The 43604-nt window shown below is 72.2% G+C and carries 37 protein-coding genes; 17 read left to right on the top strand and 20 right to left on the bottom strand.

Annotation, left to right across the window (positions count from 1 at the left end):
* The first annotated feature begins 267 nt into the window (after nucleotides 1-267).
* On the top strand, nucleotides 268-1065 hold the full coding sequence (locus AC559T_RS27115) for a Bax inhibitor-1/YccA family protein (RefSeq protein WP_368953707.1): 798 nt from the start codon (nucleotides 268-270) through the stop codon (nucleotides 1063-1065).
* A gap of 83 nt (nucleotides 1066-1148) precedes the next feature.
* Here AC559T_RS27115 and AC559T_RS27120 read toward each other — a convergent pair whose 3' ends face one another.
* The gene (locus tag AC559T_RS27120) at nucleotides 1149-1556 is read right to left on the bottom strand and encodes a PPOX class F420-dependent oxidoreductase (RefSeq protein ID WP_071059231.1); all 408 of its coding nucleotides are present in this window, start codon (nucleotides 1554-1556) and stop codon (nucleotides 1149-1151) included.
* Between the two features lie 119 nt (nucleotides 1557-1675).
* Nucleotides 1676-1903: a DUF4287 domain-containing protein gene (locus AC559T_RS27125; RefSeq protein WP_020458465.1), complete on the bottom strand. Its 228-nt coding sequence runs from the start codon at nucleotides 1901-1903 to the stop codon at nucleotides 1676-1678.
* Between the two features lie 109 nt (nucleotides 1904-2012).
* Here AC559T_RS27125 and AC559T_RS27130 point away from each other — a divergent pair, with 109 nt between their 5' ends.
* The gene (locus tag AC559T_RS27130; protein ID WP_112106341.1) at nucleotides 2013-2399 is read left to right on the top strand and encodes a hypothetical protein; all 387 of its coding nucleotides are present in this window, start codon (nucleotides 2013-2015) and stop codon (nucleotides 2397-2399) included.
* An 87-nt stretch (nucleotides 2400-2486) separates the two neighbouring features.
* Here the strand turns inward: AC559T_RS27130 and AC559T_RS27135 are convergent, their stop codons facing one another.
* Nucleotides 2487-3473 carry an SGNH/GDSL hydrolase family protein gene (locus AC559T_RS27135; protein ID WP_498870513.1) on the bottom strand — a complete coding sequence of 329 codons (987 nt, stop codon included), beginning with the start codon at nucleotides 3471-3473 and terminating at the stop codon, nucleotides 2487-2489.
* A 429-nt stretch (nucleotides 3474-3902) separates the two neighbouring features.
* Nucleotides 3903-5510: an MBOAT family O-acyltransferase gene (locus AC559T_RS27140; RefSeq protein ID WP_498870514.1), complete on the bottom strand. Its 1608-nt coding sequence runs from the start codon at nucleotides 5508-5510 to the stop codon at nucleotides 3903-3905.
* A 219-nt stretch (nucleotides 5511-5729) separates the two neighbouring features.
* Here AC559T_RS27140 and AC559T_RS27145 point away from each other — a divergent pair, with 219 nt between their 5' ends.
* Nucleotides 5730-6668: an alpha/beta fold hydrolase gene (locus AC559T_RS27145; RefSeq protein WP_112106365.1), complete on the top strand. Its 939-nt coding sequence runs from the start codon at nucleotides 5730-5732 to the stop codon at nucleotides 6666-6668.
* Here AC559T_RS27145 and AC559T_RS27150 read toward each other — a convergent pair.
* From AC559T_RS27150 to AC559T_RS27175, 6 genes are all read right to left on the bottom strand, one after another.
* Nucleotides 6643-7104: a DUF2269 family protein gene (locus AC559T_RS27150; protein WP_112106366.1), complete on the bottom strand. Its 462-nt coding sequence runs from the start codon at nucleotides 7102-7104 to the stop codon at nucleotides 6643-6645. The genes AC559T_RS27145 and AC559T_RS27150 overlap by 26 nt on opposite strands.
* 90 nt (nucleotides 7105-7194) lie before the next feature.
* A complete protein-coding gene (locus AC559T_RS27155) occupies nucleotides 7195-8313 on the bottom strand; it encodes a trypsin-like serine peptidase (RefSeq protein ID WP_498870515.1) in 1119 nt (372 codons plus the stop codon).
* 74 nt (nucleotides 8314-8387) lie between these two features.
* Complete coding sequence (locus AC559T_RS27160) at nucleotides 8388-10385, bottom strand: vWA domain-containing protein (RefSeq protein ID WP_498870516.1); 1998 nt, start codon at nucleotides 10383-10385, stop codon at nucleotides 8388-8390.
* Between the two features lie 103 nt (nucleotides 10386-10488).
* A complete protein-coding gene (locus AC559T_RS27165) occupies nucleotides 10489-12000 on the bottom strand; it encodes a sigma 54-interacting transcriptional regulator (protein WP_112106369.1) in 1512 nt (503 codons plus the stop codon).
* A 114-nt stretch (nucleotides 12001-12114) separates the two neighbouring features.
* Nucleotides 12115-12600, bottom strand: coding sequence for a transcription elongation factor GreA (gene greA, locus AC559T_RS27170; RefSeq protein ID WP_112106370.1), 486 nt, complete (start codon nucleotides 12598-12600; stop codon nucleotides 12115-12117).
* Between the two features lie 123 nt (nucleotides 12601-12723).
* Nucleotides 12724-12945 (bottom strand): hypothetical protein, encoded by a 222-nt coding sequence (locus tag AC559T_RS27175; protein ID WP_157904188.1) that lies wholly within the window; start codon nucleotides 12943-12945, stop codon nucleotides 12724-12726.
* Nucleotides 12946-13234: 289 nt separating this feature from the next.
* On the opposite strand from AC559T_RS27175, the gene mca reads away from it, so the two are divergent.
* On the top strand, nucleotides 13235-14131 hold the full coding sequence (mca, locus tag AC559T_RS27180; protein ID WP_248827762.1) for a mycothiol conjugate amidase Mca: 897 nt from the start codon (nucleotides 13235-13237) through the stop codon (nucleotides 14129-14131).
* Between the two features lie 97 nt (nucleotides 14132-14228).
* Entirely contained in the window at nucleotides 14229-14549 is a 321-nt protein-coding gene (locus AC559T_RS27185) for a hypothetical protein (RefSeq protein WP_071059257.1), read from the top strand.
* 63 nt (nucleotides 14550-14612) lie between these two features.
* On the opposite strand, the gene arfB is transcribed toward AC559T_RS27185, so the two are convergent.
* Both arfB and AC559T_RS27195 read right to left on the bottom strand, forming a co-directional pair.
* On the bottom strand, nucleotides 14613-15044 hold the full coding sequence (gene arfB, locus AC559T_RS27190; protein WP_020458478.1) for an alternative ribosome rescue aminoacyl-tRNA hydrolase ArfB: 432 nt from the start codon (nucleotides 15042-15044) through the stop codon (nucleotides 14613-14615).
* Nucleotides 15045-15191: 147 nt separating this feature from the next.
* Nucleotides 15192-18242, bottom strand: a complete 3051-nt coding sequence (locus AC559T_RS27195; protein WP_498870517.1) for a leucine--tRNA ligase — start codon at nucleotides 18240-18242, stop codon at nucleotides 15192-15194.
* Nucleotides 18243-18519: 277 nt separating this feature from the next.
* Here AC559T_RS27195 and AC559T_RS27200 point away from each other — a divergent pair, with 277 nt between their 5' ends.
* Nucleotides 18520-20529: a thioredoxin domain-containing protein gene (locus AC559T_RS27200; protein WP_112106375.1), complete on the top strand. Its 2010-nt coding sequence runs from the start codon at nucleotides 18520-18522 to the stop codon at nucleotides 20527-20529.
* Between the two features lie 205 nt (nucleotides 20530-20734).
* A complete protein-coding gene (gene abmR, locus AC559T_RS27205) occupies nucleotides 20735-21265 on the top strand; it encodes an ATP-binding transcription factor AbmR (RefSeq protein ID WP_020458481.1) in 531 nt (176 codons plus the stop codon).
* Nucleotides 21266-21526: 261 nt separating this feature from the next.
* Here abmR and trhA read toward each other — a convergent pair whose 3' ends face one another.
* Nucleotides 21527-22225: a PAQR family membrane homeostasis protein TrhA gene (gene trhA, locus AC559T_RS27210; protein ID WP_498870518.1), complete on the bottom strand. Its 699-nt coding sequence runs from the start codon at nucleotides 22223-22225 to the stop codon at nucleotides 21527-21529.
* Between the two features lie 295 nt (nucleotides 22226-22520).
* Here trhA and AC559T_RS27215 point away from each other — a divergent pair, with 295 nt between their 5' ends.
* The 3 genes from AC559T_RS27215 (at nucleotide 22521) to msrA (ending at nucleotide 27403) form a co-directional block, all read left to right on the top strand.
* Nucleotides 22521-24344 carry a phosphoenolpyruvate carboxykinase (GTP) gene (locus AC559T_RS27215; RefSeq protein ID WP_498870519.1) on the top strand — a complete coding sequence of 608 codons (1824 nt, stop codon included), beginning with the start codon at nucleotides 22521-22523 and terminating at the stop codon, nucleotides 24342-24344.
* A gap of 668 nt (nucleotides 24345-25012) precedes the next feature.
* The gene (phoH2, locus tag AC559T_RS27220) at nucleotides 25013-26305 is read left to right on the top strand and encodes an RNA 5'-3' helicase PhoH2 (RefSeq protein WP_071059262.1); all 1293 of its coding nucleotides are present in this window, start codon (nucleotides 25013-25015) and stop codon (nucleotides 26303-26305) included.
* A gap of 432 nt (nucleotides 26306-26737) precedes the next feature.
* Nucleotides 26738-27403: a peptide-methionine (S)-S-oxide reductase MsrA gene (gene msrA, locus AC559T_RS27225; RefSeq protein ID WP_071059264.1), complete on the top strand. Its 666-nt coding sequence runs from the start codon at nucleotides 26738-26740 to the stop codon at nucleotides 27401-27403.
* Between the two features lie 80 nt (nucleotides 27404-27483).
* Here the strand turns inward: msrA and AC559T_RS27230 are convergent, their stop codons facing one another.
* A complete protein-coding gene (locus tag AC559T_RS27230; protein WP_498870520.1) occupies nucleotides 27484-27858 on the bottom strand; it encodes a hypothetical protein in 375 nt (124 codons plus the stop codon).
* Between the two features lie 124 nt (nucleotides 27859-27982).
* Nucleotides 27983-28660, bottom strand: coding sequence for a JAB domain-containing protein (locus AC559T_RS27235; RefSeq protein WP_498870521.1), 678 nt, complete (start codon nucleotides 28658-28660; stop codon nucleotides 27983-27985).
* 153 nt (nucleotides 28661-28813) lie between these two features.
* Here AC559T_RS27235 and AC559T_RS27240 point away from each other — a divergent pair, with 153 nt between their 5' ends.
* The gene (locus AC559T_RS27240; protein ID WP_498870522.1) at nucleotides 28814-29386 is read left to right on the top strand and encodes a hypothetical protein; all 573 of its coding nucleotides are present in this window, start codon (nucleotides 28814-28816) and stop codon (nucleotides 29384-29386) included.
* A 49-nt stretch (nucleotides 29387-29435) separates the two neighbouring features.
* On the top strand, nucleotides 29436-30173 hold the full coding sequence (locus tag AC559T_RS27245; protein WP_071059438.1) for a maleylpyruvate isomerase N-terminal domain-containing protein: 738 nt from the start codon (nucleotides 29436-29438) through the stop codon (nucleotides 30171-30173).
* 80 nt (nucleotides 30174-30253) lie between these two features.
* Here AC559T_RS27245 and AC559T_RS27250 read toward each other — a convergent pair whose 3' ends face one another.
* Nucleotides 30254-31708 (bottom strand): hypothetical protein, encoded by a 1455-nt coding sequence (locus AC559T_RS27250; RefSeq protein WP_498870523.1) that lies wholly within the window; start codon nucleotides 31706-31708, stop codon nucleotides 30254-30256.
* 507 nt (nucleotides 31709-32215) lie between these two features.
* Between AC559T_RS27250 and AC559T_RS27255 the strand changes: the two genes are divergently transcribed.
* The gene (locus tag AC559T_RS27255; RefSeq protein WP_018502151.1) at nucleotides 32216-32872 is read left to right on the top strand and encodes an adenylate kinase family protein; all 657 of its coding nucleotides are present in this window, start codon (nucleotides 32216-32218) and stop codon (nucleotides 32870-32872) included.
* Nucleotides 32873-32947: 75 nt separating this feature from the next.
* Here AC559T_RS27255 and AC559T_RS27260 read toward each other — a convergent pair whose 3' ends face one another.
* Nucleotides 32948-33517, bottom strand: a complete 570-nt coding sequence (locus tag AC559T_RS27260; RefSeq protein ID WP_498870524.1) for a hypothetical protein — start codon at nucleotides 33515-33517, stop codon at nucleotides 32948-32950.
* Nucleotides 33518-34028: 511 nt separating this feature from the next.
* Between AC559T_RS27260 and AC559T_RS27265 the strand changes: the two genes are divergently transcribed.
* Both AC559T_RS27265 and AC559T_RS27270 read left to right on the top strand, forming a co-directional pair.
* A complete protein-coding gene (locus AC559T_RS27265) occupies nucleotides 34029-34580 on the top strand; it encodes an NUDIX domain-containing protein (protein ID WP_071059275.1) in 552 nt (183 codons plus the stop codon).
* 716 nt (nucleotides 34581-35296) lie between these two features.
* Nucleotides 35297-36391, top strand: a complete 1095-nt coding sequence (locus AC559T_RS27270; RefSeq protein ID WP_498870525.1) for a DUF3616 domain-containing protein — start codon at nucleotides 35297-35299, stop codon at nucleotides 36389-36391.
* Between the two features lie 7 nt (nucleotides 36392-36398).
* On the opposite strand, the gene sthA is transcribed toward AC559T_RS27270, so the two are convergent.
* The 3 genes from sthA to AC559T_RS27285 all read right to left on the bottom strand — a co-directional run bounded on the left by sthA (nucleotide 36399) and on the right by AC559T_RS27285 (nucleotide 41473).
* Complete coding sequence (sthA, locus tag AC559T_RS27275) at nucleotides 36399-37817, bottom strand: Si-specific NAD(P)(+) transhydrogenase (RefSeq protein WP_020458492.1); 1419 nt, start codon at nucleotides 37815-37817, stop codon at nucleotides 36399-36401.
* Nucleotides 37818-38469: 652 nt separating this feature from the next.
* A complete protein-coding gene (locus AC559T_RS27280) occupies nucleotides 38470-39861 on the bottom strand; it encodes a class II fumarate hydratase (protein WP_498870526.1) in 1392 nt (463 codons plus the stop codon).
* A 649-nt stretch (nucleotides 39862-40510) separates the two neighbouring features.
* Nucleotides 40511-41473 (bottom strand): 4-hydroxy-3-methylbut-2-enyl diphosphate reductase, encoded by a 963-nt coding sequence (locus AC559T_RS27285; RefSeq protein ID WP_071059280.1) that lies wholly within the window; start codon nucleotides 41471-41473, stop codon nucleotides 40511-40513.
* A 124-nt stretch (nucleotides 41474-41597) separates the two neighbouring features.
* Here AC559T_RS27285 and xseA point away from each other — a divergent pair, with 124 nt between their 5' ends.
* Nucleotides 41598-42803 (top strand): exodeoxyribonuclease VII large subunit, encoded by a 1206-nt coding sequence (xseA, locus tag AC559T_RS27290; RefSeq protein ID WP_020458495.1) that lies wholly within the window; start codon nucleotides 41598-41600, stop codon nucleotides 42801-42803.
* Between the two features lie 136 nt (nucleotides 42804-42939).
* The gene (locus tag AC559T_RS27295) at nucleotides 42940-43272 is read left to right on the top strand and encodes an exodeoxyribonuclease VII small subunit (protein WP_071059282.1); all 333 of its coding nucleotides are present in this window, start codon (nucleotides 42940-42942) and stop codon (nucleotides 43270-43272) included.
* Nucleotides 43273-43604: the final 332 nt, after the last annotated feature.

Consider the following 43604-nt stretch of genomic DNA (forward strand, 5'->3'; position numbering starts at 1 on the left):
CCTTCGCCTGAAGGGCGCCTCCGTACGGTCTGATTCCCACTGGGACGCGCATTGCGTCCACTCCTGTCCCTTTCGCCCCTTCTGTTGCTGATCGATGGGCGAGGCCCCCGGGCTGCGCCACCCGGCGATCGGCTGATCGTCTCCGGCCTGCCGACGGGATCACGTTGCGCACCGGGTGCGGAACGGTCGTCATCCGGTGGCCGTTGTACTGTGCGATCGCGTGCGGCAGGTGGCCCGTCCGCGACTCGCTGGGGAGGTCCAGGCCCGATGGCAGAGCTGCGTTCATCCAACCCGGCGTTCACCCGGTCGGGCTTCGGCCAGAGCCGTTCGCCGGTCCCGCCGGCCGGTCCCTGGCCGCAGGGCGGCCCTGCTCCGTGGCCGGGTGGCCCGCCGCCCACCCCGGTGCACGACAGGCTGACCTTCGACGACGTCGTCATGCACACGCTCGGCGTGTTCGCGGTGATGCTGGTCGGCGCGGGTTTCGGCTGGTACCTCTCGCCCGACTCGCCGGGCATCGCGCTCGGGGCCGGTGTCGCGGCGCTCGCGCTGAGCTTCGTCATCTCGCTCCGCAGCCGGATCAGCCCGCCGCTCGTGGTGGTCTTCGCCGTGCTGGAGGGCCTGCTCGTCGGCGGGGTCTCGCGGTTCTACGAGTCCGCGTTCTCGGGCATCGTGCTCCAGGCGCTGCTCGGCACCGCGCTGGTGTTCATCGCCATGCTGGTCGCCTACCGCAGCCGGCGGCTCCGAGCCACCCCCCGTATGGCGCGGATCGTCACGGGCGCTCTACTGGGCGTGGTGCTGCTCGGCGTCACCGACCTCGTCATCAGGGCCGTGTCCGGCAGTCACCTGCCCGTGATCAACGACGCGTCGCCGCTGGGCATCCTGTTCAGCATCGCGGTGCTCGCGGTGGCCAGCCTGCAGTTCATCCTCGACTTCGACTACATCGAGCGGGCGGTCGCCTCCGGCGCGCCTCGCGAGGAGGCCTGGCGGGCCGCGTTCGGTCTGCTGATCGGCTTCGTGTGGGTGTACCTGGAGCTGCTGCGCCTGCTCTCCAAGCTCCGCCAGTAGCCCCGTGCGCTCCGGCAGCAGCTCCGGCGGGCTGGCCCCGGCCCTCGGCCGCCGTACGCGGCAGAGGGCGCTTGGTGGTGGCCTCAGCCGGAGCGGTCCGGGCCCGCGGTGGTCGGCGTGACCCTGATCAGGCAGCGCTGCTCGCGCACCATCGCGGCACGGTAGTCATCCCAGTCCGGGTGCTCCCCCGAGATCTGGCGGTAGTAGGCGACCAGCCCGTCAAGGGCGTCGGGTAGTCGGATGATCTCGGCCGTGCCGCTGATCTGCACCCACGGCCCGAAGAAGCCGTCGGGGAGCACACACAGGTGCACCCGCGGATCCCGTTCGATGTTCGTGACCTTCAGCGCGGTGACGCGGGTACTGATCACCAGCGCGTCGCCCTCCACGCCGACCAGCACGGGAGACAGTTGCGGGGTGCCGTCACGGCGGGTGGTACCCAGGACGGCACGATGATGCTCCAGGACGAAGGCCCGGGCGGCGGCGAGATCCACGCCGCCATTCTGGTCCAGCGAGCCCGCGCCCGCCGGACAGCCCCGCCGGACCGATCCTGCCGGCGGTCGGGCCGGGCCGGCAGCCCGGCCCGCGCCCGGCCGCCGGCCGGGATCATCGATCAGACGCGGATCGCGCGCCGACGCAGGTCGGCTTCGTGCACCACGGCCGCCGCGTACCGGTGCGGCAGGCTGTGCGCGTCCCGCAGCCAGCCCACTCGTTCCGAGAAGCGCAGCAGCCCGGGCCCGTCGTGCAGGCGGGCGAGCCAGTGCCCGACGTCGTGTCCGGTCGCCTTCGGCATGCGGTCGATGAGTCCCTGGTGGATCTGCGGGGAGCGGTACTGCGACATGCGCGCCTCCAGAGGTTGAACCCGACGTCAACGGACCATGAAGCGAGCGTGCCTCATACCACACGTCTGAGCAAGACCCGAGAGTGCCATCGTCGGGTATCCTGCCCGGATGTCGGATTCGGTCCGCGAGCTGTCCCGGCAGACGAACCTCCTGCTCTCCCGCGCGCGGAGCTGGACGGGCTCCTCCTGGGACGTGCGGATCCCCACCGGGGAGACGCGCGCCGCCCGGCTCCGCACGCTGATCGACGAGCTGGCCATGCTCGGCCGGCAGGCCGGCAGCGGCGCTCCGCTCGGCGTCCGCCCGCCGCGGGTGGCGGATCACGCCCTGCCCGACCAGCTCATCGTCCTCGCGGACGACTTCCTCGACGCCGTCACCTCGGCCGACCGGTCCGCCGCGCCGGGCCGGAAGGCCGATCTGATGGGCCGCGCGCTCACCGCGGTGAGCACCGCCCGCAACGATCTCGACGGCCCGGGTTTCGGCTTCCGGCCGCGCTGACCCGGCGCCGCCGACCCCGGCCGTGCCTGGTCCCGGCTGTGCTGGTTCCGGTCTGCTGGTCCCGGCCGTGCGTTGTGGTGCCCGGTGTCAGCTCAGGTGCCAGTCTCCGCTGAGTGTGTGCAGGACCGGGCCCGCTGCCAGCCGCGCGCCGTCGAGGGTCAGGTGGACGCCGTCACGGGTGCGGATGAGCACCGAGTGGCCGCCGCCGTCCGTCAGATAGTCGGTGTAGGCGCCGCCGTTCGACAGGGTCGGCCGCAGGTCCAGGAAGCGCGCCCCGGGAACCCGGTCGGCGGCCGCACGGGTCGCCTCGTTCATCCGTGTGAAGTACCCGTTCAGTGTGGTCGAGCGGGCGGGAGGCAGGCCGAGCCAGTACACCCGGCGGGTTCCGCCGTCCGACCAGATGCGCATCAGCACGATCGCCCGGCGGCGGTACTCGGCCTCCCACTGCGGTGAGCCGGCCGGGAGGATCGTGCCGTCCGGCTGGGTGATGCCCTGGCCGTCGTTGCCGCCCATCGCCACCACCACCGCCTCGGGGTCGCGCTCGGCGACCTGGTGACGGGCGTGGGTGGCCCAGTCGAAGAAGTCCGGGCGGACGAGGCCGGTGCCGAATCGGGTGTCGGTCTCGGCGCGGATCGCCGGCGGTGCCGTCTTTGTGATCGTCGGTCCCAGCGACTCGGTCAACGAGTCACCCGTGACCAGCACTCGCAGCGGGTCGGCGGGGGTGGGGGTGCGCAGCGCGCCCGCCGCGTCGCCGTCCCGGCTTCGGTCTTTGACCTGGCCGGTGCCGGTGTTGGCGTCGGGCTCGGCGAGCGCGGCCGCGGCGGCGAGCTCGGAGTCGTCGGCCTTGCCCACGGTCGGGTCGGGGTGCCCGAAGACCTTCGTCAGCAGCCGGTCGGGCTGGTTGAGCCGCAGCGCCGAGGTGACCTCGTCCAACGGACGGGCCACGCCCAGCACCAGGTCCCGGGTGGTGCCGGGCGGCATCCCCTCACCGGCGTGCACCATCGCGGCCGAGCGCAGGACTGCCAGCAGGGCCAGGCAGGCCACGACGAACAGCAGCGCCCGCCGGGCCGACACGGCCGGCGTGGCGGGCTCCGTGGGTTTGGCGGGCTCCGTGGGTTTGGCGGGCTCCGCGGGCGTGGCCGGCTTCGCGCGCGGGGAGGGAGGGGGAGCCGTGGGGGGCGCCGCCGGAGCGGTCGGCGCGCTCGGTGACCTGGCCTCCGGCGTCATCGGACGGGTCCGTGGAGCCAATACGCCGGGCTGCGCCGGTGCACCGGGCGCGGCCGTCGGCGGCCGGTCGCCATCCCGGCGGGGAGCCGGCGCGGTTGGCGCCGATGCCGCGGGCTCGTCGCGCTGCGTCATGGCCTCCCCCGAGACTGTCGAGTTCTATGTGCTCAGGTGGTTACCTTAAGTGATGATCACTGTCGGTGCAGGCCGTGCGCCTGGTGCGTCCGATGTGCGGCGTGCGGGGTGCGGCAGGCGGATGACGCGCGGGCGCGGGCTTCGTCAGAACCGGAAATAGATGAACGGCGCGACGTCCTGTTGGCCGACGAAGGTGTAGATGACCAGCAGGAACGCGACCACCATGATGATCTGCACGGTCAGTGGGCGGGCGGCGAAGGCCTGCTGTGCCCGGATCCACCAGAGCCGGGGGACGGCGGCCGTGCCGAGGCCGATCGCTATGGCGACCAGCACGGTGTTCGTCACCAGGGGCGATGGTCCGCCGGCGGTGAGCAGACGATGGAAGATCTCGCCGGCTGTCGCGAGGTCGGGTGACCGGAACAGCACCCAGGCCGCGCAGACGAAGTGGAACACAACGAGACGTCCGAGCCAGGCCTGTGACGTGTGCCGCCGGCCGTGCATCGGGACGGTGGCCGCGACCGGGGCGGCGCCGCCGACCGCGACGGCCGCGCCGGTGGGGCCCGACCGGTCCGCCAGGGCGCCCACCGGCACCTCCAGGGACCGGGCCGGCGCGGGCACCATCGGCCTACCGACCCCACCGACCCCACCGCCGCCGACGTCACCGGTACCGCCGCCGCCGAATCCGTCCACCGGGCGCGGTCGGCCGTCGCGGCGGGCGCGCCAGGCGCGTTCGGCGGCGAGTCCGCCGCCGTGCAGGGCGCCCCAGACGACGAACGTCCACGCGGCGCCGTGCCAGAGTCCACCGAGGACCATGGTGATCATCAGGTTGACGTACGTCCGGCGGCGGCCCGCGCGGTTTCCGCCCAGCGGGAGGTAGACGTAGTCGCGCAGCCACCGGGACAGCGTCATGTGCCATCGGCGCCAGAAGTCCTGGAGGCTGGTGGCCGTGTAGGGGCGGTCGAAGTTGTCGGGGAAGCGGAAGCCGAGCAGCAGGGCCACGCCGATCGCGATGTCCGAGTAGGCGGAGAAGTCGCAGTAGATCTGTACGGCGTAGCCGTAGACCGCCACCGCGATCTCGCCGGAGGAGTGCCGTCCCGGTGCGTCGAAGACCGGGTCGACGATGCGGGTGGCGAGCAGGTCCGCGAGGACGACCTTCTTCACCAGTCCGCCCGCGATGAGGAAGACCGCCCTGGTCGCCTGTACCTGGCGCGGGTCCCGCGGCGCGGTGAGCTGGGGGGTGAACTCGCTGGCCCGCACGATCGGCCCGGCGACGAGGTGCGGGAAGAACGCCTCGTAGACGGCGAAGTCGATCAGTGACACCGGGCGGATGTCGCCCCGCCACACGTCGATCACGTAGGACAGCGCCTGGAACGTGAAGAACGAGATCCCGATCGGCAGCGCGACCTGCAGCAGCGGCAGCGGTGCGGGCAGCCCGACATCCTGCAGGGCCCGGTCGACGGACAGCGCGAAGAAACCGTAGTACTTGAACCAGCCCAGCAGTCCGAGGTCGCAGGCGATGGCGGCGATCAGGATTCGCCTGTCCCGGAAGCGGTGGATGGCGACCGCCGCGGCCTGGTTGATCAGGGTGGAGGCGACGATGAGCAGCACGAACCGGGCGTCCGCGTAGGCGTAGAAGAAGTAGGAGGCACCCAGGATGAACGGTTTCCACAGCAGTGGGACCGGCATGAGCAGCCAGGAGACGGCCATGACGACCACCAGGAACGCGGCGAACTCGATCGTTGGGAATACCACGCGCAACCGCCCGGCGTCTGCTACGGAAAGAGTACAGTCAACTACTGAAAGTAGTTGATGCGGCGGTGCGGCGCTCCCCGACGGGCCACCGGCCGGCCCGGGGCGGGAGGCGGGTCACCCCGAGGGCACGTGGATCACCCCTGTGTGACGCGGGTGACATGAAGCCGATTCGCGGCTGTGCACTGACGAAACGGCCGGGTGGTCGCTACCGTCCCGGGCATGAGAATCGTTCCCGTCAACGGCCTCGAGCTGGCCGTCGAGGTGCACGGTGATCCGGACGGACTGCCGTTGGTACTCGTGAGCGGGATGGGACAGCATCTCGTCGGTTGGCATCCCGAGCTGCTCACGAGCATGGTCCGGCGCGGCTACCGGGTGATCGTCTTCGACAACCGGGACGTCGGGCACTCCACTCACCTCGACTGGCACGGCGAGCCCGACCTGCTGGCCATCGTGAACGGCGAGACGGAGCTCGCGCCCTACCGACTCGAGGACCTGGCCGCCGACACGCTGGGCCTGATGGACGTCCTCGGGCTCGACTCCGCCCACGTCCTGGGCCTCTCGCTGGGCGGGATGGTGGCGCAGATCCTCGCGCTGACCAGCCCCGAGCGGGTGCGCAGCATCACCTCGGTGATGTCACACCCCGGCGATCCCACCGTGAAGCCGACGGACGAGGCCGTCGACCTGCTGCTGCGCCCCAGCCCGACCAACCTGGCGGAGTTCGTCCTCGCCGCCGAGGAGTCCGCCCGGGTCATCGGCTCGCCGGAGTTCGTGCTCGACGTCGAATGGCTGCGTACCCGCTCGGCGGTGCTCTGGGAACGGCGGCAGAACCCCGCGGGGGTCGCCCGGCAGCTCGCCGCCGTCCTGGTGGCGCCGGACCGCACCGAGGCGCTGCGCGCGCTGCGGGTGCCGGCCCTCGTCGTACACGGCACGCTCGATCCGCTGATCCCCGTCCGCGGTGGACGGCTGACCGCGGCCGCGATTCCGTCCGCGGAGCTGATGGAGATTGACGGGATGGGGCACGACCTGCCCAGACAGATCTGGAGCCGGCTGCTGGACCGACTGGAGGACGTCACGCACCACGGCGAGACCGTGCGCGCGGACGCGGCGCGCACGCGGGCCCCGGACAGCATGGTCAGGACCCCGGTTTCACCACCATGAGCGCGATCACCACGACCCAGCAGGTGACGGCGGCCGCGGCCCCGATGGTGATCATCGGGAGCTGGCGGCGCGCGTCACCGCCGCGTTCGATCTCGTGGACGGCCTTCTGCAGGTTCCGCGCGACCACGGTCATCGTGATCGAGACCGCCGCGAGCCACAGCACGATCGACGCCGCCAGCCACGGGTCGCCGAACCCGCGGACGCTGCCGAACGACCCCTGCCGCACGATCACCAGCCCGAAAAGAACGATCAGGACGGTCGCGGGCGGGTAGTACCTGGTCGTCCGCACGGCGGCGCGCATCCTGGGCAGGCCGGCCGGGCCCGTCCGCACCAGCCCGGGAGCCGCGGCGGTCGTGACGCAGAGCGGCCCGACGAGCAGGACGGCCGAGAGCACGTGGAGGGTGAGGAAGAGCCCGAAGCTGCCCGAGTGCGGCATGTCGAGACCGTATCCAGCGCCGGCGGGGCGCCCGCCGTGGGGCGGCACGACTCCACCTTCGGGTCCACCTTCGGGGCCCCGCCGCGGCGGTCAGAGCTCCATCGCCTGGTAGTACAGCAGCTCGATCGCCCGCCCGAAGTAGGTGCCGTAGACGGTCTGCGACTCGCCGACGTAGGCGTAGCTGACCACGCTGTCGACCCAGCCGGCCCCGGGCCCGGCCCGGCCGAGCCCGATGATCAGCGGTCCGCCGCTGGCGCCACCGGTCATGTCGCAGTTCAGCCCGAGCGACGCCGTCCCGTACGGGTCGGGGGAGGGCGCCCCGGCGCAGTAGACCAGCCGGTTGCCGTCGTAGGGCGCCAGCCGCGGGTATCCGAACGCGTACTGCGCGAAGGTGCGGGGCTGGTTGAAGGCGATGCGCTGGGCGCCGACGACGTCCTCGACGTGACGGCCCCCGCGCGCGTTGAACAGGACGAACCCGGTGTCGTAGTCGAAGTCCCCGTCCAGGCCCCAGCCCGGGGTGACAGTGATCCGGCGGGCTGTCCACAGCCCGTACGGCATCCGTCCCTCGGAGTATCCGGGCATGAAGACGACGTTCGTCGCGAACTGGTCGCCCGTGCCCTGGTGCAGGCAGTGGCCCGCGGTCACGGCCAGGTCGCGGCCCGGGCTGGACACGACCGTCGCCGAGCAGGCGTAGTCGACACCGCGCAGCGTGGTGAACAGCCGGCCGACCGTCTTCGTCGCCAGCCCGCCGTAGACGTAGGGGGCGCCGGTGCTCGGCGGCGGCGGCGTGGCGTCGCGCTGGGCCTCGCCGGCCGTGGCGGCCCCTTCCAGTGCGGACGGGGCCGGCCGGTCGCCGCGCTCGGCCGCGTCCGCCGTCTGCGCCCGGGCGCGCCGGTCGGCGGACCAGTACCGCTCGATCCGGGACTGCTCGTAGGGGCTCGCCGCGACCGGCGCCGACATCGGCTCGGCGTAGGGACGTCCGAGCGGTTCGGAGTACGGGCCGGCGAAGGGGCCGGGCAGGTCCGAGAAGGGCGCGGGCGGGACGGCTTCGGTGGCACCGCCGGCCGGGAGGTCACCGGCGGCGGCGGCCGCCAGCGTCGGGACGGTCGGGGCGACCGAGCACAGTGCCGCCGCCACCGCGGCCGCGGCGACCCACCGCCGGCGCCGGTGGGTTCCGAGTCCGTCGCCGCGTCCGCGCTCTGCCACCACGAGTGCGCACGGTAGCAGGTTGATAACTCATAGTGCTCATGTTGGGTCGGGTGGTTCGCCGGCCGACCCGGGGCTCAGCGGGCGACGCGCCGTGAGCCGCGGGAGCGCAGGTAGTCCCGGATGACGTAGCTGCCCAGCGCGGACGGGTCCGGGGAGAGCACCCGCCCGCCGTTGCGGCGGGCCATCTCCTCGACGAAGCGCACCAGGCGGGGCTCGTCGTCCAGCATGAAGACGTTGATCGTGACGCCGCGGCGGGTCAGCCGGTCGACCTCGGCGAGCGTCAGCTCCAGTGTCTCGGGCAGCGGCGGCCAGGAGAAGGACGGCGTGCCGTTGCGCTGCAGGTGGGCTGTGGGCTCGCCGTCCGTCACCACCATGATCACCGGCTCGGAGTCCGGGTAGCGGCGCAGCAGCCGTCCGGCGATGAGCAGCGCGTGCTGCAGGTTCGTGCCCTGGACCATCTCCGAGTCGAGCCCGGCGAGCTCGACCGGGCGCAGCTCGCGGGCGTAGTCGGAGAAGCCGACGATGTGCACCTTGTCCTGCGGGAACCGGGTGGCCACCAGGGTGTGCAGTGCGAGCGCGGTCGACTTCGCCACCCCCCAGGTGCCGCGCAGCGCCATCGAGTAGGAGAGGTCCACGAGCAGGCAGACGGCCGCGCTGGTGCGCCGCTCCGTCTCGGCGACCTCGAAGTCGTCGACCGCCAGCCGGATCCGCCGGCCCCGCCCCGGCGGCCCGCCGCGCAGCACCGCGTTGCGCACCGTGCGGACGACGTCGATGGGCTGGGTGTCACCGAACTGCCAGCGCCGGGACGTCCCGAGCAGGTCACCGGCCGAGCCGGCGTCGGTGAGGCTGTGGTCGCCGCGCCCGCGCGCCGCCACCTCGCGGAAGATCCGCGCGAGCGCCGACTCCCCGATGCGCCGGACGGCCCGCGGCGTGAGCTCCAGCGCTCCGGCGCGGCGGGTGACGAACCCCTGCCGCTCGAGCTCCCGCTCGATCTGCTGCAGGTTGCGCAGGTCGTCGACGGCCGAACGGCCGAGCGCGCGCTCGACGGCCTCCGGGTCGACGTCGTCCAGGGACGCGCCCGGGTAGTCCTGGCTGAGTGAGGCCGCGAGGTCGTCGAGCTCCGCCAGCTCCTCGAGCGCGCTGGTCGCGTCGCCGAGCCCGAGCGGCTCCTCGCCGGTCATCGCGTCGGAGAACCGACCCCGGCCGCGCCCGCGCGAGCGCCCGCCCCAGTCCAGGCCCGGCCGGGCCGACCGCAGCGCCTCCGACAGCCGGGACATCTCGGTGGCCAGGCCCATGTCCTCCATCGCGGTGGACATCAGGTCGGCGAGCTCCTGGCGCTGCTGGGGGGTCAGCCCGGCGAGCAGGCGCGCCGCCGCCGCGGCCCGGCGGGCGAGCACGTCGACGAGCTCGTCGAGGTTGCGCGGGTTCTCCGGGAAGAACTCGCCGTTGCGGCGCATGAACTCGTCGAAGCGGCCCTGGGTGTCCTCACCCCGGGCGTCCGCCTCCAGCAGCTCGTTGAGCTCGCGGACCATCTCGCGCACGCGGGCCATGTCCTCGGGCGAGGCGCCCTGCAGCGCCTGCTTCATGCCGCGGAACTGCGCGTCGAGGACCTCGCGGCGCAGCAGGTCGGAGATCTGCTCGTAGGTCTCGCGTGCCTGCGGCGAGCGCCAGTCGTAGTCGGCCAGCTCGCGCACGGCCCGGGCCGGGTCGGACGGCAGCGCGTCCAGCTCCGCCTCGCGCATCCGCGCCTCGTCCGCCGGGTCGGGGAACAGTGCGGCCCGCTCCTGCCCGACCGCGGTGTCGAGCAGCCGGCGGACCTCCTCGAGGGTGCCGTCCAGCCGGCCGCGCGAGCGGGCCTCGCGGCGCCGGCGCTCGATCGCGCGGCGCAGGTCGTCCAGGCCGCGGCGGTTCGGCATGCCCCGGCGCAGCAGGCTTTCCAGGGCCTCCCGGGGCGTGCGCCCCTCGAGGATCTGCCGGGACATCTCGTCCATGGCGTCGGTCGCGGAGAACGGGGAGGCCAGCGGGTCCGGCCCGCCGTCCCATGGGCCGTAGCGGAACTGTCCGGAACTCACCGGTTCCTCCTGGGTGGCCTGTGCCGTGCGGCCGCGGCCGCGTCCGGCGTCGCGCCGGTGGCGTCGCGGATTGGCGGAGTGGTGCGGGGCCCGGCGCCGGCGGTCAGCCCCCGTAGACCGTCCGGCCGGGCAGTTCCTCCTTGGCGAGCCGGCGGTTGAGGTGCAGGCCCTCCATCGCCAGCTCCAGGGCGGCCGCGGCCAGCCCCGGCGACTCCGCGCCGTCGATGTCGAGGCGGTTGAGGATCGCCGCCAGGCCTGGGACGGGACCGACCCGGCGCAGCAGCTCGGCGGCCGGGACGAGATCGCCCGTCTCGACCGCGCCGTCGCGCTCGAAGCGCTGCTGCAGGCCGGAGAGGTCGGTGCCGGCCAGCTTCGCCCGGAAGGTCTCCGCGATCGCGCGGCGCAGCAGCAGGGCCAGGACCTCGTCCTCGCGGCCCTCCTCGAGCTGGTCGAACTCGACCTTGCCCCGTACCGCCGGGACGATCGCGGCCAGGTCGACGACCCGCGCGGTGGCGGTGTCCTCGCCGGTCAGCGCCGCCCGGCGGACGGCCGAGGCGGCCACCGTCTCCGCCGCCGCCACCGCGAGCCGGGCCGACACACCCGAGCGTTGGTCCACCTGCGGCGCGTCGCGCACTGCCCGGGTGAACCGGGCGACCACCTCGATGAGGTGGTCGGGCAGCTCGGGCCGGCCCAGCGGCGAGTCGGCCCAGGAGACCACGGCCTCCTGCCGGATGAGCCGCAGCTCGTCGTCCAGGCGCAGCGGGTAGTGCGTGCGGACCTCGGCGCCGAAGCGGTCCTTCAGCGGCGTGATGATCCGGCCACGGTTGGTGTAGTCCTCCGGGTTCGCCGAGGCGACCAGCAGGATGTCCAGCGGCAGCCGCAGCATGTAGCCGCGGACCTGGATGTCGCGCTCCTCAAGCACGTTGAGCAGCGAGACCTGGATGCGCTCGGCCAGGTCGGGCAGCTCGTTGATGCTGAAGATGCCGCGGTTGGTCCGCGGGACCAGCCCGTAGTGGACGGTCTCCGGGTCGCCGAGGGTGCGGCCCTCGGCGACCTTCACCGGGTCCACGTCGCCGATCAGGTCGCCGACGCTGGTGTCGGGGGTCGCGAGTTTCTCGCCGAAGCGCTCCGAGCGGTGCCGCCAGGCGATGGGCAGCCGCTCGCCCACCTCGGCGAGCAGCAGGCGGCACCGGCCGCACACCGGCGCGTAGGGGTGGTCGTTGATCTCGCAGCCGGCGACGGCCGGCGACCACTCGTCGAGCAGGCCGACGAGTGTGCGGATCAGACGGGTCTTGCCCTGCCCGCGCTCGCCGAGGAAGACGATGTCGTGCCCGGCCAGCAGCGCCCGTTCGACCTGCGGCAGGACGGTGTCGTCGAAACCGACGATGCCCGGGAAACGGGTCTCGTCGGCCCGCATCCTGGCGAGGAGGTTGCCGCGCAGCTCGGCGCGCACCGAGCGCTGCCGGTGCCCTGATCTGCGCAGGTCAGCCAGGGTGATCTCGGTCGGCGGAGTTCCGGACCCGGGGGCGTCGGTCGTCTTCCGGGCCGTCGAGCCGACGGTGATCGGGTTCGTCGGAGGCGTGGACGGACTGTGCGGAGCCGGCGGATCTGCCACCAGCCGACGGTACGTCCACGCCGGCCCGCGCGCAGCGGAGTGGGAGGCCGTCCGCTTATGGCGTACTCCGCACCGCTCGCCCGAGACGTCCTCAGAACACGTAGGGCGACGTCCTCAGGACGCGTACGGCGCGACCGAGACGATCTCCACGGTGGCCGGCCGGCCGTTGGGAAGCGTGTACTTCACCGTGTCTCCGGCCTTGTGCCCGGTGACCGCGCCGCCCAGCGGGGAGGCGGGGGAGAACACCTCGATGCTCGCGCTGTGGTCCTCGCGTGAGCCGATCAGGAACCGCTCGGTCTCCTTCTCCCCGGGGAAGCGGATCTCGACGATCGTGCCGGGTCCGGCCTCGCCGGACGCGGAGGACGACGCCTGGCCGACGCGCGCGTCGCGGAGCAGGTCCATCAGCTGGCGGATGCGGGCCTCCTGCTTGCCCTGCTCCTCCTTGGCCGCGTGGTAGCCACCGTTCTCCTTCAGGTCGCCTTCCTCCCGCGCGGCCTCGATCTTCGCGGCGATCTCCGTCCGCCAGGTGCCCGTGAGGTAGTCGAGCTCGGAGCGAAGTCGGTCGTAGGCCTCCTGAGTGAGCCAGGTCTGCTGCGTCACGCGTCACGCTCCTCGAGGGATACCAAAGTTCTTACTTTACTGGAGGGAATCATGGTTGCCGGTTTGTCCGGCTCTGTTTCGGCGACACCGTTGTTCCGACGACCCCGTTCCGACCTCGTGAGGTCAGCGCGCGGCCGACGCCACGGCGGTCGGCACGAGGCCGAGCCGAGCGGGTGTTCCGGCCGTCCTCGACGTCGGTTCTCCCGGCGCGCGCGGCCGTCCGTGCGACGGGCCGGCGCGGCCGTTGACCGGTGGCTCGCTCGAGGCCGGGCCGACGACGATGTCGGCGTGCCGGCCGGCGACCTCGCTGTCTTCGGAGCGTGCGCGGACGGTGTATTCTGCCACGGCTCTCGGTGACTTTTCCAGATCGAAAGTGAACTGGGTCTCGCCGGGTGACCGGGTGGCTTCCGTGCCCACCCTGTCGGGGTGACCGCATGGCACCCCGGCGACCCGCCCGAACGCCGGCCGTGTGCCTGGCCGAACGCCTGCCCTTGCGGCGCTACCGGCCGGTAGCCCGGGTACCCGGCGGCCGGTGCGAGGCGCTCGCCGGCCCGCGTCAGGCGCTCGCCGTGCACCCGGCTGTCGCCGTGTCGGCCTGGGCTGGGCCCGTCCGGCCGTCAGCCACAATGGTCGCATGTTCCCGGACGAACAGGAGCGTGGTCTGCGGCTCATGGCCGTCCACGCGCATCCCGACGACGAGTCCAGCAAGGGCGCGGCGACGATGGCCCGCTACGCATACGAGGGCCTCGAGGTCCTGGTGGTCACGTGTACCGGCGGCGAGGCGGGCAGCGTCCTCAACCCGGCGATGGACTCTCCCGAGGTGCTGGCCCGGATGACCGAGGTCCGCCGGGAGGAGATGGAGCGGGCGCGGCAGATCCTGGGCGTGCGCCAGGAGTGGCTGGGGTTCCTCGACTCGGGGCTGCCCGAAGGTGACCCGCCGCCGCCGCTGCCGGAAGGGAGCTTCGCCACGCTGGAGCTGGCCGCCGCGTCCCGGCCGCTGGTCCGGTTGATCCGCGAGTTCCGCCCGCAGGTCGTCACGACCTACGACGAGAACGGCGGCTACCCGCACCCCGACCACATCATGACGCACCGGATCAGCGTGGAGGCGTTCGAGGCGGCCGGTGACCCGGCGCGCTACCCCGAGGTCGGCGCTGACGTCGGCCTGGGGCCGTGGCAGCCGCTGAAGCTCTACTACCACCTCACGTTCCACAAGGACCGGATCCTCGCCCTGCACGAGGGAATGCTGGCCGCCGGGCTGGAGTCGCCCTATGCCAAGCGGCTCGACGAGTGGATCGACCGCGCCGAGGACACCGGCCGGCTCACCACCCGGGTGCCCTGCGCCGACTGGTTCGAGGTGCGCGACCGCGCCCTGCTCGCGCACGCCACCCAGGTCGACCCGAGCGGGCCGTGGTTCCAGGTGCCGCTGGCACTGCAGCGCCAGGCGTGGCCCACCGAGGACTACCAGCTCGCCCGGTCGCTGATCGAGGTCGGGGTCCTCCCCGAGGACGATCTGTTCAACGGGATCCGCTGACTGTCGGTGGCGCGGCGTAGGGTCGCGGAACGGGCAGACGCACCGGACATCGACATCGGACAGCGGACATAGGACAGCGAACAGGAGGTGCCGGTCGGTGGGTGACACATCCGGCGGAACGCGGCTCGCCGCGGAGATCGGCACGGGTACCGGTGGCGCTCTCGTGGTCTTCGCGCTGATCCTCGCCTCGGTCGCGTTGTTCACGTTCCTCTCGGGCAGCCTGCGCCGGATGCGGGCGAACGTCGCCAGCGGCGAGTTCGGCTCGGAGGCGCGCGAGCGGGGCCGGGCCGCGGCCGAAGATTCGGCGCCGGCCTCCGAACCGGCGGCAGGCAGTGCGGCGGTGAGCAGTGCGGCGGCAGGCGGCGCCGCGACCGGTGGCACGGCGACCGGCGCGGAGAAGGACCCGGACCCGGCCTGACCTGCGGCCCGGCCGCTCGGTCGCCGGGTGCTGCTCTCGGTACCAGTGCTGCTGCCTGGGTGTTCAGTCGTCCGGGCGGTCGCGGCGGGCACGTTTGATCGTGGAGCGGCGCTTCTTGCCGGCCAGCCGGCGCTCGACCGAGCCGCGGGTGGGGCGGGTCGCCTGGCGCGGCCGGGGCGGCGGCGCGGTGGCCTCCCGGAGGGTGCTGGCCAGCCGGGCGAGCGCGGCCTCCCGGTTGCGGAGCTGGGAGCGGTGCTCGGAGGCGGCGAGCGTGAGCACGCCGTCCACCAGCCGCCCGTCAAGGCGGGACAACGCCCGCTCCCGCATCTGCTCCGGGACGGAGCCCGACCGGGCCAGGTCGAACGACAGTTCGACCCGGGAGTCGGAGGTGTTCACCGACTGGCCGCCGGGCCCGGCGGATCGCGAATAGCGCCACGCCAGCTCGCCGGCCGGGATTCCGAAGCCCGGCCGGATCACCAGGACGCTCGGCAGCACCCGTCCATCGTGCCAGCCGGCGGCGGTTGGCGTCCCGGGCGTTTCGGAACCACCGCCGAAGATCGCCTACCGGCGGGCCGTGCCGGGCGTTTCTCCCGGCCGGCCCCACCGGTTGGGTCAGTCGGCCGGTGGGCTCAGTCGGCCGGCTCAGCCCAGGGCGATGTTCACGATCCGGCCGGGGACCACGATAAGGCGCTTGATGGTGCGCCCGGAGGTGTGCCGGGTGTAGTCCGCATGTGCCTCCAGGACCGCGCGCACGGCCGCCTCGTCCGCGTCGGCCGGGACGTCGATCGTGAAGCGCACCTTGCCGTTGACCTGCACCGGTAGCCGCACCGTCGCGGCCGCCGCCAGCGACTCGTCCCCCTCGGGGAAGGGCACGGCGCAGACCGAGCCGGTGTGCCCCAGCCGCGTCCACAGCTCCTCGGCGATGTGCGGCGCCAGCGGCGCGGCCATCAGCACCAACGCCTCGGCCAGCTCCCGTGGCGGGCCGTCGAGCCCGGCGCCGAAGCGCTTGCTGGCCAGGTTCGTCAGCTCGATGAGCCGGGCGACCGCGGTGTTGAAGCGCAGCTCGGCGTAGTCGGCGCGGACGGCCAGGATCGTCCGGTGCAGGGCCTGCGCGGTCTCGTCGTCGAGCGCGGCGGCACGGACCCGTGGCTCCCCGGTGCCCTCGTCGATGATGTTGCGCCACAGCCGCTGCAGGAACCGGTAGGAGCCGACGATGTCGTCGGTGCGCCACGGACGGTGGGCGTCCAGCGGGCCCATCGCCATCTCGTACACGCGCAGCGTGTCGGCCCCGTAGCTGTCGTACATCTCGTCGGGGCTGACGCTGTTCTTGAGGCTCTTGCCCATCTTCCCGGAGCGCCGGTTGACCGGGGCGCCCTCGTGGCTGAACGACCCGTCGGCACCCTGGACGACCTCGACCGCCGCGACGTACATGCCGCGCTCGTCGGTGAACGCGTCCGCCTGGATGTAGCCCTGGTTGTAGAGCCGCTTGAACGGCTCCCTGGTCGAGACCAGGCCCAGGTCGTACAGCACCTTGTGCCAGAACCGGGCGTAGAGCAGGTGCAGCACGGCGTGCTCGACGCCGCCCACGTACAGGTCGACGCCGCCGTCGCCGGCCGGGCCGCGCTCGGAGTGCATCCAGTAGCGCTCGACGGCCGGGTCGACGAAGCGCTCGGAGTTCGTCGGGTCCAGGTAGCGCAGGTAGTACCAGCAGGAGCCGGCCCACTGCGGCATCGTGTTCAGCTCGCGGCGGTAGCTGCGCGGGCCGTCGCCCAGGTCGAGGGTGACCGTGGTCCACTCGCTGGCCCGGGCCAGCGGGGGGACGGGCTCGCTCTCGTCGTCGTCGGCCATCGCCTTCGGCCGGAAGTCGGTCATCTCCGGGAGCTCGACCGGCAGCTGGTCCTCGGGTACGGCGCGGGGCATGCCGTCGTCGTCGAAGACGATCGGGAACGGCTCACCCCAGTAGCGCTGGCGGGAGAACAGCCAGTCCCGCAGCCGGTAGGAGCGGGTCGCCCGGCCGCGGCCGTCGTCCTCCAGCCAGCTGATCGTCGTCTTGATCGCGTCGGCCTTGGACAGGCCGGCCAGCACGGGCCGGTCCGTGGCGCCGGCCAGATACGAGCCCTCGCCGCTGAACGCCTCCGGCCAGGACGACGCCGGAGCCCCGGCGGCCAGGTCGCGCTCGGCCAGCCACGCCTCGTCGGGCTCCAGGACCGCGGGAATGGGCAGGCCGAACTCCCGGGCGAAGGAGAAGTCACGCTCGTCGTGCGCGGGCACCGCCATGATCGCGCCGGTGCCGTAGCCGAGCAGGACGTAGTCCGCCAGGAAGACCGGGATCACGCCGCCGCCGACCGGGTTGCGGACGTACGTCCCGGTGAACACGCCGGTGCGGTCGATCTCCGTGCCGCCGCGCTGGCGGTCGCTGCGCCGGGCGGCGAACGCCCGGTAGGCGTCGACGGCCGCCTGGGGCGTCCACTCCCCGTCGGTGACACCGGCAGGGCGTTCCTGCGCGAAGCGCCAGCCCGCCGGGGTGTCGGCCGGCCACGAGGTGGCGGTCAGGGCGTCGACCAGCGGGTGCTCCGGCGCCAGGACGAGGAAGGTCGCACCCGGCAGGGTGTCGGGCCGGGTGGTGTACACCTCGACGTCGATCGGCGCCGGCCCGACCGGGGCATCCACCCCGCCCGCGCCGGCAGTGTCGCCCGCGCCGGTGACCGTGGAGAAGCGGACGGTCGCGCCGTCGCTCGGGCCGATCCAGTTCCGCTGCATGTGCTTGATGGAATCCGGCCAGTCGACCAGGTCCAGGTCGGACATCAGCCGGTCCGCGTAGGCGGTGATCCGCATCATCCACTGGCGCAGCGGACGGCGGTAGACCGGATAGTTCCCGATGTCGCTGCGACCCTCGGGCGTGACCTCCTCGTTGGCCAGCACCGTGCCCAGCCCCGGGCACCAGTTGACCAGCTCCTCGGAGATGTAGGTCAGCCGGTGCGCGTCGACGACCCGGCGGCGCTCCGTCGCGGTCAGCTCCGACCAGGCGGCCTGCCGCGGGTTCGCCTCGGCCGTGCCGGGCCCGGTCGCGGCGCGGTGCCCGGCGTCGAGCTCCTCGACCAGCTCGCTGATCGGACGGGCCCGCCCGGCGGCCTCGTCGTACCAGCTGTCGAAGATCTTCAGGAAGATCCACTGTGTCCATCGGTAGTACGCGGTGTCGGTGGTGGCGATCTCGCGGCGGGTGTCGTGGCCCAGCCCCAGCCGGGAGAGCTGGCGGCGCATGTTCGCGATGTTCGCCTCGGTCGTCACCCGGGGGTGCTGGCCGGTGTTGATGGCGTACTGCTCGGCCGGCAACCCGAAGGCGTCGTAGCCGAAGGTGTGCAGGACATGGCGCCCGGTCATTCGCAGGAAGCGGGCGAAGACGTCCGAGCCGATGTAGCCCAGCGGGTGGCCCACATGCAGGCCGGTTCCGCTCGGGTACGGGAACATGTCGAGGACGTAGAACGGGTCACGGCCGCGGACCGCCTCGAAGCCCTCGGACAGCGGGCCCGTCGGGTTCGGCGACTCGAAGGTGCCCTCCCGCAGCCACCGCTGCTGCCAGTGCCGCTCGATCTCGGCGGCCAGCCGGGAGTCGTACCGGTGGGGCAGGTCGCCGTCACCGGCCGCGGTTCCCGCGGGCACCGCGGCGGGGCCGCGCTCGGTCGTCTCGCTCATGGCAGGTCGCATCCCAGGGCTTCGATCACTGTTGACCCGCCCGCGTTCGCGCGCCCTGCCGACGACGGCCGTCCGCGGGCCCAGCGAGGTCGTGGCGGTCGAGGCGGTCGTGAACCGGAGCGAGTGAACAGCGGGGATCACCTTCGGCCTCCAGCGTATCGGTTCGGCCACGGCCCCCCTCCTCCCGCGCACGGCTGTCGCGAGACTGTGGGCCGGAGGGGCCCTGATTGCCCTGGCGCGGCCGATGTCCCGGCCGTGGCGATGGCATGGTGGTGCGGTGCCCAACAAGCTCGCGGAGCAGACGTCCCCCTACCTGCTGCAGCACGCCGACAACCCGGTCGACTGGTGGCCCTGGGGGCCCGAGGCGTTCGCCGAGGCCACCACCCGCGGGGTGCCGGTGTTGCTCTCCGTGGGCTACGCGGCCTGCCACTGGTGCCACGTCATGGCGCACGAGTCCTTCGAGGACCCCGAGATCGCCGCGTACATGAACCAGCACTTCGTCAACATCAAGGTCGACCGGGAGGAGCGCCCCGACGTCGACTCGGTGTACATGGACGTCACGGTCGCGCTCACCGGGCACGGCGGCTGGCCGATGACGGTGTTCCTCACCCCGGCCGCCGAGCCGTTCTTCGCCGGCACCTACTTCCCACCCCGGCCGATGCGGGGCAGCGCGTCGTTCCCCCAGGTCATGGCGGCCATCGTGGACGCGTGGACGGCGCGCCGGGCGGAGGTCGAGCAGTCCGGGGCGGACATCGCCCGCCAGCTGGCGGAGGCGGTGGCGCCCGGTGGAGCGGCGTCCGGCGGTGGGGCCACAACACAGATCACGGCCGACCTTCTCGACCGGGCGGTCGCCGGGCTGGCCGACCGGTTCGACTCCGTGCACGGCGGGTTCGGCGGGGCGCCGAAGTTCCCACCGTCGATGGTCGCCGAGATGCTGCTGCGGAGCTGGGCCCGCACCGGGGACGGCCGGGCCCTGGGAATGGTGCGCGAGACCTGCGAGCGGATGGCGCGCGGCGGGATGTACGACCAGCTCGGCGGCGGCTTCGCCCGCTACAGCGTGGACGAGTCGTGGACCGTCCCGCACTTCGAGAAGATGCTGTACGACAACGCCCAGCTGCTGCGGGTCTACCTGCATCTGTGGCGGGCCACGGGCCTGCCGCTGGCCGAGCGGGTGGTGCGCGAGACCGCGGCCTTCCTGCTCGCCGACCTGCGTACCCCCGAGGGGGGCTTCGCCTCGGCGCTCGACGCCGACGCCGTGCCGGCGGGCAGCCCCGGCGGCCATCCCGAGGAGGGCGCGAGCTACTCGTGGACGCCCGCCCAGCTGGTGGACGTGCTCGGCCCCGACGACGGTGCCCTGGCCGCGCGGGTCCTGGGGGTCACCGCGGAGGGGTCGTTCGAGCACGGGACGTCCGTGCTGATGCTGCCGGCCGACCCGGAGGACCCCGCCAGGTTCGCCCGGGTCCGGGCGGCGCTGGCCGCCGCGCGTGCCACCCGCCCACAGCCGGCCCGGGACGACAAGATCGTCGCGGCCTGGAACGGTCTGGTCATCGGGGCGCTCGCCGAGGCGGGCGCGCTGCTGGGCGAGCCGTCCTGGGTGGGGGCCGCCGAGCGCGCCGCCGAGCTGCTGCGGGACGTCCACCTGCACGAGGGCCGGCTGTGGCGGACCAGCCGGGACGGCCGGCGCGGCCCCAACGCCGGTGTGCTGGAGGACTACGGGTGTGTCGCCGAGGGCTTCCTCACGCTGCACCAGGTGACAGGCACCGCGGGCTGGCTCGCGCTCGCCGGCGAGTTGCTCGATGTGGTCCGGGCGCGGTTCGCGGCGCCGGACGGCGGCTACTTCGACACCGCGGACGACGCCGAGGCGCTGCTGCGCCGGCCGCGGGACGCCTCCGACTCGGCGACCCCCTCGGGCCAGGCGGCCGTCGCCGGCGCCCTGCTGACCTACGCGGCGCTCACCGGCTCCGCCGATCACCGGGACAGCGCGCGGGCGACCGTCGAGCAGCTCACCCCGCTGTTGAGCCGGGACGCCCGTTTCGCCGGCTGGGCGGGTGCCGTCGCGGAGGCCCTGCTGGCCGGGCCGGCCGAGGTCGCGGTGGTCGGCCGGCCGGATCTGGAGCGTCTGGCCAGGCTCGGTACCGCTCCCGGCGCGGTCGTCGTCACCGAGGGCCCGCTGACCGCGGGCCGGGACGAGCCGGCCGTCTACATCTGCCGGGACTTCGTCTGCGAGCTCCCGGCGCGGACCCCGGAGGAGGTCCGCGCGCGGCTGGGAGTGCGGCTTCCAGCCTGACTCGATCAGCCTGACCCGATTGGCACGGGCCGGTTTGTTCGCTGAGGCCGAACGCGCCTGGTCCGGACGGCCCGCGCACTGTCACGATTGGCTGTGTAAGCATGTAATCGGCGGCGCGGGCCGGGCGCGGCGTGAGCGGCCGGCCCGGGCGGGGCCACCGTGCCGCCCGACCGGGCGTGCCATCCGACCAGGTGAGGGGTCTGTCATGGCCGGTCTTCGCGGGCGTGGGGGCGGACGGGGAGGCGAACGGCCCGAGCCCGTCCCGGCCGATGACGTCGCCGCGTGGTTCGCCCGCCGAGTACCCGACGGCTGGTTCACCGGGCCACCGAAGGTCACCGTCGACCGGGACGAGATCACCGTGGTCGGCGCGCTGCCGCCGTCGGACGCGGACCGGGTCGGCCGAATCCGCGGATTCCGCGAGGAGACCCGGGACGCGCGAATCGGCATGGCCCGGGAGGCGGAACTGCGCTACGGCCGCAGCGTGTCCTGGGGGGTGTCGCTCGGAGGTAGTACGGAGTTGTTCACCACCGTGTCCGTTCCGGTGATGACCCGGCTGCGCCAGCCTGAACGGCAGGTTCTCGACACCCTGGTCGATTCCGGGGTGGCGCGCAGCCGGAGCGAGGCCCTTGCCTGGTGCGTGCGGCTGGTGGGGGAGAACGCCGACACCTGGCTCGCCCGGTTGCGCGAAGCGATGGAAAAGGTAGAGCAGATCCGGTCGGAAGGACCGGGAATCTAGTCCCGTCCCGACTGTCTGCCGTCGAATCTTGGACGGTGGGTCCGACCGGCCGAGGGTGAATCCGCCGGCGGCCACCGGTCACCCGTCCCGGGTGATTCGGCATTTCGTATCCCGGTCGGCCGGGCCAAGGGGCCGGACTTTTGGCCCGGCCGGGTGACCGGTCCGGTGACCGCCCGTGGTGGATCCGGGCACGGCCTTCGGTGGCGGGCGGCGGGGCCGCGGTCACCGCCGCGTCACAAACACGTGCGGGTGTGCCGGGAGTCAGCCGAGCATGGCGATCATCAGTGCTGTGTAGTGACAGCCGGCGGCGACGAGGGTGAATGCGTGGAACACCTCGTGGTACCCGAAGGTGCTGGGTGCCGGGTCAGGTCGGCGGGTGGCGTACACCAGCGCGCCGAGGCTGTAGCAGGCGCCGCCCACCAGTAGCAGGACCATCGCGGCCACGCCGGCCTGGTGCATCAGCTCGGGTATGACGAAGACGGCGACCCAGCCCAGGGCGATGTAGAGCGGGACGATCAGGAAGCGCGGCGAGTGCAGCCACAGCATGCGCACCAGCACGCCCAGCGCCGCGCCGCCCCAGACGACGGCCAGCACGATGCGTGCGGTGTGCTCCGGCATCGCGATGAGGGCGAATGGGGTGTAGGTGCCGGCGATGAAAATGAAGATCATAGAGTGGTCGAGGCGCTTCATCAGCGAGCGGGCGCGTGAGGTCGACCACATTTTTCGGTGATAGAGGGCACTGGTTCCGAACAGTGCGGCAATGCTGATCGCGTAAACGCCCACCCCGAGGCGGGCCCTCAGTGTCGTGGCCAGTGCCACCGCAATGACGCCGAGTGCAAGGCTCACGGGGAATGCTCCGGCGTGTAGCCACCCCCGCATGCGCGGTCGCACCAGGTCACGCGGATGGGAGTTCGAGGTCGCGTCGTCGGAGCCGGCGGTCTGCCGCGCGGGGGAGGCCACGGGGCAGAACGATATCGGGTCGGCATCGGGGTCACGAAGCGGAGCCGACCAGCGGCGGTCAGTCCGTCCCGGTGCGTGATGGATCCTACGTTTCCGCGTACTGCCTACCGCGCGACTCTGCACCGAAAGAGCGGTACAGTCTAATGATCCTGAACGCGGCCTCGAACTGCCCCGTTTCCCACAGGTTTGTACCTGGGTGTCTGGTGGTGTTCGGGTGCGAACGCGGCACCTGGCTCACGGCACTCGCACACGGGACGAGAACGCGACAGGTTCAACTCGACCGGAGGTGTGAGCTGTGACGACCGCGGCACAGATTCCCGGGCTGGATGCCGCCCCCACCAAGCACGCCAGGCTGCTCGCCTGGGTGCGTGAGATCGCCGAACTCACCCAGCCGGACCGTATTGAATGGTGCGACGGCTCGGAATCCGAGTTCGATCGGCTGACATCACTGCTCATCGACAAGGGCACTCTCGTCCAGCTTGACGACGAGAAACGCCCGAACAGCTTCTACGCCGCTTCGGACCCCAGCGACGTGGCGCGTGTGGAGGACCGGACCTACATTTGTTCGGAAAAGGCCGAGGATGCCGGCCCGACGAACAACTGGCTTGATCCGGCCGAAATGCGCACGAAGCTGGGTGAGCTCTTCTCCGGATGCATGCGGGGACGGACGATGTATGTCGTACCGTTCTGCATGGGTCCGCTCGGTTCGCACATCTCGGCGCTCGGCGTCGAAATCACGGACTCGCCCTACGTCGTCATCTCCATGCGCACGATGACCCGTATGGGAACTCCCGCGCTGGACCAGCTCGGTGACGACGGCTTCTTCGTCCCGGCGGTTCACTCACTGGGCGCGCCCCTGGAGCCGGGCGCGACGGACGTCCCGTGGCCGTGTAATTCGACGAAGTACATCACGCACTTCCCGGAGACCCGCGAGATCTGGTCGTACGGCTCCGGTTACGGCGGCAACGCGCTGCTCGGCAAGAAGTGCTACGCCCTGCGCATCGCCTCGGTCATGGCGCGTGACCAGGGGTGGCTGGCCGAGCACATGCTGATCCTCAAGCTGACCTCGCCGGCCGGCAAGGTCCACTTCATCGCCGCCGCGTTCCCGTCGGCATGCGGCAAGACCAACCTCGCGATGCTGATCCCGACGCTGCCCGGCTGGAAGGCCGAGACGGTCGGCGACGACATCGCCTGGATGCGCTTCGGTGACGACGGCCGGCTCTACGCCGTCAACCCGGAGGCGGGTCTGTTCGGGGTGGCGCCGGGCACCGGCGAGGAGACCAACCCGAACGCGATCAAGACCCTGTGGGGGAACGCGGTCTTCACCAACGTCGCGCGGACCGACGACGGTGACGTCTGGTGGGAGGGCCTCACTCCGGACAAGCCCGCGCACCTCGTCGACTGGAAGGGCCGGGACTGGACGCCCGACTCGTCCGAGCCGGCCGCGCACCCGAACGCCCGGTTCACCGTGCCGGCGAGCCAGTGCCCGACCATGGCGCCCGAGTGGGAGAACCCGGCCGGCGTTCCCATCTCGGCGATCCTGTTCGGCGGCCGCCGCGCGACGGCCGTCCCGCTGGTGACCGAGGCGCCGGACTGGCAGCGTGGGGTGTTCTTCGGCTCGATCGTCTCCTCCGAGACCACCGCCGCCGCGGCCGGGGCGATCGGCAAGCTGCGACGGGACCCGTTCGCGATGCTGCCGTTCTGCGGCTACAACATGGCCGACTACTTCGCCCACTGGCTGAAGATCGGCAAGAACGCCGACCCGGCCAAGCTGCCGCGGATCTACTACGTGAACTGGTTCCGCAAGAGCCCCGAGGGCCGTTACCTCTGGCCAGGGTTCGGCGAGAACAGCCGCGTGCTGGCCTGGGTCGCGAGCCGGCTCGACGGCGAGGCGAAGGGCACGGAGACCCCGCTGGGCATCCTCCCGGCCCCGGGCGAGCTCCCCACCGAGGGCCTGGACGTCTCCGAGGCCGACCTGGAGACGCTGCTCTCCGTCGACACCGAGGTGTGGCGGCAGGAGGCGGAGCTGATCCCGGAGCACTACAACACCTTCGGCGACCGCCTGCCGGCGGAGCTGTGGGCGGAGCACGAGGCACTCACCAAGCGCCTCAACGGCTGACGGCCAGCCAGTCAGCTCGCGCGGGCTGAGCTCGGCGCGGGCCGGGCTTCTCGAGGACTGAACGGCCTCGAGGGCCAGGCGTCTGGACGGCTGACGACCGGAGGAGACCGACCGCACCGCGGCCGGTGTCCCTCCCCGGGGCGTCGAACCGGCGTCCGCGATCATTCGCGGGCGCCGGTTCGGCGTTTCGGGGACGGCCACGTCGCGGGGACGGCGCTGCGGGGAGAGCGGCCCGCGGCCCGTGCCGGCGCGGGGTAGCCGAGGGCGGGGTGCGCGCGGGACGGGCCCCGTGCCGTCGAGGCTGGTCCGCGGTGGGAAGAGTCTCACCGCGCCAGGAGGTCCGAGCGCCGCCGGCGCCGCGACCTGAGAAGAACTGATCGGTTTCGGTCCGTGAGATTATTCGCAGAGGGTGACTAGAACCGAGTCTTCGCCGAGCATGGACCACGAAGGGCACACAAAGACAAGCGAAGCGTGTTGTAAGAAGTTGGTCGCCATCTTGCGGGGTGGCGGCTAACGTGAGAGCCCTAGCGTCTCAAGTCGTGGTCCGACATCGGGTCGGCCACTCGGGAGGCCCCTCGGTGCCGCAACTGCGACAACGTCAGGAGGCCGGTACCCGGCTCCTGCTCAGGGGCCCGGTCCCGGATACCTCCGAGTAAGCGGGTGGGCGTGTGCCACGAACGCATGTCGTCGACACAAGCGTGCTGCTCTCTGATCCTGGCGCGCTGCTGCGGTTCGCGGAGCACAATGTCGTGCTCCCCCTGGTCGTCATAGGGGAGCTGGAAGGTAAGCGAAACCACCCGGAGCTGGGTTGGTTCGCCCGGGAGGCACTGCGCATCCTGGACGACCTCCGGATCCGCCACGGCCGGCTGGACCAGCCACTGCCGTTGGAGACCGGTGGAACGCTCCGAGTGGAACTTAACCACACCGACTCGTCCGTGCTTCCACCGGGGTTCCGCGTGGACGACAACGACTCCAGGATCCTCTCGGTGGCCCTCAACCTCGCGCGTGAAGGCGCCGAGGTGGTGCTGGTCACGAAGGACCTGCCGCTGCGTGTGAAGGCATCCGTGGTCGGGCTCGCCGCGGAGGAGTACCAGGCACTGTCGCCGGTCGACAGCGGCTGGAGCGGGATGGCGGAGCTGACCGTCAGCCAGGACGATCTCGACCGGCTCTACGCCAAGGAGCTCGTCGAGGCCGCGGAGGCGGCCGACCTGCCCTGCCACACCGGCCTCGTGCTCACCGCGCCCGGAGGGAGCGCCTCGGCACTCGGCCGGGTCACCGCCGACAAGTCCATCCAGCTCGTGCGCGGCGACCGCGACGCCTTCGGGCTGCACGGCCGCTCCGCGGAGCAGCGGGTGGCCCTCGACCTGCTCCTCGACCACGAGGTCGGCATCGTCTCCCTCGGTGGCCGCGCGGGTACGGGAAAGTCCGCCCTCGCCCTGTGCGCCGGCCTCGAGGCGGTCATGGAACGCCGGCTGCACCGGCGGGTCGTCGTCTTCCGCCCGCTCTACGCCGTCGGCGGCCAGGACCTCGGCTACCTGCCCGGCAGCGAGAACGAGAAAATGGCACCGTGGGCGCAGGCCGTCTTCGACACCCTCGGCGCGCTCGTGTCGCCCGAGGTCATCGAGGAGATCGTCGATCGGGGCATGCTCGAGGTGCTCCCGCTCACGCACATCCGCGGCCGCTCGCTGCACGACGCCTTCGTCATCGTGGACGAGGCACAGTCGCTTGAGCGGGGCGTGCTGCTGACGGTCCTGTCCCGGCTCGGCCAGGGCTCGCGGGTCGTCCTCACCCACGACGTCGCCCAGCGCGACAACCTGCGGGTCGGCCGTCATGACGGAGTCGCCTCGGTCATCGAGACACTCAAGGGCCACCCCCTGTTCGCCCACGTCACCCTGACCCGCTCCGAGCGGTCCCCGATCGCCGCCCTCGTCACAACCATGCTCGAGGACCTGGTGCTCTGATCGGGCCCAACCGGCCGAACTGGCCCAGTTTGGCCTAACCACCCCGAACACCTCCCCGAACCACCCACATCCACTGGACGTCCACTCCCGCGGAACATCGGGGCGCCCAGGGACCGTCGCTGCCCGGGCACGCCGCGGTGCGCGGGAGGCGTCGGGTGCCCGGGGGCGTCGGTCTTCGGGGAATCCGGGTGTCCGGGAACGCCTGCCCCGACGGCAGGCCCGGGGTGCGCGGCGACATCGCTGAACCGTGGCGGGTGAGTGAGTCTATAGACCCCCTCACCCGCCACAGACAGCCGCCACATATCGGCCCGGGCGCCAGGATGCTTGGGGGTGCAGGGCGTCGGGGAACGGGGTTGGGGCCTGCGGGGGGTCGGGAACTTGGGGGAGTCCGCGGTGGTTGTGTCTGTCGGAACTCCCCGGAGGTGGTTCGCGATGTTCTTCGGTCGCCACAAGACGACCCTCCCGACTGCCGACCAGGCCCTGCCTGGCCGCGGCACGCCGATCTTCACCGGCCCCGACCGTCACACCGTCCTCGGCACGTCCTTGCTCGGCCCCTTCCCGGAGGGGCTGCGTACGGCGGTGTTCGGGATGGGCTGTTTCTGGGGTGCGGAGCGCAAGTTCTGGCAGGTCCCGGGGGTGTACTCGACCGCGGTCGGCTACGCGGGCGGGATCACGCCCAACCCGACCTACGAGGAGGCCTGCTCCGGCCTGACCGGCCACACCGAGGCCGTGCTCGTCGTCTTCGACCCGGCGAAGGTCAGCTTCGCCGAGTTGCTGCGGGTCTTCTGGGAGGCGCACGACCCGACACAGGGCATGCGCCAGGGCAACGACGTCGGCACCCAGTACCGGTCGGCGGTCTACACGACCGGCGAGGACCAGGCCGCGGCCGCGCAGGCGAGCCGGGACGCTTTCCAACGCGTCCTCACCGCCGCCGGCTACCCGGAGATCACCACGGAGATCGCGCCCGCCGGCCCGTTCTACTACGCCGAGGAGTACCACCAGCAGTACCTGTCGGACGCCAAGAATCCCCACGGCTACTGCGGCCTGGGCGGAACCGGAGTCAGCTGCCCCGTCGGCCTCGCGTCAGCGGAGTCCTGAGCGATCGCCAGCCGGTTGGACCAAGCGCTCCGACCGGCTGGCGGCCAGTGTGTCCAGACCCGTGGCCGGTGTCGGAAGGGTCAGGGCGGGCAGCGCAGGTCAGGAGTCCCGAGACCCATGACCAGGTCGCAGTACGCGGCCCGGGTGACCTGCCAGCCCGCCGGGGTGAGTACCGCCTCGCCGAAGGCGCCCGAGGGGCTGCGTGCCGCCAGCAGGGCCTGGGGAGGCACTGTCGGGTCGGTGAACGAGACCCACAGCCCCGCCGAGACGGTGCCCGGGGCGACGACGAGCATCTGATCGATCTGCACCGACAGGGTGGCCGCGAACCGGGGGTACCGGGCCGCCACCTTGGCGCGCAGTGAGGCCAGTGCCGGGCCGTCCTGCACCGCGGCGGCGAACCGGTCGTCACGGACGCCGGCGGTGAAGGCGTCGTGGGGGTGGGGCGTTCTGGACATCGGTGGGGTGGCCTCCAACGGGTCGGCCGAGGCGACGACGGTGGCGGCGGAGCCACCGCCTTCGGTCCCGCGGTGGCCGCGGGTGATCGCCTTGAGGGTGTGGGTGCGGGTCCCGCCCGCGGGCTCAGGCGTCGACCACCCGGCGCCACGTCTCGTCGGTGATGATCACGTGGTCGAGGAAGCGCAGGCCCAGCAGCGCGGCCGACTCCCGGAGCCGGGTGGTGACGCGGCGGTCGTCCGCGCTCGGCTCGGGGTTGCCGTCGGGGTGGTTGTGGGCCACTCCGAACGCCGAGCCCCCGCAGCGCAGCACGTAGCCGAGCAGGTCGCGCATGCTCAGCGGGCTGTGGCCGGACGCGCCCTGCGTGAGCAGCCGCGCCCGCAGGATGCCCGCGTTGCCGTCGCAGACGACCACGACGACACGCTCGCCGCGCAGGCCGCGCAGCAGCGGCGCGGCGGCCTCGGCCAGTGCCGCCGTGCTGGTCAGCCCGGTGGCGCCGGCCGCCGGGGGCCGGGCGCGCCGGCCCAGGTGGAAGGCCGCGCAGACCCGGGCCGCCTTCGCCGGCCCCACCCCGGGCTGCGCGATCAGCTCCTGCGGGTCGGCCCGTGAGAGCTCGTACAGCCCGCCGTGCCGGGCGATGAGCCGCCCGGCGAGATCGACCGCGTCACAGCCGGGCGAGCCCGACCCGAGCAGGAGCGCCAGCAGCTCGCGATCGGCGAGTGCCTCGGCGCCCGCGGCCAGGGCTCGCTCGCGTGGCCGTTCCCGTATCGGAAGATCCTTCACCCGCATGGCTACCCCGTTCATGGGCGAGCGACATCACGAGCCGGGCCCGCCGTGCCCGGCGCCGTATCACGGTAGACGGCGGGTACGACGGGTTCCGCCAGTCGCGGCGCCCCGGGGGTATCGCAACGTCGCGGGGTGCCTGCGCGTCTGTTCTGTGCCTGCACACTTCGGCGCGTGGGGGAACATGTGGCTCGCCGCAACAACGACCACCGGACGTGGGACGAACTCAGCCGCCCGGAACAGCGGACCGGGCTGGCGCTGCTCGCCGCCGTCGGGCTCGTCGCGGTGATCGGGGTGTGGTTCCTGATCGGTGGTGACGGCGCGGACGCCGAGACCGGCGCGGCCGCGCCCCCGACCATCGACCTCGAGGCCGAGCTGGCCTACTGGTACCAGTCCACGTCGGCGGTGCGCACGGACGTTGCCAGGGCGGCCACCGACGTGCGCACCCACATCGGCGCGAACGACGGGATCTCGCTGCGGCCAGCCTGTGAGGTGCTGGACCGGGCGGCCCGGGACGCGGCCGAGATCCCGGCCGCGCCGCTGGAGTCGGCGGCTCGGACCTGGTCCGACGGTGCCGCGGCGTACGCCGGCGCGGCCAGGGCCTGCGGCAACCTCTTCGACGGCACGCCCGTCCCGCCGCCCACCCTGCTCACGCGCACGACGTCCGCCCTCGACACGGCGGACGGCCTGTGGGCTCGGCTGGCGTCCGACCTGGGTGAACCGGCCCTCGTGGTCCCTCCGGCCTGAGCCGGCCGGGTTCGGGCGGCGTGGCTTCGATGCTGCGACACTTCGGCTGATGGACTACCCAGCACAGTTCGAGGCCCACGCCGACGCCCTGCTGGCGGCCGCGTCGCGTGATCTCGACGCACCCGTCCCGAGTTGTCCCGGCTGGGACTGCCGCCGCCTGGTCTCCCACGTCGCCCGGTTGCTCGCCTCGACGGTGCGCCACCTGCCGCGGGGAACGACCGATCCGCCCGAGCTGGTGCCCCGCCCGCCCGCGGAGGCCGGCGAGCTCACCGCCTACTACCGGCGGATGGTCACCGAAACGCTCACGGTGCTTCGTGACGTCGATCCGGGCGCGCCGGCCTGGACGTTCGTCGCCGGGTTCGCCCCCGAGGTGGCCGGGTTCTGGCCGCGCCGGCTGGCCAACGAGTTCCAGGTGCACGCCTGGGACGCCGCCGCCGCGTTCGGTGCGCCGCCGGAGCTGGTCCCGCAGCTGGCCGCGGACGGCGTGGACGAGGTGTTGACGGTGCTGCTGCCGGCGGCGCGTGCGGCCGGGATCTCGCCGCCGGGCGAGGGCACCGCGCATGTGCACCTCACCGACCTGCCCGGCGAGTGGCTGGTGCGTCTGAACGGCCCCGCCGTCACGGTGACGCCCGAGCACGCCAAGGGGGACGCCGCGCTGCGGGGGCCGGCCGGGCCCGTCCTGCTCGCGTTGTGGGGGCGGCTCGATCCGGCCGCTCCCGGTCCGCGTGGGGACGGCCTCGCCGTCCACGGCGACGCCGCCATCCTGGCCGGGCTGCGGCCGGGCTGATCAAGGCCGTCCCGGTGCTCGCGGGTGCGGCGTTCCCGCCGGCGTGTCCTCAGGGATCCGCCGGCGGGAACGCCGCCGGCTCACGAAGTGCCGGTGGGCCGGCGGAACAGCGTGGCGGTGGGGGCCGCGGCGGTCAGCGTGGCCTTGGCCGGGGTGAACAGGAAGGACTTCTGCGGCAGGCCGTCCGGGCCGAGGAAGAACGCCTGCTCGATCGAGTCGACCTGGATGCGTGCCCCGGTGTCGTATCCCGCGCCGATCAGCCGGGTCGCCTGGATGGAGGCGATGTCCTCGGCGACGGTGCCCGGCGGGAGCGCGATCGCGGTCTGCGCGGGGGAGTCCCGCTGGAGGGACCACGCCGGATACACCCCGCTGGAGCGGAACGTGTTGGGGTTGCCGGAGAGCCGGACGCCCACGGACAGCCCGACCCAGGCGTCGTCGGTGTTCGGCTGGCCCAGCGTGCTCTTACGGATGACCAGGTACAGGTAGTTGCGGGGATCGCTGATCAGGTCGGTGGACGACGCCTCGGGGGCCTCGGTCACCTTGCCCTCGCGGTTCACCTCCTGGGCCATCACCCAGTACGTCCACGGGTTGCGGTCCATGACCCGCTCGCGGGCCTCGTCCGCCTGGTCCAGGGGCTCGCCCAGGGCGAGGGAGAAGCGCATCCTGCCGTCCGTCGGGTCGCACATGTTGTTGTTCAGCGTGCAGGTCTGCAGGACGGGGTGGGTGCCCTCGAGACGTCCGGTGAACGGGGCCTGGACGTGCTCAGGCGCCTGGATCACGGCGCTGCCCGGTACGGCGTTGCCGGCGGCGTCGACCTCGACCTGGTAGGTCCACTCGATGTCGGTGGTGCGGCCCCAGCGGGCCATCAGCGCGGGCGTGGACGTCCCGCCGTCCTCGTTGCTCCAGATCATGGAGTAGGTGAACAGGCGGTGCCCGGAGACCGCGGTCGGGGCCTCGGAGTAGAAGGCGACGAGCGGGGCGTCGGTGAGGGCGTTCTGGAAGGGGCCGGTCGCCGGTGTCCCGGGCAGAAGCGCGGGGTTGACCGCCGTGCGCCCGTAGAGCACCGGGGCGTTGCGGGCCGCCGCGTACTGGGGGTCACCGGGCGCGATCGTGCGGAAGGCGAAGTCCGACAGCTTCGCCGTGGACGACCCCTGCGGGGAGCGGTCCTCGGCGAACAGCAGCCGCAGGTTGTGCTTCCCGGGGGTGAGCGCGCCGAGGGCCAGGCCGCGCCGGATCGGGAACGACGCGGGGATCACCACGTCCGTCGTGTAGGTGCCGTCGACGAACACGGAGACCACGGCGGACTCGGAACCGACCGTTCCCCAGGAGACGCCCGGGGCGGACGTGGTCACGTCGAGCACGACCTCGCCCGCGTTGTCCACGCTGAACGGGACGGTCGTCTCGGCCGCGCGGTCGAGCACCACCTCGGCGGGCGCGGCGGGCGCGTCACCGCTCGAGTCACACGCCGCGACGGTCACGGCGAGCAGGGTGGCGGCGAGCCCGCCACCGAGCAGTCGGCGAATTACCCCAGGCACCCGATTCTCCTTCTGTGATCCGGGAGCACCCGCCGCGCTGCGGCCGTCCCACCCGTCCCGAATCGTCACGCGATCCTGCGTTTCTCCATCCTGACGTCTCAGCCGCGTTCGGTCGCAGCCGCCTCCCCCTAATGGGGGGTGTCATCCTGGAAGGTCCAGTTGGGGGGCACCCGTTTGGTCACTCTCGGTTGAGGGTGCGGGTGGGGGTCGGACGTCCGCGAGCGGGGTGACCGCTGCCGCGGGTGGCGGATGTCGCCTGCCGCGACGGCCGGGAATCCCTCCGAACGTGCCCGCGGCGGACGCGGAGGCGCAGGCCCGTCCGGCATCATTCTTGAGGGGTACGTGCAGCAGGGGTGCGTGAGCGCGTGGAGACAGACGCCCGGAGCCAGGAACGCTCGTACCCATGGCACGCCATCGGCAGCCAGATCAGGGCTCCCCGCCGCACGGGTCGTCGGCTGGGTGGGGAGCCGCCCGACCACAGGCCGTCGAAGCACGCGGGGAGGCACCGTGCGCAAGTTCGTGATCATGGGCGTGCAGGGCAGCGGGAAGGGGACCCAGGCGAAGCTGATGGCCGACGAGCTCGACCTGGTCCACATCAGCGTGGGCGACGTGTTCCGCTGGAACGTGCAGAACCACACCAAGATCGGCGCGCAGGTGCGGCGGATCGTGGCCAGCGGGCACCTGGTGGGCGACGACCTCGTCGAGTCGGTGGTCCGCACCCGGCTCACCGAGCACGACTGGAACTACGGGTTCATCATCGACGGGTTCCCGCGCAACGCCAGGCAGGCGGAGTTCTTCCTGGAGAGCTACGACATAGACGGCGTCATCTACCTCGACCTGCCGGACGAGGAGGTGGTGCGCCGGGTGCTGGCCCGCCGGCTGTGCTCGCGATGTGGTCTTGACTACAACCTGATCGCGAGCCGGCCGCAGATCGAGGACACCTGTGACGTCTGTGGGGGCGCGCTGGTGACGCGCTCCGACGACAACCCCGAGGCCCTTGCGGTGCGGCTCTCGGAGTACCACGCGAAGACCCGGCCGGTGATGGAGATCTTCCAGCGCAAGGAGCAGGTCGCCGTGGTCGACGCGCGGCGCTCCGTTCTGGAGGTGCAGGCGGAGATCCGCGACCAGTTCGCCCTGCCGTCACCGCGCGCGATGGCACGGTGACCGTCCCGCCCGGCGGATCCACTCTGGCCCGGTGATGATCCGCCGGCCCGGCGGTAATCCCCCGGGCCGGGGGAGTCACTGCTTCTGGAAGACGACCGCGATCGCGTTCGCGGAGCCGACGCCGGCGGCCCCGATCGTCCCGGTCACGCCCTTGCCCCGGAACTCGATCGAGCTGGCGATGCCGGCGACACCGACGTCCCGGGTGATCTCGTACCCGGCGGCCGGCAGCGCCTGGCGGTAGAAGGCGCGGGCGGCGTCGCTGTCCACGCCCTCCATCGTGAAGGTGGAACGGCTGCCGGTGGTCGTCCCCACCTTCACGGTGGCGCCGGGCGGGATCGGGAAGTCGGGCGGGATGTTCGTGCCGCGCAGCGCCTCCGCCCCGGTCGCCGTGTCGACTCGACCGACGCCGGGCAGCGACGTCGGGAGCGCGGTCGGGATCGCCGTCGGCAGCGAGGTCGGCAGGGACGTCGGCAGGCCGCTGGGCAGGCTGGTAGGCAGGCTCGCCGAGGGCTTCGGGACGTCCAGGTCGCCGTCGGAGCCGTTGCAGCCGGCGAGGGTGACCGCGGCCACGGCCGCCATCCCCACCGCCAGCAGCCTGCCCCGGTATACCCGCGGCCCGACCTGGGTGAGGGCGATTTTCGGCATGCCCGGTCCTCCCCGTGCTCATGATCGCGCCGTGCCGCCGCGGCCCGTCATGCGGCGGATCTACACAAGATCGACTGAGGACACCCTAGCGGCACGTCGTCCGAACCCGTCTCATCGTGTCACGAACGCGACGACTCGCCGCATCCCGCCGAACTCGCCCCGCCCCCGGAACTCCCCGCATCCCGGGGGAACTCCCGGCATCCCCTGCGAACCAGGTGGATTGGGCGGGGGACAAGTGGGGGATAGGGAACTACGTGCCACCCGGAGGCGGGACCACCGCCGCCTCGGGCCCGGCGCGGGCGGGCGCCGCGGGCGGGGTCGCCCGGGTTGGGCGCGCGGCGCGGTCGCACGATTCCGGCGACTGATCGTCAGGCCTGCTGGTCATGGCGTTTTAGCCCACTGTGCCCCCATTGTCCATACCTGGAGTCAGGGAGTGCGCACGGAGCCGGTCCGATAAGTGTCACCCCATCTGGGGGGTGCCTTGGGCGGCTTACACCTGTACGTTCCTTTTGTGGCGGTCACGAACAACGCGGTGATCGGTGTTGCGCTGGGGTACATCGAGGCCAACCCCGACGAGACGGACCTACTACGTTCCCTGATCGTGCTTGCGCTGCATGGGCCGCCCGTCGTCACCCGCTCCACGACTCCGGCCCATGTCACGTGCAGCGCGGTGCTGGTCTCGCCCGACTGGCGGGTGCTGCAGACCAGGCGGCGCCCCGCCAGGAACTGGCGGCTGCCGGGCGGGCACATCGACCCCGAGGACCAGTCGCTGCTCGGCGCCGCGCTGCGCCATCTCGCGACGGAGGCCGACATCGAGGCGAACGGCCTGATCCCGGCGAGCGTGTTACCCGTTGACGTGACGGCCCACCCCATCGACGCCGTCCCCGCGCTCAGCGAGCCCGAGCACGTGCACTACGAGGCCACTTTCCTGCTGCACGTCGACGACCGCACGCTGCCCGAGCCGTCGGGCCGGGGGATCTCCCGCCGCTGGGTGAACCTCGCCGACGTACGCGGCAAGCTCGGCGACAAGCTCCGGCTGGCCTCCAACCGCGCCGAGGTCTGACCTACCGCTCCGAATGACCTCGGACAATGTGTTCCGTGATGTGACGGATCCGCGTCCGGGTTATTTCTCGGCCACGGCGTCGGCCGGCCTGGTCGCTGTGGCCGGTGAAATCCGCGAAACAATACGCGCACCCTCTTCTCTCGCGTCCCGGCCGCCGCTACACACATCTGGTGGCAGCGCGCGGGACCGGCCGGCGGGGGACGACCCCTGTCGTCGATGGCCCTGGCCCTGACCCTGGCGCTGGTCGGCTGCATCGCCTGCTCCTCGTGCCTTCCCCTGCCACGGCGGTCCTGCCCGCTCCCGGTGAGGCCCCCGCCGCGCCAGCCGCCCGCGATTCCCCTCGGGCGGACGGCGACGGAGTCGACCCGTTGAGCACCCCGCCGACCCGTCCCCTGATCGGGGTCAGGGGACGGGTCGGAAAAATATCCGGGCAGTACTGATGGATCTTTAGCTGAAAGCGATTCGACAAGCACGGCCACTCCGGGCGGACCGGATTCGGCGAGCGGGCCGGACGGGGCGACCAGTGTGGTGGGTGGGCGGGGGCGGGCTTCAATGTGGATCCCTGCTCTCCGAGCCCGCCTCGGGATGACGCCGGGTTCGGCCGGACGGTCCTGCCTGGGACAACGTCCGGCTGACGACGGGGCGCGGTCGTAGGCTTCTGGAACGGGTGCCGGCGGCCGAGTGCCGGGTGCCGGGTGCCGGTGAAGGGGAGCGGCGTGGACACGATTCCGATCCGGTTCGTCGACGGTCACATGGTGCTCGACATCGCCGAGTCACTGTCGACGGTGCGCTGCGACGGCAGCCACCTGTGGCTGGGCGGCGACGAGACCGTGACGATCGAGCGGGTGACCCGCTCGGCGGACGGCGACTGCTACGGCGGGCACGTGAGCTTCCAGGTGGGCGACTTCCTGGCGCTGCCCGAGCCGGCCGACGCCGACGGGGTCGTGCCGGAGATCGACATCGAGGGCCTGGACCTCGCAGGCGGCTACCTCTGGTTCACCGGGTCGCACGCCAGGACGCGCAAGCGGGTGCGGCCCGACCACGCCACCGAGGCGGCGCTCACCCGGCTCGCCAAGGTGAGCAACAACGCCAACCGGCACATCATCGGCCGGATACCGGTCGTGGAGACGCCCGACGGGCCCGTGCTGGCCGCGTCGGCGCCGGACCCGGCGAACCCGGGCCGGAAGTTGTCGGCGGCGGCCCTGGGCCTACGCAAGAGCACCCGGCTCACCCGCGCGCTGCGCGACGACCCGCACCTGGGGCCCTTCCTCACGATCCCCAGCAAGGACAACGGCCTGGACATCGAGGGACTGGCCGTCGTGGGGGAGCGGATCTACCTGGGCCTGCGGGGCCCCGTGCTGCGCGGCTGGGCCGTCGTCATCGAGCTGCGGCTGGCCGGCAGCGACGGCCCCGACCTGCTGCTCGCCCCGCTCGACGACGGCCCCTACCGCAAGCACTTCCTCGACCTGGGCGGCCTCGGGGTGCGCGACATGATCCCCTACGGGGACGACCTGCTCGTCCTCGCCGGGCCGACGATGGATCTCGACGGCCCGGTCCGCATCCACGCCTGGCGGGGCGCGGTGCGGGCGGAGACGTCCGTCGTGGTGCGTGGCACCGTCATCGAGAAGATCATGGACGTCCCCTACGGCGATGGAGTGGACCACGCCGAGGGCATCACCCTGATCCCCGACCCGGGTGGTTCCGGCGGGCAGGCGCTGCTGGTCGTCTACGACAGCCCCGCTCCGCACCGCCGCCGGCACCGCCACGAGATCGTCGCGGACGTCCTGCCCCTGCCGCCCGCCGCCGGCTAGCCCGCCGTCACAGGTGACGGCCCGAGATGCGGGCCACCGCCCGCATCTTGTTCATCGCGTCGAGCGCGGCGACCTTGTAGGACTCCGCCAGGGTCGGGTAGTTGAAGACGGTGTCGACCAGGTAGTTGACCGTTCCGCCGCAGCCCATCACGGCCTGCCCGATGTGGACCAGCTCGGTGGCCCCGGTGCCGAAGACGTGGATGCCGAGCAGCCGGCCGTCCTCCGGGCTCACCAGGAGCTTGAGCATGCCGTAGGAGTCGCCCAGGATCGCGCCGCGGGCCAGCTCGCGGTAGCGGGCGATGCCCACCTCGAAGGGCACCGCGCGCTCGGTGAGCTCGTCCTCGGTGCTGCCGACGTAGGAGATCTCCGGGATCGTGTAGATGCCGATCGGCATCAGCTCGGCCCGCATCCCCGTGGCCGGCTCGCCGCACGCCGCGTAGGCGGCCAGCCGCCCCTGCTCCATGGACGTCGCCGCCAGGGCCGGGAAACCGATCACGTCACCGACGGCGTAGATGTGGTCCACCTCGGTGCGGAAGTCCGGGCCGACCAGGATCCGGCCGCGGTTGTCCGCGGAGAGCCCGGCGTTCTGCAACTGGAGGACCTCGGTGAGCCCCTGCCGCCCGGCGGAGTACATGACGGTGTCGGCGGGGATCTTCTTGCCGCTCTCCAGCGTCGTGAGGGTGCCGCCGTTGTGGCGCTCGACGGAGACCACGGACTCGCGGAACCGGAAGGTCACCGCGAGGTCGCGCAGCTGGTACTTGAGCGCCTCGATGATCTCCAGGTCACAGAAGTCCAGCATCCGGTCGCGCCGTTCGACGACGGTGACCTTTGTGCCCAGTGCCGCGAACATCGAGGCGTACTCGATGCCGATCACTCCGGCGCCGACCACGACCATCGAGCCGGGGATCCGGTCGATGTCGAGGATCTGGTCGCTGTCGACGACCGTGCGGCCGTCGAAGTCCACCGAGTCGGGCCGGGCCGGCCGGGTGCCGGTGGCAATGATGATCTTGTTGGCGCGGACCTGTCGTTCCTCGACCCCGCCAGGCCCGCGGACGCTCACGGTGTTCGGGTCGAGGAAGGTCGCGAGCCCGGAGAGGACCTGGACCCGGTTGCGGGTGAGCTGGCTGCGGATCACGTCGATCTCGCGGCCGATCACGTGCTGCGTCCGTGCGGAGAGGTCCGCGACCGTGATCTCGTCCTTGAGCCGGTAGCTCTGGCCGTAGACCTCTCGCTGGGCCAGGCCCGTCAGGTACATGACGGCCTCGCGCAGCGTCTTGGACGGGATGGTCCCCGTGTTGATGCAGACCCCGCCGATCATGTCCCGCTTGTCGACGACCGCGACGCTGCGCCCGAGTTTGGCCGCGGCGATGGCAGCCTTCTGCCCGCCGGGCCCGGAACCGATGACAAGGACATCGACCTCGTGCACGTCGTTTCCCCCTGTCATTTATCGTGTCGCGCCGAGGCTATCCGCCCAGGAGGCCCGGAACCTCCGTCGGTCGGTGTTGTTACGCCGTTTTCTCGCCCAGGTCCCCAGAACGTCACACCAGTCGCGCCATGTCATGGCTTGCGTTCCCATCGTCACACGCCGACGTGGGGGGACGGCGTGGTCCACCCGTGCTCACCCGGCCCGTGCCGGCCCGTGGTCACCCGGGCCCCGTGTCGGCCCGTGGTCGCCCACCGGCCGGAGGAAACCCAGAAACCCGTGGTGCGGCCCGTAACGAAAGCCGAGCCGCCTCGTTGGACAGGGCATCGGGGGTCGCGGGGGTCGTGGAGGCTGGCTGGGGGGTCTTCCACGGCTCTCGCGACGGGGTATGCCGACCTGCCGTGGGGATGGCGTGCTCCCGGCCAGTGGCCGGGGGAACAGGCGTCGGCATCGGGACCCGGCTCCCGCACGTTCGTGGAGCCGGGTCCGTTCCCTGTCCCACCGCTACGGGCCCCCCGGGCCCGTCCCCCCCGTTCCGCCTGATCGAGCGCACCGACGGGCCGAGTCGCGCCCGAGGGTGCCGGCGGCGAAAGCCGAGCACCCGTGGGAGGCGCACCCGCGGGCGACCGCCCACGGGTGCGGCTACCGGTCCGTCCTACGGGTGCGTCATCGACAGGACGTCGAGCGCGCTGTCCAGCTCGGCCTCGGTGAGCTTGCCGGCCTGGACGTACCCGCGCTCGATCACGACCTCGCGGATCGTCTTCTCCTCGGCCAGCGACTGCTTGGCGACCTTGGCCGCCTCCTCGTAGCCGATGTACTTGTTGAGTGGCGTCACGACCGACGGCGAGGACTCCGCGTAGCGGCGGCAGCGCTCGACGTCCGCGACGATGCCGTCGATGCAGCGGTCGGCGAACAGACGGCTGATCGTCGACAGGATGTGGATCGACTCGAGCAGGTTGCGGGCGATGACCGGCAGCATCACGTTGAGCTCGAAGTTGCCGGCCGAGCCGCCGAACGCCACCGCCGCGTCGTTGCCGACCACCTGGGCCACCACCTGGCAGACCGCCTCGGGGATGACCGGGTTCACCTTGCCGGGCATGATCGACGACCCGGGCTGCAGGTCCGGCAGCCTGATCTCGCCCAGCCCGGCCCGCGGGCCCGAGGACGCCCACCGCAGGTCGTTCGAGATCTTGTAGAGCGACACCGCGATCACCCGCAGCACGCCGGACGCCTCGACGAGGCCGTCCCGCGAGGCCTGGGCCTCGAAGTGGTTGCGGGCTTCGGTGAGCGGGAGCCCGGTGCTCGCCGCCAGCTCCTCGATGACCGCCGCCGAGAACCCCGGCGGCGTGTTGATGCCGGTGCCGACCGCGGTGCCGCCCAGCGGCAGCTCGCCGATCCGGGGCAGCGCGCCGTTGAGCCGCTCGACACCCAGCCGGACGGCCGCCGCGTACCCGCCGAACTCCTGGCCGAGGGTCACCGGCGTGGCGTCCATGAGGTGGGTGCGCCCCGACTTGACCACCTCGGCGAACTCGGTCGTCTTCCGCTCCAGTGAGACGGCGAGGTGATCGAGCGCGGGGATCAGCTCGTGCACGATCCCCTGGGTCGCCGCCACGTGGATCGAGGACGGGAACACGTCGTTCGACGACTGCGAGGCGTTCACGTGGTCGTTCGGGTGAACGGCCCGGCCGAGCCGCTCCGAGGCGAGCGACGCCAGCACCTCGTTGGTGTTCATGTTGGACGACGTGCCGCTGCCGGTCTGGAAGACGTCGAGCGGGAACTGGGTGTCCCAGTCGCCCCGGGCCACCTCGCCGGCGGCCTCGGCGATCGCCGCGGCGATGTCACCGTCGAGAACGCCGAGCTTGGCGTTCACGGTCGCGGCCGCGGCCTTGATCCGCGCGAGCGCCGCGATGTGGGCGCGCGAGATGCGCTGGCCGGAGACGGGGAAGTTCTCGACCGCCCGCTGCGTCTGCGCTCGCCACTTCGCCGCGGCCGGCACCCGCACGTCACCCATGCTGTCGTGCTCGATGCGGTATTCCTGCTCGCTCATGACTCGTGCTCGCTCATGCGCCGATCTCCCGAGATGTCCGTCGACCTTGATCTGGCTTGCCGCCGATCCGGCTTGCCGCGGAACCGCCCGCGGCGCTGGCGATGACAGGCCACTGCCGACCCTAGGACATCAGGTGCATCCGTCGCCTCGGCCGGCATCCCCGGCGGGCGCTCGTCACATCGCCCGAGACGGGCCTGCGCGGGCGGCATGCCGGGCGGCCGGCACCCGTCACCGGGCCACCACAGACGAACGTCCGGTGCCGCACCAGGCTGGCGCGGCACCGGACGGAGAGAAACACGATGGGTGGACCGGGCTACGAGCGAAGCCGGTGACCAGCACGGGCGTCGACGATCATCCGACCGGGTGGCGCAGCCGCCCGATGGGACACGGTCCTCACACCACGCGCGGTGACCCAGGCGTGAGGGGGCCGCCGGCAGCACGACCGACCGGAATTTCCGGCGCTGGCTGGACGGCCCGTTGGTGCCGGCGCCGACGACGCCTCCGGCCGCGACCGCCCGAATGCGGCGATGCGGCTTGGACGGCGGCGCCGACGCCGGATGAATGTCGGCGGAGTGGATATCGCTGGAGTGACGTACCGCTGGAGTGACGTACCGCCTGGTGCCGTCGGCGCGCTCAGGATGAGCGAGCGTCAGGCGCCCGCGGCCCGCTCCCGGGCACGCATGTCGCGACGCAGCTCCGGCGGGAGCGCGAACAGCAGGTGCTCGTCCGCCGAGGTGACTTCCTCGACGTCGTTGAACCCGCGGTCCGCCAGCCACGCCATGACCCCGGTGACGAGTTCCTCGGGGACGGACGCCCCGCTCGTCACACCAACCGTCTCGACACCGTCGAGCCAGCCCTCATCCACCTCGGCGCAGTCGTCCACGAGGAACGACTTGGGTGCACCGGCGTCGAGGGCGACCTCGACGAGCCGGACCGAGTTGGAGGAGTTCGGTGAGCCGACCACGATGAGCAGGTCGACCTTCTCGGCGATCTCCTTGACGGCCACCTGGCGGTTCTGGGTGGCGTAGCAGATGTCGTCGCTCGGCGGCCCCTGCAGATGCGGGAACCGCTCGCGAAGCGCCTTGACCGTTGTCTGCGTCTCGTCGACCGAGAGCGTCGTCTGCGAGAGGAACGCGACCCGCTTCGGGTCCCGGACCTTCACAGCGGCGGCGTCCTCAGGACCGTCGACCAGATGGATACGGTCCGGCGCCTGGCCGGTGGTGCCTACTACCTCCTCGTGGCCCTCATGACCGATGAGGAGGATGTCCAGATCCTCCTTGGCGAACCGGCGAGCCTCGGAGTGGACCTTGGTAACGAGGGGGCACGTCGCGTCAATGGTGCGAAGCTGACGCGAGGAAGCCTCCTCGTGGACCGTCGGTGCCACGCCGTGCGCCGAGAACACCACCGTGGCGCCGTGAGGCACCTCGTCGGTCTCTTCGACAAAGATCGCGCCCTTCGCTTCCAGCGTCTTGACGACGTGAGCGTTGTGCACGATCTGCTTGCGTACATACACCGGCGACCCGTACAGATCGAGTGCCTTCTCGACGGTTTGGACCGCGCGATCGACACCCGCGCAGTAGCCGCGCGGCTTGGCCAACAAGACCCGCCCCATGTCGCAGCAGTCTACGCGGGAGCAGCGAGGCTGGAAGAGCGGCGAGCGGAGCATCACCGGATGGGCAGCATCGTCCGGCCCGCCGGTGACCTTCCCCCGTGGGGGAGGTCGTACGGTTCGACAGGTGCCCCTGACCTCGACCCCGGACGAGCCGCTCCCGGTGCGGACGATCTCCCGGGCGTTGGGTGACTGGATCTCCCGGCTCGGTCGCGTATGGGTGGAAGGTCAGGTCACCGAGATCTCCCGCCGGCCGGGCATGAACACGGTCTTCCTCACCCTGCGCGACCCTGTCGCGGACGTCTCCCTGCGGGTCACCTGCCCCCGGGCGGTGTGCGACGCGGTCGGTCCCGGGCTCGTCGACGGGGCCCGGGTGGTGGTCTGGGGCAAGCCCAGCTTCCACCCCGGCCGGGGCACGTTGGCCCTTGCTGTAGTGGAGATTCGCCCTCTGGGGGCCGGTGCGCTGCTGGCCCGGCTGGAGCGGCTGAAGGCCACGCTCGCCGCCGAGGGACTCTTCGCGGCGAGCCGCAAACGGCGGCTCCCGTTCCTCCCGACGGCGGTCGGCCTCATCACCGGGCGTGCATCCGCCGCCGAGCGCGACGTGATCGAGAACGCCCGCCGCCGGTGGCCCGCGGTACGCATCGAACTACGGGAAGTGGCGGTCCAGGGCCCCCTCGCGGTGAGCCAGATCCTCGACGCGCTGTCCGATCTGGACGCCGACCGCGCCGTCGAGGTGATCGTCATCGCCCGCGGCGGGGGCTCCCTGGAAGATCTCCTACCGTTCTCGGACGAGGCCCTGCTGCGCGCCGTTGTCGCCGCCCGGACACCTGTCGTGTCGGCAATCGGACACGAGCAGGACACCCCCCTGCTCGACTTTGTGGCCGACGTCCGAGCCTCCACGCCGACCGACGCCGCCAAGCGTGTGGTCCCCGACGTCTCCGAGCAGTCAGCGCTGGTGGAGGCCCTGCGCAGCCGGGCCCGCAGGGTCCTCGCGCACCGCCTCGACCTCGAACGACGCCGGCTGGCGGACCTGCGGGCCCGTCCCGTCCTGGCAGCCCCGCTGCGCGAGATCGACCGGCGCGAGCAGACCGTCGGGGCGCTGCGCTCGCGCTCGCTGCGCTGCCTCACCCACGCGGTGGACGTCGCCGAGCGCGACCTCGTCCACGCGGCGGCACGCATGCGGGCGCTGTCCCCGGCGGCCACGCTGGAACGCGGCTACGCCCTGATCCAGAACGCGGACGGCGCGGTGATCCGCTCACCGGCCGAGATCGAGGCCGGCGACCCGCTGACCGTCCGGGTCGCGGGCGGTACCTTCGCCGCCAGAGCGGAGTGACCACCACGCGGCGCTCGAACGGTTCTCCCGGTGTTCTCGTCTCTCGGTGTTCTCAGCGTTTTCGGTGCTCTCGAGCCCGGGCGCGGGCTCACGGCCGTCGAGCGGGACAGCCGTCGAACGGGACAGGAGAAGGCACATGACCGATCTTGACCGTCAGCGGAGCCCCACCACCGGACCCGGTTCGGATGGTGTTCCGGAGACCACGCCAGGGACTACGGCGGGTACTGCGCCAGGACCGACCTCCGGGGTCGCCACGGGTGTCACCCCGGGGACCACTCCCGGTCTCACCTTCGAGGCGGCTCGCGCGGAGCTGGAGGACGTCGTCCGCAGGTTGGAGGCCGGGGGATGCGCTCTGGAGGAGTCCCTCGCGCTCTGGGAACGCGGCGAGGAGCTCGCCGCCGTCTGCCAGCGCCTCCTCGACGGCGCCCGGGCCCGCCTCACCCCCGCCCCGACCGCCGAACCTTCCTGAGTCCCACCGGCCGAACCTCCTGGCATCGCGCCGCGCTGCTCCTCCGCGCTGGTCGTTCTCGACCTGCCGGTGGTCTTCCCGGAACCCCCGTCAGCCCGGGGCCGGGTCTCCCGTTCCCGGGCGCGGAGGACACAGAGCCATCCAGATCGTCGATCTTCCACCTGCCCCGGGATCCCGGACTCCGGGAGCCGGGGCGCCTGAGCCTGCCAGGCCACGAACCGGGGACTCCCAGCCCGCACCTCCAACCCCAAAACCCCAAAACCCCAAACCATCACGAATCATTCGCGGCCTGAAGATCGCTTCTGATGTGTGGGGGGGGGGGGGGGGGGGGG

The organism is Frankia sp. Hr75.2 (assembly GCF_949319125.1).
Lineage (GTDB): Bacteria > Actinomycetota > Actinomycetes > Frankiales > Frankiaceae > Parafrankia > Parafrankia soli.

Coding starts and splice junctions, on each gene's coding strand:
- AC559T_RS27115 (WP_368953707.1), top strand. CDS start 268: ATGGCAGAGCTGCGTTCATCCAACCCGGCGTTCACCCGGTCGGGCTTC.
- AC559T_RS27125 (WP_020458465.1), bottom strand. CDS start 1,903: ATGTCGCAGTACCGCTCCCCGCAGATCCACCAGGGACTCATCGACCGC.
- AC559T_RS27130 (WP_112106341.1), top strand. CDS start 2,013: ATGTCGGATTCGGTCCGCGAGCTGTCCCGGCAGACGAACCTCCTGCTC.
- AC559T_RS27145 (WP_112106365.1), top strand. CDS start 5,730: ATGAGAATCGTTCCCGTCAACGGCCTCGAGCTGGCCGTCGAGGTGCAC.
- AC559T_RS27150 (WP_112106366.1), bottom strand. CDS start 7,104: ATGCCGCACTCGGGCAGCTTCGGGCTCTTCCTCACCCTCCACGTGCTC.
- mca (WP_248827762.1), top strand. CDS start 13,235: ATGTTCCCGGACGAACAGGAGCGTGGTCTGCGGCTCATGGCCGTCCAC.
- AC559T_RS27195 (WP_498870517.1), bottom strand. CDS start 18,242: ATGAGCGAGACGACCGAGCGCGGCCCCGCCGCGGTGCCCGCGGGAACC.
- abmR (WP_020458481.1), top strand. CDS start 20,735: ATGGCCGGTCTTCGCGGGCGTGGGGGCGGACGGGGAGGCGAACGGCCC.
- msrA (WP_071059264.1), top strand. CDS start 26,738: ATGTTCTTCGGTCGCCACAAGACGACCCTCCCGACTGCCGACCAGGCC.
- AC559T_RS27230 (WP_498870520.1), bottom strand. CDS start 27,858: ATGTCCAGAACGCCCCACCCCCACGACGCCTTCACCGCCGGCGTCCGT.
- AC559T_RS27235 (WP_498870521.1), bottom strand. CDS start 28,660: ATGAACGGGGTAGCCATGCGGGTGAAGGATCTTCCGATACGGGAACGG.
- AC559T_RS27245 (WP_071059438.1), top strand. CDS start 29,436: ATGGACTACCCAGCACAGTTCGAGGCCCACGCCGACGCCCTGCTGGCG.
- AC559T_RS27260 (WP_498870524.1), bottom strand. CDS start 33,517: ATGCCGAAAATCGCCCTCACCCAGGTCGGGCCGCGGGTATACCGGGGC.
- AC559T_RS27280 (WP_498870526.1), bottom strand. CDS start 39,861: ATGAGCGAGCAGGAATACCGCATCGAGCACGACAGCATGGGTGACGTG.
- AC559T_RS27285 (WP_071059280.1), bottom strand. CDS start 41,473: ATGGGGCGGGTCTTGTTGGCCAAGCCGCGCGGCTACTGCGCGGGTGTC.
- AC559T_RS27295 (WP_071059282.1), top strand. CDS start 42,940: ATGACCGATCTTGACCGTCAGCGGAGCCCCACCACCGGACCCGGTTCG.